This window comes from Marichromatium sp. AB32 (assembly GCF_003718675.1).
In the GTDB taxonomy this organism is placed as follows: domain Bacteria; phylum Pseudomonadota; class Gammaproteobacteria; order Chromatiales; family Chromatiaceae; genus Marichromatium; species Marichromatium gracile.
In genome coordinates this window covers 1-40,936 of sequence record NZ_RHFJ01000033.1, presented here as the reverse complement: position 1 = coordinate 40,936, position 40,936 = coordinate 1, and the positions used below count along the sequence as shown (strand labels likewise).

Sequence of the window (40,936 nt, the reverse complement as noted above, 5' to 3'; positions counted from 1 at the left end):
CGGGCGTGGCCGGCGCCGGCGCGACGGCGAGGGGTGCGGCGCTGCCGCCGGCGGGGAGGGCGAGCGCCACAGTGCGGGTCTGCGGCGGGTAGCAGATGCCGCGCTCGGCGCAGCCCTGGTAGCCGACCACCAGGGTGGTGTCGAGCGCCTCGGTGGTGGCGCGGCGCAGGCTCAGGTCGAGGGTGAGACGGTCGTGATAGACGGCGACGTCGCCGATGCTGCCGTCGGGCAGCACCGAGTCGTGCTTGATCTCGCCCGGCGGCAGCGCCGGCTGCTCGAGCGCGAGCCGCGCGTCGTCGAGCGCGACCTCGACCAGGTCGCGATAGAGATAGGTGCCGGGGGCGATCTCCCAGTGCAGCCGCACCCGTTCGGGGCCGAGCACCTCGACCTGGAGGTCGAAGGCCTGGTCGACGGTGAGGATCTCCTCGTCGTCGAGGCCGAGGGCGCGGCTGATGCCGGCGCCGGCATCGAGTCCGGGCAGCGGGATCGCCGGGGCCGGCGCGGCGGCCGGCGGTGCGGGCAGGCGTACCTGGACGCGTTGGCGATGCGGCGGATAGCAGAGTCCGGCGTCGGCGCAGCCCTGTGAGGTGGTCTCCAGGGTGAGCACCTCGGGGGCCGCGGCGGAGCGCGTCACGGGCAGGGTGATCTCGACCGTGTCGCGATAGATGCCGACCTCGCCGAAGAACTCGTCCTGCTTGATCTCGGGCTCGGGCAGTACCGGCTCACCGAGGGTGATGCCGGCGGTGTCGGTGGTGAAGGCGAACTTGGCGGCGTAGAGATAGTAGCCCTCGGCGATGCGCCAGCGCACCTTCAGGGTGTCGGCGTCGATGGCCTCGGCGCTGGGCTGGAAGGCTTGATCCGGGAGCAGGAAGTCGTCGCGGGCCTGGGCCGCGAGTCCCGGGAGCAGCAGCGCGAGCAGCACGAGCAGCGGCAGGTGACGTGACAGGTGAGCGAGGCGGGACATCAGCGGTGCGCTCCTGTGGCGGTGTCGATCCAGTTCAGATAGTCGGCGAGCCCCTCGGTGATGGGGACGGCGATCGCCTCCGGGGTCTCGTAGGGGTGGAGTTCGGCGAGTCGGTCGATGAGCGCCCGGCTGCGCTCGGCGCTGGTCTTGATCAGCAGCAGGACCTCGCGCTCGCGCGCGATCTCGCCCGCCCAGCGATAGATCGAGGTCAGGCCGGGGACCAGATTGACGCAGGCGGCCAGCTCCTCCTCGACCAGCTGCTCGGCGAGCCGGGTCGCCTGGGCGACATCGGGACAGGTGCACAGCAACAGGTGATGGCGGGGGTCCGGGTGCATGCTCTGGGTCTCCTTGCGGGTATGGCCTGATCCTTCTTGGTGCGCCGCGTCCGCCGATGGTTCACGCCGGGGTGTTGCGGCATCCTGAGTGGCGCCGGCGCGTGCTGTCAATATGGCTTCCAGCCGCCAGCCGCCAGCCGCCAGCCGCCAGCCGCCAGCCGCCAGCCGCCAGCCGCCAGCCGCCAGTTGCCAGCCGCCAGTTGCCAGCCGCCAGTTGCCAGCCGCCAGCCGCCAGCCGCCAGCCGCCAGCGGTCAGTCGTCAGCCCTAGCTGTCAGCTCCTGGCTTTCCTTACTGGAGGCTGGGAGCTGGCGACTGGCAGCTGGGAGCTGGCAGCTGGGAACTGGCGCCTTGTCACCGCTGACCGTCGCCGGTTCCATTCGGGGCGTGCGATGCACTATGCTGCAGGGCATGGCTATGCTGCCGTCCTTCCTCCAGTCGCCTCCCCGACCTCGGGTCGCGGGAGGGCCGATATGCCCGCTGCCCGGTTGGCGCGGGCGCTCGCCGGTCCCGGTCCCCGGGATCCTGGTCTTCCACCCTGATCGAGACTAACGCCGTGCTGCTTTTTCTTGTGCTCTTCATCGGGCTGCCGCTGATCGAGATCTATCTGCTGATCGAGGTCGGTTCCGAGATCGGCGCCCTGTCGACCATCATGCTGTCGATCCTCACCGCGGTGATCGGGACCTGGCTGGTCCGTCACCAGGGCTTCGGCGTGCTGCTGCGGGTCCGCGAGCTGAGCGACCGCGGTGAGGTGCCCGCGCTCGAGATGATGGACGGCGCCCTGTTGCTGGTCGCCGGACTCTTCCTGCTGCTGCCCGGATTTCTCACCGACGTGGTCGGCTTCCTGCTGCTGGTGCCGCCGCTGCGCCGGGCGCTGGTGTTGCGCTACGTGCGCGGGATCTCGGTGACCACGGTGCAGGGGCAGGACCCCTTCCGTTCGCCCGACGAACCCCGCGTCATCGAGGGTGACTACCGTCGCGAGGACTGATCCGCGCCCCTCTCGCGCATCGTCACGGCTCCGGTCGTGACGATGCCGCCCGCCGCTCGCCGCCCGCCTCTCCGCCGCCACCCCCAGCCCTTGCTCCGGCGTTGTGGTCTCTGCCTTCCGCAGTCGAGATCGCCCCGTCATCGGACCCTTGACAGCATGGATTTTGTCTCTACTATTAGCACTCGTTTCAGGTGAGTGCTAACAGACCTCCGGTCACCACCGCTGTGGCGCTCTAGATACAGATAGATCCACTTCTCAACCGTTACGAGGAGCCCTTGAATGAACATCCGTCCCTTGCATGATCGCGTCGTTGTCCGTCGCATGGAGGAAGAGCGCACCACCGCCGCCGGTATCGTGATCCCGGACTCGGCCACCGAGAAGCCGATCCAGGGCGAGGTGGTCGCTGTCGGCAACGGCAAGATCCTCGACAACGGTGAGGCCCGTGGCCTCGACGTCAAGGTCGGCGACCGTGTGCTGTTCGGCAAGTACTCCGGCACCGAGGTCAAGCTCGACGGCCAGGAGTTCCTGGTGATGCGCGAGGACGACATCATGGGTGTCGTCGAGGGTTGAGCCGAGCGCTCCCCCGCATCCATTCCGATACGACCAGAATTCATACTCGAGGAAGCTAGACAATGACTGCAAAAGACGTGAAGTTCGGTGGTGACGCCCGCGCCCGCATGATGGAGGGCGTCAACGTCCTCGCCGACGCGGTCAAGGTGACCCTGGGTCCGAAGGGCCGCAACGTGGTGCTGGAGAAGTCCTTCGGCGCACCGACCGTCACCAAGGACGGCGTCTCCGTGGCCAAGGAGATCGAGCTTGCCGACAAGTTCCAGAACATGGGCGCGCAGATGGTGAAGGAGGTTGCCTCGCAGACCTCCGACATCGCCGGTGACGGCACCACCACCGCGACCGTGCTCGCTCAGGCGATGGTCCGCGAGGGTCTGAAGGCGGTTGCCGCCGGCATGAACCCGATGGACCTCAAGCGCGGCATGGACAAGGCCGTCGAGGCCGCCACCGCCGAGCTGCGTAACCTCTCCAAGCCCTGCACCGAGAACAAGTCGATCGCCCAGGTCGGCACCATCTCGGCCAACTCCGACGAGTCGATCGGCAAGATCATCGCCGAGGCGATGGAGAAGGTCGGCAAGGAAGGCGTCATCACCGTCGAGGACGGCACCTCGCTGAGCAACGAGCTCGACGTCGTCGAGGGCATGCAGTTCGACCGCGGCTACCTCTCGCCCTACTTCATCAACAACCAGCAGAGCCAGAGCGCCGAGCTGGATGACCCCTACATCCTGCTGTTCGACAAGAAGATCTCGAACATCCGTGATCTGCTCCCCGTGCTCGAGGCCGTCGCCAAGGCCGGCAAGCCGCTGCTGATCATCGCCGAGGACGTCGAGGGCGAGGCGCTGGCCACCCTGGTGGTCAACACCATCCGCGGCATCGTCAAGGTCTGCGCCGTCAAGGCCCCGGGCTTCGGTGATCGTCGCAAGGCCATGCTGCAGGATATCGCCATCCTCACCGGCGCCACCGTGATCGCCGAAGAGGTCGGTCTGTCGCTGGAGAAGGCCACCCTCAACGAGCTGGGCACCGCCAAGAAGGTCCAGGTCGGCAAGGACGAGACCACCATCATCGACGGCGCCGGCGCCGAGATCGACATCAAGAACCGTTGCGAGCAGATCCGCGCGCAGGTCGAGGAGACCTCCTCGGACTACGACCGCGAGAAGCTCCAGGAGCGTCTGGCGAAGCTCGCCGGTGGTGTGGCCGTGATCAAGGTCGGTGCCGCCACCGAGATGGAGATGAAGGAGAAGAAGGCACGCGTCGAGGACGCGCTGCACGCCACCCGCGCCGCGGTCGAGGAGGGCATCGTCCCCGGTGGTGGTACCGCGCTGGTGCGCGCTCTGATCGCGATCAAGGATCTCTCCGACGACAACCACGATCGCAACGTCGGCATCCAGATCGCCCGTCGCTCGATGGAAGAGCCGCTGCGTCAGATCGTCGCCAACGCCGGTGAGGAGCCGTCGGTGATCCTCAACAAGGTCGCCGAGGGCGAGGGCAACTTCGGCTACAACGCCGCCAACGGCGAGTACGGCGACATGGTCGAGATGGGTATCCTCGACCCGACCAAGGTCACCCGCTCGGCGCTGCAGAACGCCGCCTCCGTGGCCGGTCTGATGATCACCACCGAGGCGATGGTCGCCGATGAGCCGAAGGACGACGCTCCGGGCGCACCTGACATGGGCGGCATGGGCGGCATGGGCGGCATGGGCATGATGTAAGCCCGGCGCGCTCGTCGCACCATAAGAAAGGCCCCGCTTCGGCGGGGCCTTTTTCGTTTGGGGCTGGCGTGAGAAAGGTTGAACCGCAAAGTCGCAAAGGGCGCGAAGATAAACTGTGCTGCCCTCGCTGTTTGATCTGCCGACGTTTGTACGCCCGGCGCCCACGGAGCATTGACGACTGGCTGCTTTCGAGCGCCTTTGCGTACTTTGAGGCTTTGCGGTTCAACATCCAGGCCGTCAGCCGTCAGCCGTCAGCCGTCAGCCGCCGGAAGGTTGGACCGCAAAGCCGCGAAGAACGCGAAGGTGAATGGTTTTTTTCTCCTTACTTCTCCTGCGGCTCGGCAAGCCAAGATTGCTGAATGGCAGTGATCAAGTAGCCAGAGCGCATGTAATCCACTGACGACTGGCTGCTTTCGAGATCCTTTGCGTACTTTGCGGCTTTGCGGTTCAACATCCTGGCCGCTGGCCGCTGGCCGCTGGCCGCTGGCCGCTGGCCGCTGGCCGCTGGCCGCTGGCCGCTCGCTCCCGTCATGCGGCGTATAATCGATCGAATCCGCATTCGTGAAGGTTTCCGCGATGTCCGTGCCCGCTTTCCCTCGTCTGTCGATGGTGCTCGTCCGCGTCGTGTGGGGGCGGGGCTGATGGGTGAGGTGGGGGAGGCGGTCTGCGCCGGGGTGCGGCTGGTCGCGACCGCGGCGGGCGATCTGCTCGCCCGGATCGAGACGCCGCTGGCCGAGGCGCTGGTGTCGGTCCGTCGGGCCCAGGTGCTCGCCTACCGACCGCGCGGTTGCGCCGAGGACCTGCTGTTCGTCGGCAGTCGCGCCGCCTTCCGTCCCGGGCGCGAGCGCATGGGCGGGGTCCCGCTGTGCTGGCCCTGGTTCGGGGTCGACCCGGACGGCGGTCCGATCCACGGCTTCGCCCGCACCGCCGACTGGCGGCTACTCGACTGCGCGCCCCAGTCCGATGGGGTGGTGCGGCTGCGTCTGGTGCCGGAGTCCGGGGCCCTCGCCGCCTGGCCGCATCCCTGCGCGCTGTTGCTGGAGATCCGCATCGGGGCGACCCTGGGGCTGACGCTGGAGACCCGCAACGAGGCCGATCACCCCTGGACGCTCACCCAGGGGCTGCACACCTATCTGCGCATCGGCGCGTCCGACCGGGTTCGCTTGCACGGGCTCGACGGTCGGTGTTATCTGGACAAGGCACGGGGCGCGCCGGTTGCGCCATGTCGGCAGCAAGGTCCGGTGAGCGCCGGCGGCGAGGAGGTCAATCGTATCTATCTCGACGCCCCCGGTCCGCTGTGGCTCGACGACCCGGTGCTGGGGCGACGCATCCGGGTGCGCGCGCGCGGCAGCCGTACCTGGGTGGTGTGGAACCCGGGCGCGACCGAGATCCACCGTTTTGCCGACGACCTCGCGCCCGAGGACGCGCGCCGCTTCCTCTGCGTGGAGACGGTCAACACCGCCTCCGAGACCCTCAACCTGGCGCCGGGCGCGGCAAGCCGCATCGGTGCCGACTACCAGATCGAGACCCTGTAGCGCCGATGAACGAACCGATGAGCACCGAACCCGTCACCGAGAGTCACTGGCAGGACTGGCTGGCCTGGGCCGCCGAGACGGGTGTCGAGGTGCCCGATACCCCCGTCTTCGCGCGCGCCCGCGCCGCGGTGTGGGACGGCAGCGAGTTCGTCGCGCTGGAGGTACAGCGTCACCCCGAGATGTTCGCCGAACTGCTGGCCAGCGGCGATCTCTTCCGCGCCTATGGCCCGGGGGATCTCGATCGCGCGCTGACCCGGGCGCTCGCCGAGGTCGACGACGAGCAGGCGCTGGCGCGCGCGCTGCGGCTGTTCCGGCGCCGCGAGCAGGTGCGCATCGTGTGGCGTGATCTCAGCGGCGAGGGCGCGCTCGAGGAGGTGCTCGAGGACCTCTCGGAACTGGCCGACTGCTGTATCCGTCAGGCGCTCGGCAAGCTCCAGGACTGGACCCGCGCCGAACTCGGCGTGCCCTGCGATGCCGAGGGGCGCGCCCTGGAGATGGTGGTGCTGGCGATGGGCAAGCTCGGTGCGCGCGAGCTCAATCTCAGCTCCGACATCGATCTCATCTTCGCCTTCCCCGAGCGCGGCGAGGTGCGCGACGGGCCGCGCGCGCTCAGCAACGAGCAGTTCTTCACCCGGCTCGGTCAGCGTCTGGTGCAGGCGCTCGGCCAGCAGACGGTCGACGGCTTCGTGTTCCGCGTCGACACCCGGCTGCGTCCCTTCGGTGAGTCGGGTCCGCTGGCGATGTGCTTCGATGCCATGGAGGACTACTACCAGTCGCAGGCACGCGAGTGGGAGCGTTACGCGATGATCAAGGCCCGCGCGGTGTGCGGTGACGCCGAGGACATCGCCCAGCTCGAGGCGATGCTGCGGCCCTTCGTCTACCGGCGCTATCTCGATTTCGGCGCGATCGAGTCGCTGCGCGAACTCAAGCGGCTGATCGCCAAGGAGCTGTATCGGCGCGGCATGGACGCCAACATCAAGCTCGGTCCCGGCGGCATCCGCGAGATCGAGTTCATCGGTCAGGCCTTCCAGCTGGTGCGCGGCGGGCGCGATGCGGAGTTGCAGATCCGTCCGATCCGCGAGGTGCTGGCGCTGTTGGGTGAGCGCGAGCTGCTGCCGCCCGAGGCGGTGCGCGAACTCGATGACGCCTATTGTTTCCTGCGCCGGGTCGAGAACCGGCTGCAGGCCTGGCGCGATCGCCAGACCCACACCCTGCCCGAGGACGAGGCGGCGCGCGAGCGGATGGCGCGCGCGATGGGCTTCGCCGACTGGGCGAGCTTCGCTCCGGTGCTTGCCGCGCACCGCGAACGGGTGCAGCACCACTTCGACGAGGTGTTCGCGCCGCCGAGCGGCGAGGACGAGCCGGCCGACCGCGAGCACGAGGATGAGCTGGCGGCGCTGTGGCGTGGAGAGTACGAGCGCGAGCAGGCGCTTGCGCTGCTCGCCGAGTCCGGCTTCGCCAGCCCCGAGTCGGCGCTGGTGCACATCGATGCCTTTCGCGACACCATCGAGCGCAAGGTGAGCCGCCGCGGCAGCGAGCGTCTGGCGCAGCTGATGCCGCTGGCGCTGCCGATCGTCGCCGCCAGCGAACACGCCGATCTCGCCCTCGAACGGGTGCTGCGCCTGCTCGAGGCGGTGGCGCGGCGTACCTCCTATCTGGCGATGCTGGTCGAGCACCCCTGCATCCTCTCGCAGCTGGCGCGACTGGCGGGGATGAGTCCCTGGTTCACCGACCGGCTGTCGCGACAGCCGCTGCTGCTCGACGAGATGATCGACCCGCGCCGGCTCTATGACCCGCTGCGCCGCGAGGGACTCGACGAGGAACTCGACGTGTTGCTCGGTCCGGTCGACCCCGAGGACCTCGAGCAGCAGATGGAGCGGCTGCGTCAGTTCGCCCAGGGCAACATGCTGCGGGTGGCTGCGGCCGATCTCACCGGGGTGATCCCGCTGATGGTGGTCAGCGATTATCTCACCGAGATCGCCGAGGCCACGGTGACGCGGGTGCTCGAGCTGACCCTGACGCACCTGCAGGCGCGTCATGGTCGTCCCACCGCGATCCCCGGCGAGGGTTCGGGGTTCCTGGTGCTCGGCTACGGCAAGCTCGGCGGCATCGAGCTCGGCTACGGCTCCGACCTCGATCTGGTCTTCGTCCATGCCAGCGACTCGATGACGGCGATGACCGACGGCGAGCGCGAGATCAGCAACGAGCAGTTCTACGCCCGTCTCGGTCAGCGGATGATCCACATGCTGACCACCCGCACCCCCTCGGGAACGCTCTACGAGGTCGACATGCGGCTGCGCCCGGACGGCGGCAAGGGGATGCTGGTGCGCTCGATCGGCGCCTTTGCCGCCTATCAGGACAAGGACGCCTGGACCTGGGAGCATCAGGCGCTGGTGCGCGCCCGTCCGGTCGCCGGCGACCCCGAGCTGGCACGTCGCTTCGCCGAGGTGCGCCGCGAGATCCTCTGTCGTCGCCGCGATCCCGAGCAGCTGCGTCGCGACGTGCGCGAGATGCGCGCCAAGATGCGCGCCAACCTCGATCGCAGCGGCGACGGGCGCTTTGATCTCAAGCAAGGTCCTGGTGGTATTGCCGATATCGAGTTTATGGTTCAATACGCTGTACTGCGCTGGGCTGCCGATCACCCGGAGCTCGCCGACTGGACCGACAACGTCCGCCTGCTCGATACCCTGGCACGCATCGACCTGCTGCCGGGAGACACCGCTGAGAACCTCGCCGAGGCCTACAAGGTCTTACGTGCCGCCTATCATCGCAGCGCCCTGCAGGAACAGCCCAAGACCATCGCCGACGACCAGTTGCTGGCCGAGCGCGCGCGGGTCCGGGCGCTGTGGTGCGAGCTGATGGAGGAGTGCGGCTAGCGGCTGCCCACGCATTCCAGACCCCTCCCACCGTGACCCCGGCGCGACCGGATGGCGGGCGGGTGTCTGTGTCCGGTCCCGATGTGGGCCGGGGATCGGCCGGCGTCTCCGGCGCCGGCCTGTCGAGCGGTCCGTCGCGCCCCGAGCGGGCGGCGGAACCGATCGTTTCGGGCGCGCCTCGGTTCCGTCGCCGGGCGCAGGACCGACAGACGCGCCAGTCAATGGGGTGTCGAGACGACCCGGCCTGGCCGGGTATCGCCGCGCACATGTTATCTGGGGTCCGCCTTGCGCGGACCGATCGGGGCCCCCGGGCCCTCATTATGGTGACCGGACCCGAGCCTGGGCCCGGGAGATACGGAGCAGAATATGACGACGATGGCGGACCGCGACGGTCTGATCTGGCTGGATGGTGAGATGGTGCCCTGGCGCGAGGCCCAGACCCACGTACTGACCCATACCCTGCACTACGGCATGGGGGTCTTCGAGGGCGTTCGCGCCTATCAGACCGATCGGGGCGCGGCCATCTTCCGGCTCCAGGAACATACCGACCGGCTGTTCAACTCGGCGCACATCCTCGGCATGGACATGCCCTGGGATCGTGACACCCTCAACGCGGCGCAGTGCGCGGTGGTGCGCGAGAACGGTCTCGACTCGGCCTATCTGCGCCCGATGTGCTTCTACGGCCCGGAGGGCATGGGCCTGCGCGCCGACAACCTCAAGGTGCACTGCGTGGTCGCCGCCTGGTCCTGGGGTTCCTACCTGGGCGAGGAGAACATGCGCAACGGCATCCGCGTGAAGTTCTCCTCCTTCACCCGCCATCACGTCAACATCACCATGTGCCGCGCCAAGGCCAACGGCAACTACATGAACTCGATGCTGGCGCTGCAGGAGGCGCAGCGCGACGGCTATGACGAGGCGCTGCTGCTCGACGCCTCGGGCTATGTGATGGAAGGCAGCGGCGAGAACGTCTTCATCGTCCGCGACGGCGTGCTCTACACCCCGGACCTGACCTCGGCGCTCGACGGCATCACCCGTCGCACCGTGATCGCCCTGGCCAAGGAATTCGGCATCGAGGTGGTGGAGAAGCGCATCACCCGCGATGAGGTCTATATCGCCGACGAGGCCTTCTTCACCGGCACCGCCGCCGAGGTCACCCCGATCCGCGAGGTCGACGGCCGGGCGATCGGTGCCGGCACCCGCGGACCGATCACCGAGCGGCTGCAGTCGGCCTATTTCGACCTGGTCCACGGTCGCGACGCGGCCCGCGCCGAGTGGCTGACCCTGGTCTGAGTGCGACTCGCGCCGTGTCCGTCGAGGGCACGGCGCCCACGATCACGGAGGTTCGATCCATGGCCAATCCCGCTACCCGTCAACCCCAGCAAGAGGCGCCGATCGCGGTCACGCGCGCGGAACTGCCGCTCGCCTGTCCGCGACCGGAGACCCCGGTATGGGACCTCCATCCGCGGGTCTATCTGCCGATCGCCGATGCCCCGGACGGTCGCGTCACCTGCCCCTACTGCGGCGCCAGCTATCAGCTCGTCGATTGATCCCGCGCCCCGCCCGCAACCCTGCGGCGGGGCGCCTTGGGGTCAACGCGCGGCCCGCTTCTCGCGCCGCTTCAGCCACACCTCCAGTCCCTGGGCATTGAGCCCGATATCGACCGCGAGCAGCTCGCGCAGCCGGGGCTCGTCGAGGGCGACGCCGTGCGCGCGCGCGCCGCTGATCAGCCAGTCGGCGACCGCCCGGGTCAGGCGCTCGCCGCGCTGCGGGTCATCGCGTCCCTCCTCGGCCAGCGCCAGATCGGCCAGCGCGCGGATGCTCTCGCGCAGCATCCCGACCAGCTCGGCGGGGCGATCGACACGACCATAGTGGGTCAGGTACATCGCCTTGGGTTCGAGCGCCATCAGCTGGTCGAGGGTCTCGAACCAGGACTCGGGGTCGAAGGCGACCGGGGTGGTCGGCGCAAACAGCCAGGGGCCGGCCTCGGTGTCGAGTTCGCGGTAGGAGATGCCGAAGGTATCGCCGGTGAAGATCCCCCGGGTGAGCGAGTCGAGGATGCAGCCGTGGTGGTTGGCGTGTCCCGGGGTGTCGAGGAAGGTCAGGGTGCGCGCGCCGAGCTGGAAGGTCTGGCCGTGCTCGGCGGCGATCACGCGTGACTCGGGCACCGGGCGCAGGGTGCCGTAGTCGCTGGCGAAGCCCTCCTCGCCGTAGACTGCGGTGGCGCCGGCGATCAGCCGCTCGGGGTCGATCAGGTGAGGGGCGCCGCGCGGGTGCACCACCAGCCGCGCCTCGGGACAGGCGGCCATCAGCGAGCCGCTGCCGCCGGCATGATCGAGATGGACGTGGGTGGGGATGACATAGTCGACGTCTGCCGGGGTCTGCCCCAGCTCGGCGATGACCTCGAGCAGCGCCGGCACGGTGTGATCGGTGCCGGTGTCGATGAAGGCGAGACGATCGTTCGAGCGGACCAGATAGCAGGCGGCCAGTCCGTGGCGATAGAGGCCGGTCTCGATGCAGTAGACATCCTCGGCGACCTGTTGGAAGGGGGCGTGCGACATGGGCTCTCCGTTCCTTATCCTGACAAGGGTTCAGCCGCCCGAGTCTAACGGCTTCGTCGGTTGGCAGCCACCAGCGACCAGTCGTCAGTCGTTTGAACCGCAAAGCCGCAAAGAACGCGATGGTGAGTTGTGCTGTGGTGTCCTCTTGCCGTTTGACCTCACGACCTGTGCGTGTCCGTTATCGATTGAGCACTGACGACAGGCCGCTTTCGAGATCCTTGGCGCGCTTTGTGACTTTGCGGTTCAACGTCCTGGCCGCCTTGCGCCGGGGCTCATTGCAGGGCCTCGGTGATGGCGCTCCTGAGTTGTTCGCGGGTGAAGGGCTTGGGTAGCGTCGCCCGCACGCCCATGAGTTCGGCCGACTCCAGGTTGAACTCCAGGCTGATGGCGCGCCGTCCCCCGGAGATGGCGATGACCGGTATGGTGTTGCCTCGCCTGTTCTGCTCCATGATGAGTTCGATGCCATCCATTTCCGGCATCAGGATGTCGGTGATGATGAGCTGCGGACGATCGTGCTCGATGTGCTCGAGTGCCTCTTTGCCGTTGCTGACGGCGCTGACCTCGTAGCCCTCGCGACGCACCATCTCCACGAGCATGGTGCGAAAGAGGTCGTCGTCGTCGACGATCAGGATCTTGGTCATGGCGCTTCTCCTGTGGCGGTGGGCGGCGCGGTGGTATCGGGGTGGGAAAGGCGAGGTAGATCGATGAGAAAGCGGGTGCCGCTGCCGAGGGTGCTCTCGACCTCGATCGTTCCCTGTAGCTTGGTGACCAGTCCGTGCACGACCGATAGCCCCAGTCCGCTGCCCTTGCCGGGTGCCTTGGTGGTGAAGAAGGGGTCGAAGACCCGCTCCAGGGTCTCGCCGTTCATGCCCTCACCATCGTCCTCGACCCTGAGTCTGATCATTGCGCCGGCCGCGGTGGCGATGGGCTGGATGGTGACCTGGATATTGCCCGGTCGGTCGCCGATGGCGTCGGCGGCATTGATGCAAAGATTCATCACGATCTGCTGCAGCTGGCTCGGCTCGGCCAGGACCCAGGCGTCCCGGTCGGGCGGCGCGAATGCGAGCTGGATGGTCGCCGGTAGCGAGACACGCAGTAGCTTGAGCGTTTCCTCGGTCAGTGAGACCAGTTCGACGGCGCTCGGGGTGTCGGCCATCGCCCGTGCGAAGGTGAGCATGCGGGCGATCAGGTCGCGCGCGCGGAAACTTGCCTGCTGGATGTGTGCAAGGTGATGGCGGCCTGCCGAGTCGGCGGGGAGTTCGTCACCGAGCAACTCGCTGAAGCCGAGGATGGCCCCGAGGATGTTGTTGAAATCGTGGGCGATACCGGCGGCCAGGGTGCCGATCGCCTCCAGACGACGCGATTGCTCGAGACGGGCGTTCACGATGGCCTCGGCGCGGCGTTCGAGCTGCTCGCGCAAAGCGAGGCTGTAGGCCATGTAGGCCTCCATCAGCGGCGCCGTGATCTGCCCGGCGACCTGGCTCAATGGCAGGTCGGGATGGTGGCGGGCGAGGTGGATGAGTGCCTCGTGATGGAGTTCTCCGACCTCCTCGAGTGGTACGGCGCGAGCGATCAGGGTGCGCCCGAGATCGGCCGCCTCGGCCAGCGCCGCCTCCGAGACCAGTGGGTCCTCGGCAAAGACGGCACGGCGTAACAACTCGGTGTAGCGCTGACCGAGTTCCCCGGTGTGTTGTGGTGCTCTGGGTTCAGGCATGGCGATAGATGAGGATGCCGGCATCGTCGTGCCCGTCGGCCCAGCGCTCGATGAGCTGCTCGGCGAGACGGTCCGAGACCGTGGCATCGTCGAGGCCGCTGAGGACCTCGGCGCTCTCCTGGATCCCGTCGGTGAACAGGGTCAGCCAGTCGCCGGCGGTGATGGTGAACGACTCGGCGCGCAGATCCCTGTAGCCCGCGCCGACGATGCCTCGGGAGCTGCTCAGGCGTCTGATGAGGCCGCTGCGGGCGATGACGCTGCGGATGTTGCCGACGGCGGCATGGCGGAGTCGGTCGAGCTGGGGGTGGATGTCGACGATGGCGAGCGCGGCGCCGCGCGTGTCCCGCAGGGCCTGATCGCAGGCGAGGAAGATCTCCTCGAGGTGATGCTCGGGCATGGCCGCGACCTGGGCGATGGCCGCGCTGGCCGCGATCTCGGCCTCGTGTCCGTGGCCCAGGCCGTCGGCAAGCGCCAGGCGCAGCCGATCGGGTCGTGTCCACCAGCCGAGTTGATCGCCACAGTGCAGCTCGTCCGGGTGTGAACGCAGCGCCTGACCGACGGACGGCTGGAGGGGCGGAGGGTTCAGCGCCATTTGACCGCCCTGACCCGGGTACCGTGGCCCGGCACGGAGTCGATGTCGCAAAGATCCATCAGCCGCTCGACACCCGGCAGGCCGCAGCCGAGACCGCCGGCGGTGCTGTAGCCATCGGTCAGCGCAAGCCTGAGGTCGTCGATGCCCGGTCCGTGGTCCTCGGCCAGCAGCTCGATCCCGGCGCGCATGCCGGGGAGCGGGGCGACCTGTAGTTGGCCGCCGCCGGCATGGATCAGGAGGTTGGTCGCCAGCTCGGACGCGGCGGTGGCGAGTGAGTAGGCCGCGCTGCGGCTGAATGCCATGTGCTCGGCCAGGGCACGGACCACGCGGCAGACGGCCGCGACATCGGATTCGGTATCGATGCGCATGCTGGTGGCGACGATGCCGGGGCCGGGGTGCGCGGGCGCTGGAGGAGTGGGTCGGTCTTGATGCATGTCACCGCCTGGAGTCATGGTGAGGTGATCACAACGGCTTCTGCAGGGCGATGGTGATCCGGGTGAGCCCCGGTGCCGATTCGATGCCGAAGTCGTCGACCAGACGTCGTGTGCCGGGCAGGCCGGCACCGAGTCCGCCACTGGTGCTATAGCCGTCGGTGAGCGCCAGGGTGATGTCGGGGATCCCCGGGCCGTGGTCCTCGACCAGGACGCGGATGCGCCGGTATCCGGCGTCCGAGGTGTCGCTGATCTGGCAACTGCCCGCGCGGGCGTACTGGATGACGTTGCGGGTCAGCTCGGAGACGGCGGTGGCGAGCCGTGTCTGATCGGCCTTGCCGAAGCCGAGACGCTCGCACAGGGTCCGGGCGGCACGCCGTGCGGTGACGATATCCGTCGGCGTGCGGATCGGGATGAATTCGCTGGCAAAGGCCTCAGTCATCCTCGTCCTCGTCGATGTGAATGTCGCCACGTGTAGCGATACGACGGTTGAGGATCTCCAGACCCTGTTCGAGGTTGAACGCGCAGTTGGCGCCGAGCAGGTCGCGTCCCATCTCGATCAGCGTCATCGCCACGAACGGCTGAACGCCGCAGATCACCACCTCGGCGCCGAGGAGTCCGACCATGCAGGCGGTGTCGTTGATGACGCGCGCCATGTAGGAATCGACCACGTCCAGTGCGGTGATGTCGATCGCCACGCCGAGCGCCTCGATCTCGGCCACGCGTTCGACCAGGTCCGACTGGAACTGCATGGCGTCGTTGTCGGTCAGGTCGTCCTGAATGGAGACCAGCAGGATGCGTCCCAGTCGCAGGATCGGGATCTTCATGGGTGTCGATCCTCGATCGGGCCGATGCGCAGTCCGATCAGCTGCAGCGCCTCGGCGATGCCCGCGCGCAGCGTGGCGCGGCTGAGCACGTCGTCGAAGCGGATGCCGAGCTTGGTGAGGGTCTGCGCACCCTCCGGGCTGATGCCGGTCATGACGATGCGGGTGCCGAGCAGGCGCGCGGCGTCGATCGTCTTCATCAGGTGCTGGGCGACGCTGGTGTCGAGGATCGGCACGCCGGTGAGGTCGATGATGGTGACCCGTGCCTCGTGATGGGCGATCGCCTCCAGCAGTCGCTCGGTGACCTGGCGGGCGCGGATGGTGTCGATGACCCCGACCAGCGGCAGCAGCAGGATGCGGTTCCACAGTCGCAGCACCGGGGTCGAGAGCTCCAGTAGCGACAGGCTCTGTTGGGTGATGATCTGTTCGCGGACCTCGACGAAGGCGTCGAAGGTGCTGAGCGTCAGTCCATCGAAGATGCGGTCGAGCCACAGCAAGCCGTCGACCTCCGGGGGCGTGCCGGAGGTGATCGAGCGGGCCGTGATCAGCCGCTTGAGCGCGAGTAGCATCGCGATCGTCTCGTTGGCGCTGCCGCCGTGGCGTGCCTGGTCGCTGACGAGCTGACGTAGATGATCCGTCAGTGGGTCCGTGGCGCCGAGGGTGAAGTCCTCGGAGGGTGATTGCTCAAGGGTATCGAGGATGCCGTCGAAGATGGTGCGCAGGTGATGTCCTGGGGGCGTTGGCGCTGTGCTGGTGAGCGAGGATGACGAGGGCAGCATTGCCCTGATTTGTTCCAACCAGGCCGTGAATAGCGTGTTGCGTTGGTCTTGTAAGAGGTGTCCGAGTGCGTTCGTCATGGTATCCGGGGCGTTTTGTCGGCGGCGCTATCTCGGCCTGGCAGTGTCGCGCGCGGGTTGGTTCTCTGGCGCCAGGGCCGGTTGCTAGAAGAGTTCTATCCGTGGCTCGCTCGGGTCCTCTGTCACGTGACTGGTCTGCGAGCGTGCATGGCTCGACTCGTTGCGCAGATACTCGTCGAACACCGCCCTGAGCTGGCTCGGCAGTTGTCTGGAATCGTCATCGGCGCCCACCAGGACACTGGCGCGGTGGTTGAGGGTGGTGCGGATGCGCTCCAGTCGTTGACCGGTGACGTCCTGGTATTGCAACAGCCCGAGGATGTCCGAGATCTGGTCGGCCAGGCTGGTGTTGTGATGGGTGATGACCGAGAACAGCACCTTGTAGAACTGGCGCATGTCCTCGTAGTTGTCGCGGAGACGATGGATCGATTCCACTGCCCGGCTCGCCTGCGCCAGCTGTTCCTCGGAGCCCTCGAGCAGGGTGAACTGGAGGTTTTTCTCGACGTTCTGGAGCGCGCGGTTGAGCCCGTCCTCGATGGTGTCGGCCGTTTCGGTGGCGTGGTCGGCCAGCGACTGTACCTCGCCGGCGACGACGGCGAAGCCGCGTCCGGCCTCGCCCGCCCGCGCCGCCTCGATGGCGGCGTTGAGCGCGAGGAGTCGCGTTTTCTTGCTGATCTGCTTGATCGAGCTGGTCAGTCCGCCGAGCTGGCGGATGTCGTTGAGGACCTTCTCGATGGCCTCCATGTCCGCCTGGATGCGCGTGGGTAGTTGTTGTACCAGGAGGGCGATCTCGGTGATGTCCTCGAGCCTGCCGGAGATGTCCTCTTCCATCGACTTGGCATTGCCCGTGGACTTCTTCAGATAGTCCAGCAGATGGGCCGCGTCGGCATTGAGCTTGGTGGTGCGCTCGATGACGTCGAGCGTGGAGGCCTCGGTCTCGGCGACCGTCTCGCCGAGCTGCTGCTCGATGGCCTGGTCCTGCTCGACCGTGAGCGCGCGCGCCTCCTTGTCCCCCTGTATCCGTTGCTGGCCCTGGCGAAACTCCTCGATCACCCGGTCCCAGGTCTGGCACAGGGCGCTGTTGACGCGGAAGCTGAAGCGAAAGAACACCAGTCCGGCGATGAAGTTGGTGCCGAGCACGGCGCCACCGAAGATCAGGGCATGGATGAGCGCGGCGTTGGAGCCGGCCGTTTGCAGCCCGAGGTTCAACCAGTCGTGCGTCAGGTACACCAGGATGGTGATGGCGAGGCTGCCGAGCAGGTTGATCCAGCCCATGGTGCGCCGCAACATGCGGGCCTGCGCCAGATTCGCATCGATCACCACTTGGTGTTGGTTGGTGATGGGCATCGTCTGAGGTCCTCAGGTCCCCGGCAGTACCTGTTTGATGACCTTGATCAGATCGGCCCCACCCACGGGCTTGACCAGCCAGCCGGTCGCGCCGAGCTTCTTGGCCTCGTCGCGCTTGGCCTGTTGGCTCTCGGTGGTGAGCGCAAGGATGGGGGTGAAGCGCATGCCGGGCAGGGCTCGCGCGTTGCGGATGAAGTCGATGCCGCCCATGTTGGGCATGTTGATGTCGGTGAGGATGAGGTCCGGCTTGATCCCGGACTTGAGCTTGGAGATCGCCTGGACGCCGTCGCCCGCGGTCTCCACGGTGAAGCCGGCGATCTCCAGGCTGGCCTTGAGGCTCATCACCATGGTTGCCGAATCGTCTACAACCAGTATCGTCTTGGACATGCTCTTGAACTCCTCATGGGGTCAGGGCCGCCTTGATCCACGCGGCCAGCGGCGCATGGCGTGGCCAGGCCGAGATCCTCGGCCGCGCGGCCATCAGGACCTGGAGGTTGGCGGCGTGCAGATGGGTGCAGGCGGATAGGTTGATCCGGCCACGTGGGTGTTTGATCAGCCAGTCGAGCAGGATCTCGGCGTCCTCGACCGTCATCTGTTCACTGACGACCGCGGTCACCTTCTTGAATTCGAGCGCCATCAGAGCAACTCCCTCGGGTTGAGCACCAGCAGCACCGAGCCGTCACCGAGCAGCGCGGAGCCGGCGTAGCCGCCCAGCCCGGCCAGGACCCCGCCGAGTGGCTTGAGGATGATGTCGACCGTTTCCCGACAGTCGTCGACGATGATGCCGAGATGGTCCGCGCCGATGCGGACCACCAGCACGGCGAACTCGTCGTCGTCGTTGGGCACCTGCTCGATGGTGAGCGCCAGCAGGTCGTTGAGCGTGACCAGTGGTACCAGGCGTCCGCGCAGCACCGTGGTGAGGCGGCGCTTGATGGTGCGGATGTCGTTGCGCCCGACCCTGACGGTCTCTGCGACCCTGTCCATCGGCACGCCGAAGCGCTGCCCGGCCGACTCGATGATCATGACGTTGGTCACCGCCATCGAGAGCGGCAGCGAGAGTCGCAGCCGGGTGCCCTGGCCGAGCTGGCTGTGGAGCTCGACGGCGCCGTTGACGCAGGCGATGGCGTTGCGCACGACGTCCATGCCGACGCCCCGCCCGGACAGGTCCGAGACCTGCTCGGCGGTGGAGAAGCCCGCCGCGAACACCAGATTGATCGCCTCCTGGTCGGTCAGTCGTTCCAGCTCGGGCTCGCCGATGAGACCGCGCTCGTATGCCTTGCGCCGAATCCGATCCGGGTCGATGCCGCGGCCGTCGTCGCTGATCTCGATCACCACCCGGTCGGACTCCTGGCGGGCGGAGATGGTCAGCCGTCCTTCAGTCGGCTTGCCGGCGGCGCTGCGCTCGGCGGGGGACTCGAGTCCGTGGTCGAGACTGTTGCGGACGATGTGCACCAGCGGGTCGGCCAGGGCCTCGATGATGTTCTTGTCGGCCTCGGTCGACTCGCCCTCCATCACCAGCCGAACCTCCTTGCCGAGCTTGCGGGCAGTGTCGCGGACCAGGCGGGGGAAGCGTTGCAGCACGAAGGAGACGGGCATCATGCGAATCTGCATGATGGCGTCCTGCATCTCCTCGGCGATGCGGTTGATGATCCCGTACTGTGCCTTGATCTCGCGGGCCAGCTCGCGTGTTCCGAACACCTCTTCGGCGCGGTTGGCGAGATAGGGCAGGGCGTTCTTGGTGACCACCATCTCGCCGATCAGGTTCATCAGTCGGTCGACCTTGGCCTGATCGACCTTGAGGGTGTGGCCGGCCAGCCGGTCCTCGGCACGTCGTCCGAACTTGATCGGCTCCTGCGGTTCTTGCGCCTCCGGGGGAGGGGCGATGTCCTCGGCGGGGGCACCGGGCGGGGAGGTCGCGGTCGGGAGCTGGGTGTCGCCGCGACGCTGCTGCTCGTCGAGCCAATTCAGCAGAGGCTGTGAGGAGTGTGAGGCGTCGGCCGAGTGCAGTGCCTGCTCCAGTGCGTCGCGCTCCACCACCTGGCCGATGCTGGCGAAGGCCGCCTCCAGGGTGGTGGCGACGGCACGCAGTCGACCGCTCAGCCACGGCGGGTTGTCGGTCAGTCCGAGGATCTCGCGCTGTGCCTCCAGCACGACGTTGAAGGACCAGGTGGTCTCGGCATCGGGCGGTGGCTCGGATGAGGACGCGGAGGTCGGCGCTGGCGGTTGCAGCGGGATGATCCGTACCTGTTCGGGGATGTAGCGGAAGTGTTCGTGCAGCGCCTCGGCCGGGGTGTTCAGGATCGCCTCGAAGCGCAGGATGCAGCGATAGGCGTCGAGCTCGGCCAGGGGCGGCCAGTCCTCGCGGCTGCTCACCCGGCGCCAGCAGGGTTCGCCGAGCTGCAGGATCTGGTGGAAGGGGTCCTCGCCCTTGAAGAAGCACTCCTCCTCGGGCTCGTAGGTCAGCCAGCACAGTGGTTCGCCGGCCTCGAGGCGCTGGGTCAGCTCCTGCTGGATCCTGCTCGGGAGCGCCTCGAGCGGCATCGCCGCGGGCGCAGGGGAAGGCGCTGGCGTGGCCGCCGGCTCGGTCTCGGCGGCGGTTGGTGTCGTGGCCTGGGCAGCGGCGAGCAGGCCCCGCAGCGCGTTGGCGAGTTCGAGTGCGTCGTTGGCGTGTCGCGCGGTATTCGGTGGCGCCGCCTCGGCACTGTCGCCGATCTCGTCGATCAGGGCGAGCACGAAGTCCATCGCCTCGAGCAGTCTGTCGGCCACCGGACGGTCGAAGGGGCGCCTGCCATCGCGTACCGCGTCCATCAGGTCCTCGGCGGCATGCAGGACGCGGGTCATCTCCGGCAGGTCGAACAGTCCGCTGTTGCCCTTGAGGGTGTGGACCAGGCGGAAGAGCTCGCCCATCAGGGCGCTGTCGTCGGGGGTGTCCTCGAGCTGGAGCAGGCGTTCACCGATGGTCTGGAGGATGTCTCGTCCCTCGGTGATGAATTGATCGAGCAGTGGGTTCATGACGGCGCTCCCCGGCCGTTCGGTGTCATACCGAGCAGGGTCAATACGTGTGAGGCGAGCCGTTCGGGTCTGACCGGCTTGACGATATAGAGGTTGGCGCCGGACAGGAAGGCGAGCTTCTGGTCGTTGGCGCCGGCCTCGGTCGAGACCATGATCGCCGGGGCCTGCGGCATGTCCTTGCCGCGCAGCTCGCGCAGGAAGCCGTAGCCGTCGAGCTTGGGCATGTTGATATCGACCAGATAGAGGTCGAAGTCGCCCTCGGCCACCCGTTCCAATGCCTCGAGGCCGTTGACCGCCTCGGTCACCTCGAAGCCCAGCTCTTCCAGGATGCTGCGGTGATAGAGCCGCACCGTCGCGGCGTCATCGATGACCAGGATCCGCTTCATCGGGCCTCCCAGGGTTTCTGATAGACGATGGCCTCGGGGAACTTGCGTACCCGGAACAGCGATGAGATCCGACTCATCGATTCGGAGTGACCGAGACAGACGAAGCCGCCCGGATTGAGTGCGTCGTAGAAGGATTCCGCGGTCTGCTTGCGCGACAGATCGTCGAAATAGATCAGCAGGTTGCGACAGAAGATGATGTCGAAGTGACGGTGTCTGCGCATGTCCGCGGCGTCGCTGACGTTCACCCGGGTGAAGTCGACCGCCTCGCGCAGCTCCTGGTCGATCAGGTAGTGATCCCTGTCGCGCCTGAAGTACTTGGCCAGCAGCGACGGTGGCAGGTTCTGTATCGAGCGGTGGGTATAACGACCGCGCCTGGCCTGCGCGAGGATCTCGGTGTCGATGTCGGAGGAGACGATCTCGATGTCCCAGTCGTCCAGCCGCGGCCAGTGTTCGAGCAGATAGATGGCGATGCCATAGGGCTCCTCGCCCGACGAGGAGGGCACCGACCAGATCCGCAGCGCACGTTTTTGCCTCGTGTGCGTGACGATCTCCTCCAGCATCGAGTCGACCAGACAGCGGAACTGGTACTCCTCGCGGAAGAAGTAGGTCTCGTTGACCGTCATCGCGTTGATCAGCGTCTGCAGTTCCTCGCCGGAGGCCTGGAAGCGCACCATGGTGAAGTAGGCGCGAAAGCTCTCCGAGTCGGTGGCATCCATCCGTTCGAGCAGACGCTTGTCGACGAAGTAACGCTTGCTGTCCTCGAACAGCATGCCGGTCTTGCGGTAGAAGAACTCCCGGAACTTGCGGAAATCTTCGTCGCTGATCATGCGCGCCTGTGTCATCCGGGGTCAGCCTTGTGCAATGCGTTTCAGCGCCAGATCGGCGGCGAACTGGATATAGGGTTCGTCGACGAAACGGGCCTTGAGCGCGTGCAGGGTCGGCACCGCGCGCTCGGAGCCGACCTCACCGAGCAGGTCGACCGCGGTGGCGCAGACGTTGACGTGCGGATCCTCGGCGATGACCCGGATGAGCCATTCCTCGACGCGGGGGTGGCGCAGCGATTCGAGCACGTCGACGGCGAAGATGCGCACGTCCGGGTCGTGATCCTTCAGCAGCTGCTCCATGACCGGGGCGACCTCGTCGGGGAGCTGCTTCATCGCCTCGATGGCGGCGTTGCGCAGCATGGCGTCCTCGCTGCGCAGACACTCGGTGAGGCCGGCGACCGCGATCTCGTCGCCGAGTCGGGTCAGTGTCGTCAGGATCACCTGGCTGACGCTCGGCTCGGTCTCGATTCCGAGCCGCTCGACCAGGGCGCGTGACGCGTCCGGGTGATCGGCCAGGTCGCGTGCCGCCCAGCGGCGTGCGAGCGGATCGGCCGCCTCGAGTGCGCTCAGCAGCCCTGGGAGATCGCGCGCCAGGCGGCGCTCGTCATCGCTGGATGGCGCTGCCGGAGCAGGTTTCTTGAGTGCCATGCCATCGTGCTCCTCGGTTGGTCTGGGGGGCGTGTCCGAGGTGGGTGCCGGGGCTCCGACCTCCCGTCGTCACGCGATGTCGCTCGCGGGGGTGGTGTCGTGACGGCGCCGATGATCGTCATCGGCTCAGCGCTCCACCCAGATCTGCAGCTGGTCGGCGATGCGCTCGACCGGCAACACCAGGCTCGCGCCACCGCGCGAGATGAGTTCGGCCGGCATGCCGAATACCACTGCGCTCTCTTCCGATTCGGCGATGGTGCGGGCGCCGCGCTGCTTGAGCTCGGTGAATGCCTGGGCGCCGTCGTGTCCCATGCCGGTCAGCATCACCGCGATGACCCGGGTCGGGTCGCAGTGCTCGAGCATCGAGCGCCCCAGCAGTTCGACCGACGGGTGCCAGAGCTTGGTCGGGTCCTCGGGGCGTGCCAGCGCCGTCAATCTGCCGCCGCGTCGTGCCAGGATCATGTCGGCGCCGCCCTTGCCGATATAGATGTTGCCGGCGGCGACCGCGGTGGGGCGATTGACCTCGGAGACGGCGAGCTGGCAGAGCAGGTTCATGCGTTCGGCGAAGGGGAGGGTGAAGCTTGGCGGCATGTGCTGCGCCACCAGGACCGGCCAGGGAAAGTCGGCGGGGAGTCGGGGGAGGATGTCCTCGAGGGTGCGTGGACCGCCGGTCGAGACCCCGATCACCACGACACCGCTGCCGCTGGCCGGTGTGTCGTCGGGCGCAGCCCTGGTCGGTTCGGTTCGGGGACGTTGCGGGCGTGACGGGGTGTCGCCACGGATACGTGCGGCCAGCCCGCGGGCGGTACGGATGCGTGCGCGTGCCGCCGCGCGCACCTTGGCGACGATCTCGGACTCGATCTCGACCATCGACAGCGAGATGGTGCCGCCGGGCTTGGGGATATAGTCCACGGCGCCGAGGTTGAGTGCCTCGAAGGTGGCGATGGCCCCCTTCTCGGTCAGCGAGGAGACCATCACCACCGGTACCGGTCGCTCGGCCATCAGCAGCGACAGTGCGGTCAGGCCGTCCATCTCCGGCATGTTGATGTCGAGTGTGACGACATCCGGGGCGAAGTCGATGTTCTCGGCGACCGCCTCTTGACCGTTGCGGGCGACGCGGATCTCGAAATCGCCCTCGGCCAGGAAGAGTGCCTTGAGTTGGCGGCGCATCAGCGCCGAGTCGTCGACAATCAACAGCTTGATCACGTGAGCTCCTGGTCGATGGGCCTGTGCCGCGACGTCCTAGGCGGACGTTTCGGCTAGCTCTTCCAGCTCGGCGCGTTGCTCCTTGGCGATCAGCTGGGAGGGTTCTATCAGTTGGATCATACGCTTCTGACCCTCCAGATTGGCCACCCGCGCGATCAATCTGGCCTGCTCGCTGGAGAGCTGTGGCGCTGGCTCGATCGCCGTCCTCGGGATCTTGAGCACCTCGGCCACGGAGTCGACGATGAAGCCGGTACGTACGCCATCGAGCAGGAACACCATGATGCGCTGTCGGTCGTTACGTGCCACCGTCGCCAGACCGAAGCGGCGGCGCTGGTCAATCACCGGCAGTACCGAGCCGCGCAGGTTGATGACTCCTTCGACGAAGTCTGGCGCCTTGGGGACGTGGGTGAGTTCGTCGGGGAGACGGACGATCTCCTGTATGCTTTCGATGGGGACGCCGAACTCCTCCTTGTCGAGCCGGAACACCACCATCTGTTCCTCATCGTCGTCCTGCTCGTCGTCCTCGATGTCGTCACCGCTCCGGTTGTCGTAGTCGATGTCTTCCACGCTGCTCAAGGCCTCCCGGATCGATGAGTGACGAAAGAGTCTGTCTGTCGAGATGATGGAGACCAGACGCTGCCCTTCATCGAGCCGGCAGATCTGTTCGATGTCCGACAGGTCATCATGCTGCGCCAGCAGTTTGGGCATGGCGTCGACCGCCGACCAGGGGACGCGCAGCACCTCGTTGACGCTGTCCATCGCCAGGCCCACGGCGCACTCGCCGAGCTGCACCACCAGGATGCGGCTGTGTTCGTCGGCGGTGCGTGGCGGCAGACCGAACAGACAACGCAGAGAGACCAGGGGCAGCAAGCGGTTGCGCAGTGTCATCAGCCCGATCACGTGAGGCTCGGTGCGCGGGATCTGTACCGCCTGTTCGGGGAACTGGACGATCTCCTGCACGTTCTCGATCGGGATGGCGTATTCCTGTTCGGCGACCTCGAAGCTGACCAGCTGGAGTTCGTCTGCGTCCTCTTCCTCCTCCTCCTCGACATCCCTCGTCTCGGCCAGCGCCGCGGCGCCATGCCGCGCCAGGGTGGTGATCGCGCTGAACTCTTTTTCGATCAGGCGCTTGAAGTCAAGTTCCATCACCATGGGGAAGCCGCCGACATCCTTGATCAGTCCGCAGAGCAGGTCGGTCTTGACCGTTGCCGCCAGCGATCCAACCTCCTCGATACACGAGGGCTCGACCCCGACCACACTGCTGACGCGATCGACAATGAACCCCAGTGGCTGACCGAGATCGATCACCAGAGCGCGGGTGGCGTCGTCATCGTCGCGCTCCTCGAGGCCGAACAGACGGCGCAGGTTGATGATGGGCAAGACCTTGCCGCGCAGATTAGCCAGGCCCTCCAGGGTGGGGGGCGCGAGCGGTACCCGAACCACCTCGGGCACCCGGATGATCTCCTGCACCGGCGCCATGTCGACGGCGAAGACCTCGCTGCCACACACGAAGATGACGAACTGACGCAGGTCGTGCTCCTGCCCCTCTGTGGCCACATCCTCGCCGCTCGGCGCGGCGGGGGGTGACGATTTGACCAGGTCTTGGGTCATGACTGTCTCCCGCGTAACCGCGATGGGCCTCAAGCGCTCTGCAGCTCGTCGGCCAGCGAGGCGATCTCCTCGATGGCTGCCGCCAGCTCCTCCGCCCCCTGTGATTGCTGGCGTGCCGCGGCCGCAGCCTCGGTCGAGGCCTTCTCGGCCTCCTGGGCTGCCGATGCGATCTGATCGACTCCGACCTTGACCTGTGCGATGGCGGCGGAGATCTCGCTGGCCGCGGCCTCGATCTCCGTCGATGAGCGGCTGACCTCGGCGATATCGGTCTCGATGGTCTCCAGTCCCGTGGTGATCGACTTGGCCTTTTCCGCCTCGCTGATCGCCGCCGAGATGATCTCCTCCAGGTCGCGTCCGACGACACCGATCTGGTCCTGCACCGCCTTCACCAGGTCCTTGATGCGATCGGCGTTCTCCGCCGAATCGTGAGCGAGGTTGCGGATGTCGGTGGCGACGACCACGAACCCCTTGCCGAACTCCCCGGCGCGCGCGGCCTCGATCGAGCCGTTGACCGCCAGCATGTTGGTCTGGATGGAGACGGTGGTGATGGCGTCGACGATCTTGTCGATGCGTCGCGAGACCAGTTCCAGGTCCTTGATCTGACGCAGGCTCAGGCGCGATGACTCGACCGAGTCCGCGACGCCGGCGATGAGCGCGTCGATGCTGCTCTTGTTATTGGTCAGCAACTCGCTGATGGCGCCGACCCTCTCGCCGGATGCGCGCGAGCGTTGCAGCGAGTCGTCGACGCCCTTCTCGATCTGAGTGATCGCCGTTGCCGATTCCTCGGTGGCCGAGGCCTGTACCTGGGTGCTCTTACGGATCTGCTCGACGGCGGCCATGATCTGGGTGCCGGAGCGGTTGATCTCCTGTACCGCCGACGAGAGCTGTTCGGCGGCCGAGGCCACCTCCTCGGCGCTCTTGGTGATGTCGGTGGAGTTCTTGAGGTCTTCGGCCAGCTCGGAGAGGTTCTGCGCGGCCTGCTCGCACTCGGCCAGCGCCTGGGTCTGTTCGGCGACGGTCTTGGCCGACTCCTCCGAGGCCGCCGACTGTTCCTCGGCCGCCGCTGCGATCTCCTCGGCGCCCTTCAGTGCCTGACCCGCAGCAGTGTTGGATTGTTGGGCGCTGGCGGCGATCTCCTGGACCGCGCGGGTGATCTCGACTGCGTCGGCGCGAATCTGCTCGAGCTGCGAGTTGACCGCCCGACCGTTCTCGACCTCGCCCTGTACCTTGGTGGCCGAGTCGTTGATGCCGTCGGAGATGACCTTGACCTCGGATTGGATCTGGCCGACCAGATCCTGGATCTGCTTGGCGCTCTTCTCCGATGTCTCGGCGAGCGTGCGGACCTCGTCGGCAACCACGGCGAACCCCTTGCCATGCTTGCCGGCGCGCGCCGCCTCGATGGCGGCGTTGAGTGCGAGCAGGTTGGTCTGGTCGGCGATGCGGGCGACGGCCTTGACGATGTCGCCGATGTTGGCTGCCTGCTGCTCCAGCTCGGCGACCATCCTGACCGACTCGCCCTGGCGTTGGGCGGCCACCCCGACGTTGGTGATCATGCCGGTGACGTCCGCGCTGACCTTGGTGATCAGCGTCTGCGAGGCCTCGACCTTGGTCTGCGACAGACTGGCGTTGTCGAGTTGGCGGTCGAGTGCCGCGCTGACCTGCTTGAAGGCCGCCAATGATTCCTGCGCCGCTCCGGACGCCTCCTCGGCACCGGTGGCGATCTGGTCGGAGGAGCGCTTGAGCTCTTCGGCCGCGGAGGCTGCCTCGTTGATCCCGGACGAGAGCTGGGCGGTCGCCGAGGCGACGCGTTCGGCGGCCTGCTGCTGCTTCGCCAGGGTGCGCGCGCGCCTGCGCTGTGCCTCTGCCTCGCGGGCGGTTGCCGCGTTGGTGCGTGTCTCGCCGGTCGATTGGGGGCGGGGTGTGCTAGGGGTCTTCACGAGTGCCATGACGGTTTCCTGCGCGATGTGACGAGTATGAACAGGTCAACCGGGATGCCGCCTCGTGGATGAGGTGCCGCGCAACGAGGCAATGCCGCCCTTTGGCCTAATGGATCGGGTCTGCTGACTGTGGGTGGTCTGGTGCTGACTGCCTCCGACGCAGTGTGGGCGGTAGCCCCTCAATGGGGTTGGATTCATACTTAGGAGTTTAGGACACTTGTGGCGGATTGGGCGCTTGACGCCCCAGTGGACAAGACCATTGGTGGTTCCGGGGCACACCCCTCGGTCTCGCCCATGCGCTCGCCAATGGCTTGATCGTGCAGGGGATTCGGCCGGCCGCTGAAAGCCCTTCTCTACCCGTCGCGTCCTTTTCGACGTTGCAGTTCAATCCCCTGGCCGCTGGCGTTGCGGTTCGCGCTTCCGCCACCAGCTATCGGGGGTCGATCCAGCGCGGAGGAATGCCCGCATGCAGCCGTCCACCTCGTCCGAGTCCGCCGTTCGTCCGCCGCCCGGGGTCAACCGGGTCGCCCCGGGTCAGCCCTTGCAGTGGCTGCGCGCCGGTTGGCGCGATCTGCGCGCCGCCCCCGGCTACAGCCTGCGCTACGGTGCCGGGATCGTGCTGATCAGCCTGGCGATCACCGTGCCGCTGGCGCTCGGGCGCCTCGCCTTCCTGGTGCCCTTCCTGCTCGCCGCCTTCTATCTGGTCGCGCCGCTGTTGGCCATCGGGCTCTACCAGATGAGCGCGCACCTCGAGGCCGGTGAGTCGCTCGAACGCTGTCAGGCGCTCGAGGCCTTTCGTCGTAACCAGGGGCAGCTGGGCATCGCCACCGGTTTCCTGCTGATGATCCTGCAGCTGTGGATCCTCGCCACCGTGTTCCTGTTCATCATGCTGTTCACCGATCCGTTGCCGAGCTGGGAGCGCTTCGTCGCCGTGGTCTTCCTCTCCGGGGATCATCTCGGGCTGGTGGCGGTGCTGGTCGCGGTGGGGGCGGTGTTCGCGGCCGCGGCCTTCTGTATCGCTGCGGTGACGGTGCCGATGCTGATCGACCGTCCGGTCGATGCCTTCACCGCGGCGCGCACCAGCTTCGCCGCGGTGCGGGTCAACTGGGCGCCGATGCTGCTGTGGGCGGGGTTGATCGTGGTGATCGTCGGGCTCGGGCTGGCGAGTCTGCTGCTCGGGCTGTTCGTCGCCGTACCGCTGCTCGGGCACGCCACCTGGCACGCCTATCGTGACCTGGTGCCGCGCGACTGAGCCGGGTGCTCAGTCGGGGTCGAAGCGGTAGTCGAGCAGCTCGATGTCGCGGGCGAAGTGGCGCGCCACCAGCTCGGCGGTGTCGTCGTCGTAGTAGCTGCGGTAGTCGCGCTTGCGATCGGTCGCCTTGCGCGCGTGAGGGAGAGCCGGCTGGGTGATGCCGATGCGCGCGCAGACGGTGGCGAAGTCGTCGTGGAGCTGTTCGTAGCGACCGATGAAGTCGACGATGACCTCGCCGTGGAGGTCGACCAGATAGTCGCTCTGGCGGGTGATCGAGGTGTCGACGTGGTACTGGTAGGGGCGCTCGGGGTCGAGCTTCCAGCGCAGGAAGTCGGCGAACTCCTGGTGGCCGCCGAGATAGTGCGGGCGCTCGCGACGGATGTGATGGAAGGAGCTGACCTGCAGGTCCCAGGGGTTGCGCACGAAGGCGAACTTGAACAGCGAGTCGTAGAAGGGCCGCGGCAGCAGCTCCTGGGCGAGCACCGCCTTGGCATGACGCGGCAGCTTGGTGCCGATGCGATGACCGCTGAGATGGCTCATGCGGCTGCACAGGAACATCGGGTAGTACCAGGGGTCGCGCCAGCGCAGCCCCTGGAGTGCGGCGCGCACGCTGGTGCCGCCGGTCTTGGCGATGTGGACGAAGAGGAAACGATAGCGAGGCGAGAGCAGCATGAGGGTCTCTGGGGCTGTGGAGCGGTTCCGGCGCGGGCGGCGCGCGGCGCCGGTGTTCTATCCCCGGCTTCAGCGCCGGCGCTTGGCGCGTGGATGCGCCTGGTCGTAGACCTGCGCGAGGTGCTGGAAGTCGAGGTGGGTGTAGATCTGGGTGGTGCCGATGTCGGCGTGGCCGAGCAGCTCCTGGACGGCGCGCAGATCGGCCGAGGACTCCAGCAGGTGGGTGGCGAAGCTGTGGCGCAGCATGTGCGGATGCAGCCCCTGGGCCAGCCCCTGGACCTGGGCCCACTGCGTCAGCCGTGCCTGGACGGTGCGCGGGTGGATGCGGGTGCCGCGCAGGCTGACGAACAGCGCCGGCTCCTCGGGCGCGGCGACAAAGGGACGCAGCAGTCGCCACTGGCGCAGCGCCTCGCGCGCCTTGCGCCCGACCGGTACGCGCCGGGTCTTGGCGCCCTTGCCGACGACCTCGAGCTCATCGACATCGAGCGGCACCTCGGCGAGATCCAGCGCGACCAGCTCGGCGAGGCGCAGCCCGGCGGAGTAGAAGAGCTCGATCATCGCCCCGTCGCGGATCTCCAGCACCTCCTCGCGGGGACGGTCGAGTACCGCGCAGAGCTGATCGGCCTCGAGCGTCCTGGGCAGCTTGCGCGGGGTCTTGGGGGCGCGGATGTCGAGCGCGGGGCTGGCGGTGACCAGCTCCTCGCGCAGCAACCAGCGATAGAAGGCGCGCAGGCTGGAGAGTTCGCGCTGCAGGGTGCGCCCGCCGATGCCCTCGCGATGACGCGCGCCGATATAGCGCTGCACCGTCTCGCCGTCGATGGTCTCGATCGTCACCTCGGCGTGGGCCTGCAGCCAGGCGAGGAGACGCTCGAGGTCGCGGCGATAGTTGGCGACGGTCAGCGGCGCCAGCCGACGCTCGTGGGCGAGGTGGTCGAGAAAGCGCGCGAGCAGTTGGGCTGAGGTCTCGCCGGCCATGCGCGACTCAGTCCCGTCCGCAGCGTTCGATGGTGACCGCGCTCAGCTTGTGGGCGATGATCTCGCCGAGCCGGTCGAGCAGGTCGGTGCCGAGCTCGGGGCGGAAGCGCTCGGGGTCGCTGCTGCCGATGGCGAGTACGCCGGAGCGTTCCGCGGTGCGGATGGGGACCAGGGCGGCGGTACGCACGCTCGCCGCGGCCTCGCCGAACAGTACCTCGGCCTTGTCGGCGTCGAGTGGCCCACAGAGCGCGTGTTTGCGTGCAAGGAAGTCCTTGAAGGCGGCGGTGAGCGGGTCTGGTGCGGCGGTCTCGGGGTCGAGCGGGAACAGCTTGAGGGTGACGGCGTCGGCGCGGAATTCCTGCAGTAGGGTCTCGCGCGTCTCCTCGCACAGCCGGTCGGGATCGTTGATCGCGATCAGCCGCAGCACCAGCGCGTGCAATCGGGTCGACAGCGACTCGTACTCGCGGGCGCGGGCGATGAGCTGGCCGAGACGTTGGCGCTCGGTATCGAGCTCCTGGCGCAGCGCCCGCACCTGGCGCTCGATCAGCGAGACGGCGTCGCCGGTGGGATGCGGGATCCGCAGCGTGATGAGGATCTCCGGGTGGTGCTCGAAGAAGTCGGGATGGCGCTGCAGATAGGCGGCGACCGTAGCCTCCAGCGCCTCGTCCCTGGTCTCGGGCTGCTCTGCCTGTGTGATCACGATTGACCCCTCATAGAACGATCTCCCCGTGGAACACTGATTCGGCAGGCCCGGTCATCCAGACGACGTCATCCGGGCTGCGCCAGTCGATTATAAGCCCTCCGCCCGGCAGGTCGACGCGTACGCGCTCATCGAGCAGACCGCGTAGCCGCCCACTGACCACCGCGGCGCAGGCGCCGGTGCCGCAGGCCAGGGTCTCGCCGGCACCGCGCTCGTGCACCCGCAGACGGATTGCGTCGCCGGCGAGCCGTTGCATGAAGCCGACATTGACCCGCTGCGGGAAGCGCGGGTGATGCTCGATCGCCGGCCCGAGGCGCGCCACCGGCGCGGTCTCGACGTCCTCGACCAGCAGCACCGCGTGCGGGTTGCCCATGGAGACGGCGCCGATCTGGTGGTGCTCGCCGGCGACCTCGAGGTCGTAGAGCGGCGCCTCGTGCTCGGCCTGGAAGGGGATCTCGACCGGCGCCAGCCGCGGCCGACCCATGTTGACCCGGACCTGGCCGTCGGCCTCGAGATGGAGCCGGATCGCCCCGGCGGCGGTGCCGACCGGGATCTCGTCGTGCTCGGTCAGCCCCTGCTCGCGCACGAAGCGGGCGAAGCAGCGCGCACCGTTGCCGCACTGCTCGACCTCGGAGCCGTCGGCGTTGAAGATCCGGTAGTGGAACTCGGTGCCCGGCAGCCGTGGCGGCTCGACCAGCAGGATCTGGTCGCAGCCGACGCCGAAGCGCCGATCGGCGAGCCGGCGCAACCGCTCGGGGTCGAGCGCGATGCGTTGGCGCACCGCGTCGAACACCACGAAGTCGTTGCCGAGCCCGTGCATCTTGGTGAAGCGGACCTTCATCGATTCGATCTCCTGCATGTCGCCGTCGGGCTCATCCCGGCACGCGTCCCCAGATCGCCAGATGCCGGTCGCTGACCACGCCGACCTCCAGCCCCTCGAGCCCGGCCTCGGCGAGCTGCTCGACCACCTCGCGCGGCTCGTAGGCGGCGAACAGCGAGTTGCGGAAGTCGCTGCGCAGCACCTCGGGTGCATTGGCGACATAGGTCTCGACCAGCGCCTCGGCCCAGCCCGCCGAGGGCGGGCGCAGCAGGTCCATCACCAGCACCAGGGCGTCGGGGTTGGCGTGCGCGCGCACCGTCCGCCACAGCACCTGGGGATCGTGGAGATGATGGAGCAGGCTGTTGGAGAGGATCAGGTCGTAACGGTGGTCTGCGAGCCGGCTCGAGGGCAGACGGTCGTGCACCAGCTGCCAGCGGCCGTCGAGATCGGCGGCGTCCTCGAGGGTGGCGCGGGCCCGTTCGAGCATGGTCGCGGCTCCGTCGAGCGCGTCGCAGTGCAGCCGCGGATAGGTACGCAGCAGGCGCAACACGATGTCGGCCGGGCCGCAGCCGAGGTCGAGCGCCGCCGAGCCCGGTAATCCGCCCCGCGCCTGACGGGCGAGGAGACGCATGAACAGGCTGTTGGAGTCGGAGAAGTCGGCCTCGGCATAGGCTTGCGCCTGCTCCTCGGTGTCCATCAACTCGGGCTCGGGGCGACGCTTCACGGCAGTCTCCGTTCCCCCGCGAACAGCGACTCGATCGACTCGCGCTCGCGCACCAGGTGGGCCTGATCGCCGTCGACCATGACCTCGGCGGCGCGGGGCCGGCTGTTGTAGTTCGAGCTCATGGTGAAGCCGTAGGCGCCGCTGCCGCGCACCGCCAGCAGATCATCGGGGCGGATGGCGAGCTGGCGCGACTTGCCGAGGAAGTCGCCGGTCTCGCACACCGGGCCGACGAGGTCGTAGCGCTGGGTCTCGAGCGTGGGGTCGAGGTGGACCGGGACGATCTCCTGCTCGGCCTGATAGAGCGCCGGGCGCAGCAGGTCGTTCATGGCGCCGTCGACGATGGCGAAGTGACGCGCCTCGGTCGGCTTGAGGTACTCGACGCGGGTGAGCAGCACGCCGGCGTTGCCGGCGATGGCGCGCCCAGGCTCGATGAGGATCTCGTAGGGCTTGCCGGCGAGGCGGTGACGGATGGCGGCGGCATAGGCGGCCGGATCGGGCGGCAGCTCGTCGCGATAGCGGATGCCGAGCCCGCCGCCGAGATCGAGGTGTTCGATGGCGATACCGGCCTCGGCGAGACGGTCGGCGAGGGCGAGCACCCGGTCGAGGGCGTCGATGAAGGGGGCGAGGTCGGTGAGCTGCGAGCCGATGTGGCAGTCGATGCCGGTGACCCGCAGGTTGGGCCGCGCGGCGGCGTCGCGATAGACCGCCTCGGCGGTGCGGATGTCGATGCCGAACTTGTTCTCGCGCAGTCCGGTGGAGATGTAGGGATGGGTGCGGGCGTCGACGTCGGGGTTGACCCGCAGCGACACCGGGGCGATCACGCCGAGTTCGCCGGCGACCTGATCGAGCCGGTCGAGTTCGGCCTCGGACTCGAGGTTGAAGCAGCGGATGCCGACCTCGAGGGCGCGACGCATCTCGTCGGCGCGCTTGCCGACCCCGGAGAAGACCACCCGTGACGGATCGCCGCCGGCGGCGAGCACGCGTTCGAGTTCGCCCACCGAGACGATGTCGAAGCCCGAGCCGAGCCGCGCCAGGGTGTCGAGCACGGCGAGGTTGGAGTTGGCCTTGACGGCGAAGCAGACCAGGTGCGGATGCTCGCCGAAGGCGCGGTCGAAGGCGTGCCAGTGACGCTCCAGGGTCGCCCTGGAGTAGATGTAGCACGGGGTGCCGAAGCGTTCGGCGATCTCGGTGAGGGGGACGGACTCGGCGTGGAGCAGGTCGTCTCGATAGTTGAAGTGATCCATGCGGCGTCGATGTGGTGCTCGGCTAGGGCTGATCGGCGGCGGGGACGGCGGCGTCGGTGACGTCGGGCAGGTCTCCGTCGGTGGCGGCTGGCGTTGCCGGCTCCGGCTCGGGCAAATAGAGCGGGCCCTTCTGGCCGCATGCACCGAGCATGCTGACGGTCCCGAGCACCAGGATGATGGCGATGAACAGATAACGGGCCCAGCAGAGCATTGGAGCGTCTCACGCGAAAAGGGGTTGAGTCGGGCCTCTAGTATACATTCCAGCGCCCGCGACGCGGGTCAGCGCGCGCGCCGCCGTGCCGCCAGGGTCAGCCCCTGGCTGGCCTGCTTGGCGAAGTGCTGGAAGTCCTCGAACAATGGCTCGGTGAGGGCGCGCGCGCTGCTGGCGCGATCGGCGTAGAGCAGCCCGATGCCCTGTCCGGCGATCTCGATCGGGGCGATCATGAAGGGGGTGCGGCCGAGCGCCTGGATCACCGTGGCCGGTACGTCGGCGAGCGCCTCGCCACGGATGCAGCGTGCCTGCTGGCGCTCGATGACCGTGAACAGCAGATGGTTCTGACCCGGCAGGCGGGTGAACTGGAAGCGGGCGAGCAATCGCTCGGATTCGCTGCCGAGCGTGTATCTGGCCTTGAGGGTACGCTTGTCCGGGGTGATCAGGGCGAACACCACCCGATCCATGCCGACGCCGCGGTGGATGCCCTCGAGCGCCAGGGTCATCACCTGATTGAGGCTGGCCGTGCCGCTCTCGATCAGCGTCGAGAGCTCGCGCAGCACGCGCAGCTGGAGCTGGGCGTCGGGTTCGGGGGCGGTGCTCTCGGCGTCTGTCGTCGTCGCCGCCGCCGCTGCTGTCTCGGTGGCTGTCTCGGGCGTCGGCTGGTCTGACGTCTCCTGCTGTTGCGGGATGTGCGGGGCAGCGATCTGGGCACCGATGACGGCGGCCACCTCGGCCGCCTCGCTGGCATTGTGCTGCAGCATCTTGTGGGTCTCGCCGATCGCCAGGTCGATCATCTTGGCTGCGCGCTTGACCAGTTTCTCCATCGGCTCGGTATGCCAGCCGCCGTCCTCGGCGCAGAGCGCGATCTGCTGACCGAGCACCACGGTCTGGACCCGCTCGTCGAGCACGCTGGGGGTGACGATCGCCTCGCGCACCAGCTCGTTGAGGTTCCATACCTTTGCCAGCTGGCCGCTGAGCTGGTTGAGACGAAAGCCGAGGATGCGCTCCTGGGCGCGCTCGGGGAGGGTGGTGGGCTGCTGGCGGTAGAGCTGGTCGAGCGCCTCGGCCTGCTCGCCGCCGAAGCACCAGAAGGCCAGCTCGCCGATGCGGTGGAGCAGGGCGGCGATGAAGACCTCCTCGGGGGCCTTGTCCTCGCGCGCGGTGGCGATCGAACGGGCCTGGATCGCCGCGTGGAGGGCGCGCGCCAGTTCGCGCGCGACACGCTCGCGGGTCGCCCCCTCGATGGTGTCGTCGACCAGGGTCGCGGCCAGGCACATGTTGCTCACGGCATTGAAGCCGAGCACCACCACGGCGCGGTTGACCGTGGTCAGGCTGTGGCCCGTGCTGGCGCCGGCCGGGTTGTAATGGACGGAGTTGGCGAGCTTGAGGATGCGGGTGGTGAGCGAGGGATCCTGCATGATCACCTGGGCCAGGGCGGCGGCGGGCGCCAGTTCGTCCTCGGAGACACGCAACACCTGATGCACGGTGTTGTTGAAGATCGGCATCTCGTGATGCTGGATCAACTCGACCCATTCGGCCAGACGGCGTTTCTGCGGGGTGCGTTGCGTGTTCAAGGCAGGCTCCTGGCGGGATGGCTGCTGCGTGCTGGCCCAGGTGCGTCCGGTTGATGCGGTGCTGAAAGAGGAGGGCAGTTTACCGGTTTTCCGGTGGACGGCGTATCTGCGGCACGCCCCGTGTCCGTGCGCCCGTCCGATTCGGCCTCGTATCAAGCGGCGCTGCACTAGCCTTGTCCGGATCATCATGAGGGCGAACCGGGGACGACAAAATGCTCTTGCGACCGCTGCTGCTGGCCGTCTTGCTCGTGCCGGCCTCCGCTCTCGCCACGACCGACGCATGGCCCGTCGGCTGCACGCCCGGTGCGCCGATCGGTGAGCGTGGTGGCGAGGCGCCCCCGGCGCTGACCCTGGCCGGGGTCTATCGGCGGGGCCTGCCCGTCGCCGATTATTGGGTCAGCGAGAAGCTCGACGGGGTGCGCGCCTACTGGGACGGGCGGCGTCTGGTCAGTCGCGGCGGTCGGGCGATCGTCGCGCCGGCGCAGTTCACCGCCGGCTGGCCGCGACTCGCGCTCGATGGTGAGCTGTGGATGGGGCGGGGGACCTTCGACCGGCTGTCCGGGATCGTGCGTCGTCAACGGCCCGACCCGGACGCGTGGCGCGCGGTGCGTTACATGGTGTTCGACCTGCCCGGGTGCGGGCTTGATTTCGATGGCCGCTTGGCTGCCCTGCGCCAGCTCTTCGCCGTGCCGCAGCCGGCGTCGCTGCAGCTGATCGAGCAGTGGCGCGGCCGCGATCATGCGCACTTGATGATGCGGTTGCGTCGGGTGGTTGCCGCCGGGGGCGAGGGGCTGATGCTGCACCGCGCCGCTGCGCCCTATCGGGCGGGGCGCGGCGATGATCTGCTCAAGCTCAAGCCCTATCTCGACGCCGAGGCGCGGGTGATCGCCCACCTGCCCGGCAAGGGGCGGCTGCGCGGGATGGTCGGGGCGCTGCTGGTGGAGGATGCCGAGGGGCGGCGCTTTCGTCTCGGTAGCGGTCTGAGCGATGCCGAACGGCAGGCGCCGCCGCCGGTCGGCAGCTGGGTGACCTTCAGGTATCAGGGCTACACCGGTAACGGCATTCCGCGCTTTGCGCGTTATCTGCGGGTGCGGACGGCGGAGGAGTGAGGGGGGCTGGGGCGCGTCCCTGCGCCATCGCAGGCTAGCGCAGTGTGCGCAGGATCGCCGCCTCGATCTGGCGGGCATGGGGGTGTTCGCGATCGGCGCCGTGCGGGTGCACGGTCTCGAGTTCGCTCCAGGTCTGCAGACGCGGCTGGCGCTCGGGTGCCTGCTCGAGCGGCTGGCGCCGTGGGTCGAGGAAGGTGTCGCGAGGGTCTGGGATACGCATGGCTGAGTCCTCGTTCGCGTCGGTTGGTAGCTTGTTGTTAAGGGTGGGGGTGGTGGACACCAGACCAAGGGCCCACCCCCCCCCCGGGGGTCACAGTGCCCGACAGTCCTCCAGCATCACCGCTGTCCGGGTGCGCCCGGAGCGCGAGCCCTCGGCCTCCATCGCCTTGATGACCTCGATGCCGTCGACGACCTGGCCGAAGACCACGTGCTTGCCGTCGAGCCAGGGGGTGGGAGCGACGGTGATGAAGAACTGCGAGCCGTTGGTGTCGGGGCCGGCATTGGCCATCGACAGCATGCCGGGGCGGTCGTGACGCCGTTCGAAGTTCTCGTCGGGGAAGCGCTCGCCATAGATCGAGCGGCCACCGGTGCCGTTGCCGTTGGTGAAGTCGCCGCCCTGGATCATGAAGCCGGGGATGATGCGGTGGAAGGGGCTGCCGGCGTAGGCGAGGTCGTCCCCGCGCTCACCGGTGCAGAGCGCGCGAAAGTTCTCCGCGGTCTTCGGGGTGGTGTCGGCGAACAGCTCCAGGGTGACGGTGCCGGCCGGCTCGCCGCCGATGGAGACGTCCATCGCGACACGGGGATTGGCCGCCAGCGCGGAGGTGGCGATGGTGGCGAGCGCCACCGCGGCGAATGAGGTCAGGGATCTGGACATGCGGGCTCCTGGATGATCGCGGTTGCACGGGTCCGGCAAGTCGAGCGGCCGCTCCGTCACCTCTAAAGCTTAAGGTCGGCGTGGAGCGGGCGGCGCGATGCAGGTCACGCCGCGACCCGTCTGGGCTCGCCCCATTGTGGTGCCACTCGACGGTTAGGTGCAATCGGCGGAGTCAGCTATCAGCCGTCTTCAGTCTCCAGCCGCCAGCCGCCAGCCGCCAGCCATCAGCCATTAGCCGCCAGTCGCCAGTCGCCAGCCAGCGACCAGCAAAGGCGGTGCGCGACGCCTTTGCTTCCGCGACGGTGGTCGAGGACGACCGCCCACTGGAGGCTGATGGCTGGCGGCTGGAGACTAAAGGCGACTGATGATGACTCGTGCCGGATCCGGGGTCTGTGCGATGATCGTGGCAGTCCCATTCGTCATCAGCTGGAGCAGGTATGTCGACGCTCGAACTCACTCCCTATCCCGACAACAGCGCCGAGGCGCTGCTGCGGGTGATCACCCTCTTCATCGTCAGCGACGGCGAGGTCGCCGATGGTGAGCTGGAGATCCTCGACGATCTCGGGGTGTTCGAGACCCTGGGCGTCGACCACAACCGTTTCGCCGAGGTCTTCGATGCCTATTGCGACGACCTGATCGCCCATGCCGGCACCGCGCGCTATGTCGGGTTGAACGACCCGGAGTGGATCGACGCGGTGCTCGCCCCGGTCACCGAGGTCTCGCGACGGCGTCTGCTCGCGCGAGTCCTGCTGCTGGTGGCGCGCGCCGACGGCCATTTCGCCGACAGCGAGCTGGCGATCTATCGGCGCATCCTCGAGCGCTGGGAGATCGATCTCGACTCGCTTGCCGAGGCCGACTGAACCGTCTCACCAGGCCTCGATGATCAGCAGTGCGGCGATCGCCCAGAGCGCGCCGCGCAGCCAGTTGCGGTAGCTCGTCCCACCATGACGGCGCCGCACCCGGATGCCGATCCACAGCGCCAGCAGCACCGCCGGGAGCAGCACCAGCGCCAGACCGAGCACCGCGGGGTCGAGCGCATCGCGACTGGCGAAGCCGAGTACCTGGCCGCTCTTGCTGGTGATGAAGCTGAGGTTGAAGGTTGCGACCATCAGCACCGGGTTCATCCGGGTGTAGAGGGCGAAGGCCACCACCACCGGGGCGAAGATGTTGATCAGCCCTGCCAGCAGACCCATGCTCAGTCCGAGCAGTGCCAGCGCCCAGTGCGGCACCTGGCGCTCCGGGCCGCTGCCCTGACGGCGCTCGAGCAGCAGGAAGGCGACCAGCACCAGCGCCAGCAGGATCTGGAAGGGCTGCGGGTCGATGCTGAGCAGCAACTGGGTGCCGATCAGACTGCCGATCATGGTGCTCACCGGGAGCGGCCAGAAACGGCGCAGCGCCTCGCGCCAGTGTCGCTCGTGGGCGATGCTCACCAGGTTGATGAGGATGGTCGGGATCAGGGTCAGCAGGATCGCCATGCGCAGGTCCATCACCAGCGCCAGCAGCGGGGTGGCGAGCAACGGGAAGCCGAAGCCGAGGGCGCCGTGGGCGAAGGCGGCGACGGTGAGGATGACGAGGGTGGCGAGATCGGTCAGGGAGAGGATGGCCGGATCCTCCTGCAAGGCGGATTCAAGCCCTCCAGCATAGCCGAGATCGCCTGCGTGGGCGTGCTCGAGATGCGGCCGAGGCCGCCGGAGGTGGGGCATGGGGGGGATGGCGAGATACGGGCGCTGGCTGCTCGGCCTGCTCTTGCTGCTCGGGCTCGGCGCGACGCCGGCGCGCGAGATCGATCTGGTGGTGATCCATGCCACCGGCGGTCCGGGCTGCAAGGCGGGGCGGCTGTGGCACTCCGGGGGCGGTACGCTCGAGTCCAACCGGCGTCATTTCGCCCGCAACCCGGGCATCAGCTATCACTATCTGATCGGTCGCGACGGCACCACGGTGACGGGGACGCCGGTGGCCGAGGTCGCCCATCACGCCCGCGGTCACAATGCCCGCTCGGTCGGCATCGAGCTGGTCAACGACGGCGATGGTCGCGACCCCTTTCCCGAGGTCCAGATCCAGGCGCTGATCGCGCTGCTGCGCCCGCTGCTCGTCGCCCATGACCTGACCCCGGCGCAGATACGTGGTCATGGCGAACTCGATACCCGCAGCTTCGTCTGCGGCGGGCGGCGCTACAAGTCGAAGGTCGATCCCGGCGGCGCCTATCCGGGGTTCGCGGGCAATTTCCCCTGGTCCCGGGTGCGCGAGGCGCTGATGCGCTGAGTCGGCCTCAGAGTCCGTGAGCGTTGCCGGCGAGGCGCTGTAGCTCGTCGTCCGAGGGGGTCCAGCAGGCGATCCGGTCGCGTCCGGCCTGCTTGGCGGCGTAGAGCTTGCGATCGGCGCATTCGAGCAGGGTCGAGACCCTGGTCCTGAATCCACCGACGAGTTCGGCGACGCCGATGCTGATGGTCAGCGAGAGCGCTCCCTGATCGGTCTCGATCGGGGTGTCGGCGATGCACTGGCGCAACCGCTCGGCGGTCTCGCTGGCGGTGCTGAGGTCGGTCTCGGGGAGCAGCGCGGCGAATTCCTCGCCGCCGTAGCGACAGAGGATGTCGCTGTGGCGCAGGTTGAGCTTGAGTTCGCTGGCGATGGTCTGCAGCACCTGATCGCCGATGAGGTGGCCGTGACGGTCGTTGATCGACTTGAAGTGATCGATGTCGATCATCAGCGCGCTGGTCGGCGTGCGCTTGCGCGCCGCCTGGGCCAGGCTCTGCTCGGCCAGCGACCAGAACTGACGGCGGTTGAACAAGCCGGTCAGAGGGTCGGAGATGGCCAGTTGCTCGAGGGTGCGCTCGAGCTGTTTCTGCTCGGTGATGTCGCGTGAATAGAGCGCCAGCTGCGAGACCTGACGGTGCGCGTTGCAGACCGGGTAGAGGGTGTGGTCGAACCAGCGGTCGCGATATTGCTCCTGGAAGCGGATCGGCTCGGCGCTGGCGATCACCTTCCTGAGCTGACGGTGCAGGTTGGCGGCGACCTCGGTCGGGAGCCGCGCGAACAGGCTGCTGCCGATCAGCTGTTGGCGGTCGCAGCGCAGCTGGCGCGCGGTCATGTCGTTGCAGGCGATCAGCTTGCCGGTGGCGTCCATCAGCAGCATCGAGTCCTCGGGGGTATCGAGCAGCGCGCGCAGTGTCGCCTGATGGTCGCGCAGTGCTTGTTCGGCGCGCTTGTAGGCCGAGATGTCGGTGATGAAGCCCTCGAGGGTGAACAGTTCGCCGTGATCGGACCACAGTCCCCAGCCGCGCTCCCAGGCCCAGCGGATCTCGCCGTCGATGTGGTTGATGCGGTACTCGACCTCGAAGGTGCGTTGCTCGCCGAGCGCCAGCTGGACCTGATCCCACACCCGGCTGCGATCCTCGGGGTGGATCAGGTCTGAGTAGATGACCCGCGAGCGCATCAGCGCCTCGGGGGGGTGGCCGGTGAGCGCCAGGCAGCCGGCGCTGACGTAGTCCATGGTCCAGTTGCTGTCGTTCTGGCAGCGGTAGGCCATGCCGGGGAAGTTATCGAGCAGGGCGGCGGTGTCGGGGCCGCGCGTCCTGTGCTGCGCTCGTTCGAGTTCGTTGATACGGCGCTTCAGCGCGGCGTTCTCGATACGCAGTTGCTCGCTGTCGGGGCCGGGGGGATGCATTGACCACTGCCTCCGCGAGATGCCGCAGTCGGGGTGCGGCTTGACCGATATGGATAGAGATGCTGCGCGATGGCCCGGGACGAGGCCCGCTCGACCGATGGCGAGATTCGGCGCCAGTGGGTCGTGCACGGGAGCGCTCTCTAACAAGCATGGCCCAGTGCGGGTGGCACGCCAAGTGGGACGGGGGGCGGCGGGGGG

Annotated in this window: 43 protein-coding genes; 11 read left to right on the top strand and 32 right to left on the bottom strand. The window is 67.7% G+C overall.

Features of this window, described 5'->3' with window-relative positions; translation table 11 throughout:
* Positions 1–964: protein-disulfide reductase DsbD (locus EBL85_RS11135; RefSeq protein WP_255419398.1), on the bottom strand; the 964-nt coding region annotated here is incomplete at its 3' end.
* Complete coding sequence (gene cutA / locus EBL85_RS11130; RefSeq protein WP_123139281.1) at positions 964–1,299, bottom strand: divalent-cation tolerance protein CutA; 336 nt, start codon at positions 1,297–1,299, stop codon at positions 964–966. The genes EBL85_RS11135 and cutA, both read right to left, overlap by 1 nt.
* Before the next feature lie 554 nt (positions 1,300–1,853).
* Between cutA and EBL85_RS11125 the strand changes: the two genes are divergently transcribed.
* From EBL85_RS11125 to EBL85_RS11090, 7 genes are all read left to right on the top strand, one after another.
* Positions 1,854–2,285 carry an FxsA family protein gene (locus tag EBL85_RS11125; protein ID WP_123139282.1) on the top strand — a complete coding sequence of 144 codons (432 nt, stop codon included), beginning with the start codon at positions 1,854–1,856 and terminating at the stop codon, positions 2,283–2,285.
* 279 nt (positions 2,286–2,564) lie between these two features.
* Positions 2,565–2,855: a co-chaperone GroES gene (groES, locus tag EBL85_RS11120; RefSeq protein WP_005221801.1), complete on the top strand. Its 291-nt coding sequence runs from the start codon at positions 2,565–2,567 to the stop codon at positions 2,853–2,855.
* Positions 2,856–2,917: 62 nt separating this feature from the next.
* Complete coding sequence (groL, locus tag EBL85_RS11115) at positions 2,918–4,561, top strand: chaperonin GroEL (protein ID WP_123142942.1); 1,644 nt, start codon at positions 2,918–2,920, stop codon at positions 4,559–4,561.
* 641 nt (positions 4,562–5,202) lie between these two features.
* Entirely contained in the window at positions 5,203–6,096 is an 894-nt protein-coding gene (locus tag EBL85_RS11105) for a D-hexose-6-phosphate mutarotase (protein ID WP_190288071.1), read from the top strand.
* 17 nt (positions 6,097–6,113) lie between these two features.
* Positions 6,114–8,972, top strand: coding sequence for a bifunctional [glutamate--ammonia ligase]-adenylyl-L-tyrosine phosphorylase/[glutamate--ammonia-ligase] adenylyltransferase (gene glnE / locus EBL85_RS11100; RefSeq protein ID WP_369964135.1), 2,859 nt, complete (start codon positions 6,114–6,116; stop codon positions 8,970–8,972).
* 366 nt (positions 8,973–9,338) lie between these two features.
* The gene (locus EBL85_RS11095; protein ID WP_123139286.1) at positions 9,339–10,262 is read left to right on the top strand and encodes a branched-chain amino acid transaminase; all 924 of its coding nucleotides are present in this window, start codon (positions 9,339–9,341) and stop codon (positions 10,260–10,262) included.
* Positions 10,263–10,321: 59 nt separating this feature from the next.
* A complete protein-coding gene (locus EBL85_RS11090; RefSeq protein ID WP_062277069.1) occupies positions 10,322–10,519 on the top strand; it encodes a zinc-finger domain-containing protein in 198 nt (65 codons plus the stop codon).
* A gap of 42 nt (positions 10,520–10,561) precedes the next feature.
* On the opposite strand, the gene EBL85_RS11085 is transcribed toward EBL85_RS11090, so the two are convergent.
* The 18 genes from EBL85_RS11085 to EBL85_RS11000 form a co-directional block, all read right to left on the bottom strand.
* Positions 10,562–11,530, bottom strand: a complete 969-nt coding sequence (locus tag EBL85_RS11085) for an MBL fold metallo-hydrolase (protein ID WP_123142938.1) — start codon at positions 11,528–11,530, stop codon at positions 10,562–10,564.
* A 272-nt stretch (positions 11,531–11,802) separates the two neighbouring features.
* On the bottom strand, positions 11,803–12,171 hold the full coding sequence (locus tag EBL85_RS11080; protein ID WP_062275779.1) for a response regulator: 369 nt from the start codon (positions 12,169–12,171) through the stop codon (positions 11,803–11,805).
* Positions 12,168–13,244, bottom strand: a complete 1,077-nt coding sequence (locus tag EBL85_RS11075; RefSeq protein ID WP_123139288.1) for a sensor histidine kinase — start codon at positions 13,242–13,244, stop codon at positions 12,168–12,170. The genes EBL85_RS11080 and EBL85_RS11075 overlap by 4 nt, the downstream gene beginning before the upstream one ends.
* Positions 13,237–13,836: a SpoIIE family protein phosphatase gene (locus EBL85_RS11070; RefSeq protein ID WP_123139289.1), complete on the bottom strand. Its 600-nt coding sequence runs from the start codon at positions 13,834–13,836 to the stop codon at positions 13,237–13,239. The genes EBL85_RS11075 and EBL85_RS11070 overlap by 8 nt, the downstream gene beginning before the upstream one ends.
* The gene (locus EBL85_RS11065) at positions 13,827–14,270 is read right to left on the bottom strand and encodes an anti-sigma regulatory factor (RefSeq protein ID WP_200189437.1); all 444 of its coding nucleotides are present in this window, start codon (positions 14,268–14,270) and stop codon (positions 13,827–13,829) included. The genes EBL85_RS11070 and EBL85_RS11065 overlap by 10 nt, the downstream gene beginning before the upstream one ends.
* A gap of 28 nt (positions 14,271–14,298) precedes the next feature.
* Positions 14,299–14,709 carry an anti-sigma regulatory factor gene (locus EBL85_RS11060; RefSeq protein WP_123142937.1) on the bottom strand — a complete coding sequence of 137 codons (411 nt, stop codon included), beginning with the start codon at positions 14,707–14,709 and terminating at the stop codon, positions 14,299–14,301.
* Entirely contained in the window at positions 14,702–15,094 is a 393-nt protein-coding gene (locus EBL85_RS11055) for an STAS domain-containing protein (RefSeq protein ID WP_062275770.1), read from the bottom strand. The genes EBL85_RS11060 and EBL85_RS11055 overlap by 8 nt, the downstream gene beginning before the upstream one ends.
* Positions 15,091–15,948, bottom strand: coding sequence for an STAS domain-containing protein (locus EBL85_RS11050; RefSeq protein ID WP_123142936.1), 858 nt, complete (start codon positions 15,946–15,948; stop codon positions 15,091–15,093). Before EBL85_RS11050 ends, EBL85_RS11055 begins: the two co-directional genes overlap by 4 nt.
* 84 nt (positions 15,949–16,032) lie before the next feature.
* Positions 16,033–17,292, bottom strand: a complete 1,260-nt coding sequence (locus EBL85_RS11045; protein WP_123139293.1) for a methyl-accepting chemotaxis protein — start codon at positions 17,290–17,292, stop codon at positions 16,033–16,035.
* 12 nt (positions 17,293–17,304) lie between these two features.
* A complete protein-coding gene (locus EBL85_RS11040; protein WP_123142935.1) occupies positions 17,305–17,679 on the bottom strand; it encodes a response regulator in 375 nt (124 codons plus the stop codon).
* Between the two features lie 13 nt (positions 17,680–17,692).
* Positions 17,693–17,929 (bottom strand): hypothetical protein, encoded by a 237-nt coding sequence (locus tag EBL85_RS11035; protein WP_062275762.1) that lies wholly within the window; start codon positions 17,927–17,929, stop codon positions 17,693–17,695.
* Complete coding sequence (locus EBL85_RS11030) at positions 17,929–20,304, bottom strand: chemotaxis protein CheA (protein ID WP_123142934.1); 2,376 nt, start codon at positions 20,302–20,304, stop codon at positions 17,929–17,931. Before EBL85_RS11030 ends, EBL85_RS11035 begins: the two co-directional genes overlap by 1 nt.
* Complete coding sequence (locus tag EBL85_RS11025; RefSeq protein ID WP_123139295.1) at positions 20,301–20,690, bottom strand: response regulator; 390 nt, start codon at positions 20,688–20,690, stop codon at positions 20,301–20,303. The genes EBL85_RS11030 and EBL85_RS11025 overlap by 4 nt, the downstream gene beginning before the upstream one ends.
* Positions 20,687–21,517, bottom strand: a complete 831-nt coding sequence (locus tag EBL85_RS11020; RefSeq protein WP_223806122.1) for a protein-glutamate O-methyltransferase CheR — start codon at positions 21,515–21,517, stop codon at positions 20,687–20,689. Before EBL85_RS11020 ends, EBL85_RS11025 begins: the two co-directional genes overlap by 4 nt.
* A gap of 21 nt (positions 21,518–21,538) precedes the next feature.
* Positions 21,539–22,162 carry a HEAT repeat domain-containing protein gene (locus EBL85_RS11015; protein ID WP_123139297.1) on the bottom strand — a complete coding sequence of 208 codons (624 nt, stop codon included), beginning with the start codon at positions 22,160–22,162 and terminating at the stop codon, positions 21,539–21,541.
* Between the two features lie 126 nt (positions 22,163–22,288).
* Positions 22,289–23,368: a chemotaxis-specific protein-glutamate methyltransferase CheB gene (gene cheB / locus EBL85_RS11010; protein WP_123139298.1), complete on the bottom strand. Its 1,080-nt coding sequence runs from the start codon at positions 23,366–23,368 to the stop codon at positions 22,289–22,291.
* A gap of 36 nt (positions 23,369–23,404) precedes the next feature.
* Complete coding sequence (locus tag EBL85_RS11005; protein WP_123142933.1) at positions 23,405–24,979, bottom strand: chemotaxis protein CheW; 1,575 nt, start codon at positions 24,977–24,979, stop codon at positions 23,405–23,407.
* A gap of 29 nt (positions 24,980–25,008) precedes the next feature.
* Positions 25,009–26,925, bottom strand: a complete 1,917-nt coding sequence (locus EBL85_RS11000; protein ID WP_123139300.1) for a methyl-accepting chemotaxis protein — start codon at positions 26,923–26,925, stop codon at positions 25,009–25,011.
* A gap of 457 nt (positions 26,926–27,382) precedes the next feature.
* Between EBL85_RS11000 and EBL85_RS10995 the strand changes: the two genes are divergently transcribed.
* Positions 27,383–28,168 carry a DUF2189 domain-containing protein gene (locus EBL85_RS10995; protein ID WP_123142932.1) on the top strand — a complete coding sequence of 262 codons (786 nt, stop codon included), beginning with the start codon at positions 27,383–27,385 and terminating at the stop codon, positions 28,166–28,168.
* A 9-nt stretch (positions 28,169–28,177) separates the two neighbouring features.
* On the opposite strand, the gene EBL85_RS10990 is transcribed toward EBL85_RS10995, so the two are convergent.
* The 8 genes from EBL85_RS10990 to EBL85_RS10955 form a co-directional block, all read right to left on the bottom strand.
* The gene (locus EBL85_RS10990; protein ID WP_062275743.1) at positions 28,178–28,840 is read right to left on the bottom strand and encodes a sulfotransferase family 2 domain-containing protein; all 663 of its coding nucleotides are present in this window, start codon (positions 28,838–28,840) and stop codon (positions 28,178–28,180) included.
* 69 nt (positions 28,841–28,909) lie between these two features.
* Complete coding sequence (xerC, locus tag EBL85_RS10985) at positions 28,910–29,815, bottom strand: tyrosine recombinase XerC (RefSeq protein WP_123139302.1); 906 nt, start codon at positions 29,813–29,815, stop codon at positions 28,910–28,912.
* 7 nt (positions 29,816–29,822) lie between these two features.
* Positions 29,823–30,515 carry a DUF484 family protein gene (locus EBL85_RS10980; protein WP_123142931.1) on the bottom strand — a complete coding sequence of 231 codons (693 nt, stop codon included), beginning with the start codon at positions 30,513–30,515 and terminating at the stop codon, positions 29,823–29,825.
* Between the two features lie 10 nt (positions 30,516–30,525).
* A complete protein-coding gene (gene dapF / locus EBL85_RS10975; RefSeq protein WP_123139338.1) occupies positions 30,526–31,356 on the bottom strand; it encodes a diaminopimelate epimerase in 831 nt (276 codons plus the stop codon).
* Positions 31,357–31,387: 31 nt separating this feature from the next.
* On the bottom strand, positions 31,388–32,059 hold the full coding sequence (locus tag EBL85_RS10970) for a trans-aconitate 2-methyltransferase (protein WP_123142930.1): 672 nt from the start codon (positions 32,057–32,059) through the stop codon (positions 31,388–31,390).
* Positions 32,056–33,303 carry a diaminopimelate decarboxylase gene (gene lysA, locus EBL85_RS10965; protein WP_123139305.1) on the bottom strand — a complete coding sequence of 416 codons (1,248 nt, stop codon included), beginning with the start codon at positions 33,301–33,303 and terminating at the stop codon, positions 32,056–32,058. Before lysA ends, EBL85_RS10970 begins: the two co-directional genes overlap by 4 nt.
* Before the next feature lie 22 nt (positions 33,304–33,325).
* Complete coding sequence (locus EBL85_RS10960; protein ID WP_123142929.1) at positions 33,326–33,514, bottom strand: lipoprotein; 189 nt, start codon at positions 33,512–33,514, stop codon at positions 33,326–33,328.
* Between the two features lie 68 nt (positions 33,515–33,582).
* Complete coding sequence (locus tag EBL85_RS10955) at positions 33,583–35,091, bottom strand: HDOD domain-containing protein (protein WP_223806121.1); 1,509 nt, start codon at positions 35,089–35,091, stop codon at positions 33,583–33,585.
* A gap of 212 nt (positions 35,092–35,303) precedes the next feature.
* Here EBL85_RS10955 and EBL85_RS10950 point away from each other — a divergent pair, with 212 nt between their 5' ends.
* The gene (locus EBL85_RS10950; RefSeq protein WP_123142928.1) at positions 35,304–36,200 is read left to right on the top strand and encodes a DNA ligase; all 897 of its coding nucleotides are present in this window, start codon (positions 35,304–35,306) and stop codon (positions 36,198–36,200) included.
* Between the two features lie 34 nt (positions 36,201–36,234).
* Here the strand turns inward: EBL85_RS10950 and EBL85_RS10945 are convergent, their stop codons facing one another.
* A complete protein-coding gene (locus tag EBL85_RS10945; RefSeq protein WP_005221769.1) occupies positions 36,235–36,420 on the bottom strand; it encodes a hypothetical protein in 186 nt (61 codons plus the stop codon).
* A 90-nt stretch (positions 36,421–36,510) separates the two neighbouring features.
* Positions 36,511–37,074: a peptidylprolyl isomerase gene (locus EBL85_RS10940; protein ID WP_190287862.1), complete on the bottom strand. Its 564-nt coding sequence runs from the start codon at positions 37,072–37,074 to the stop codon at positions 36,511–36,513.
* Between the two features lie 437 nt (positions 37,075–37,511).
* On the opposite strand from EBL85_RS10940, the gene EBL85_RS10935 reads away from it, so the two are divergent.
* The gene (locus EBL85_RS10935) at positions 37,512–37,934 is read left to right on the top strand and encodes a TerB family tellurite resistance protein (RefSeq protein WP_123139308.1); all 423 of its coding nucleotides are present in this window, start codon (positions 37,512–37,514) and stop codon (positions 37,932–37,934) included.
* 6 nt (positions 37,935–37,940) lie between these two features.
* Here EBL85_RS10935 and EBL85_RS10930 read toward each other — a convergent pair whose 3' ends face one another.
* Positions 37,941–38,693 carry a sulfite exporter TauE/SafE family protein gene (locus EBL85_RS10930; protein WP_123142927.1) on the bottom strand — a complete coding sequence of 251 codons (753 nt, stop codon included), beginning with the start codon at positions 38,691–38,693 and terminating at the stop codon, positions 37,941–37,943.
* A gap of 91 nt (positions 38,694–38,784) precedes the next feature.
* On the opposite strand from EBL85_RS10930, the gene EBL85_RS10925 reads away from it, so the two are divergent.
* On the top strand, positions 38,785–39,336 hold the full coding sequence (locus EBL85_RS10925) for an N-acetylmuramoyl-L-alanine amidase (RefSeq protein ID WP_223806120.1): 552 nt from the start codon (positions 38,785–38,787) through the stop codon (positions 39,334–39,336).
* Between the two features lie 7 nt (positions 39,337–39,343).
* Here the strand turns inward: EBL85_RS10925 and EBL85_RS10920 are convergent, their stop codons facing one another.
* Positions 39,344–40,738, bottom strand: a complete 1,395-nt coding sequence (locus tag EBL85_RS10920) for a diguanylate cyclase (RefSeq protein ID WP_123142926.1) — start codon at positions 40,736–40,738, stop codon at positions 39,344–39,346.
* Positions 40,739–40,936 lie beyond the last annotated feature (198 nt).

Bases quoted from the DNA above. Each gene is read 5' to 3' on its own strand.
- EBL85_RS11105 (WP_190288071.1), top strand. From the start codon at position 5,203: ATGGGTGAGGTGGGGGAGGCGGTCTGCGCCGGGGTGCGGCTGGTCGCG.
- EBL85_RS10935 (WP_123139308.1), top strand. From the start codon at position 37,512: ATGTCGACGCTCGAACTCACTCCCTATCCCGACAACAGCGCCGAGGCG.
- groL (WP_123142942.1), top strand. From the start codon at position 2,918: ATGACTGCAAAAGACGTGAAGTTCGGTGGTGACGCCCGCGCCCGCATG.
- EBL85_RS11065 (WP_200189437.1), bottom strand. From the start codon at position 14,270: ATGCATCAAGACCGACCCACTCCTCCAGCGCCCGCGCACCCCGGCCCC.
- glnE (WP_369964135.1), top strand. From the start codon at position 6,114: ATGAGCACCGAACCCGTCACCGAGAGTCACTGGCAGGACTGGCTGGCC.
- EBL85_RS10995 (WP_123142932.1), top strand. From the start codon at position 27,383: ATGCAGCCGTCCACCTCGTCCGAGTCCGCCGTTCGTCCGCCGCCCGGG.
- EBL85_RS11045 (WP_123139293.1), bottom strand. From the start codon at position 17,292: ATGCCCATCACCAACCAACACCAAGTGGTGATCGATGCGAATCTGGCG.
- EBL85_RS10990 (WP_062275743.1), bottom strand. From the start codon at position 28,840: ATGCTGCTCTCGCCTCGCTATCGTTTCCTCTTCGTCCACATCGCCAAG.
- EBL85_RS11020 (WP_223806122.1), bottom strand. From the start codon at position 21,517: ATGATCAGCGACGAAGATTTCCGCAAGTTCCGGGAGTTCTTCTACCGC.
- EBL85_RS11050 (WP_123142936.1), bottom strand. From the start codon at position 15,948: ATGACGAACGCACTCGGACACCTCTTACAAGACCAACGCAACACGCTA.
- EBL85_RS11040 (WP_123142935.1), bottom strand. From the start codon at position 17,679: ATGTCCAAGACGATACTGGTTGTAGACGATTCGGCAACCATGGTGATG.
- EBL85_RS11070 (WP_123139289.1), bottom strand. From the start codon at position 13,836: ATGGCGCTGAACCCTCCGCCCCTCCAGCCGTCCGTCGGTCAGGCGCTG.
- EBL85_RS11025 (WP_123139295.1), bottom strand. From the start codon at position 20,690: ATGAAGCGGATCCTGGTCATCGATGACGCCGCGACGGTGCGGCTCTAT.
- dapF (WP_123139338.1), bottom strand. From the start codon at position 31,356: ATGAAGGTCCGCTTCACCAAGATGCACGGGCTCGGCAACGACTTCGTG.
- EBL85_RS11080 (WP_062275779.1), bottom strand. From the start codon at position 12,171: ATGACCAAGATCCTGATCGTCGACGACGACGACCTCTTTCGCACCATG.
- EBL85_RS11005 (WP_123142933.1), bottom strand. From the start codon at position 24,979: ATGACCCAAGACCTGGTCAAATCGTCACCCCCCGCCGCGCCGAGCGGC.
- EBL85_RS10945 (WP_005221769.1), bottom strand. From the start codon at position 36,420: ATGCGTATCCCAGACCCTCGCGACACCTTCCTCGACCCACGGCGCCAG.
- xerC (WP_123139302.1), bottom strand. From the start codon at position 29,815: ATGGCCGGCGAGACCTCAGCCCAACTGCTCGCGCGCTTTCTCGACCAC.
- EBL85_RS11030 (WP_123142934.1), bottom strand. From the start codon at position 20,304: ATGAACCCACTGCTCGATCAATTCATCACCGAGGGACGAGACATCCTC.
- EBL85_RS11060 (WP_123142937.1), bottom strand. From the start codon at position 14,709: ATGACTGAGGCCTTTGCCAGCGAATTCATCCCGATCCGCACGCCGACG.
- EBL85_RS11090 (WP_062277069.1), top strand. From the start codon at position 10,322: ATGGCCAATCCCGCTACCCGTCAACCCCAGCAAGAGGCGCCGATCGCG.
- EBL85_RS11085 (WP_123142938.1), bottom strand. From the start codon at position 11,530: ATGTCGCACGCCCCCTTCCAACAGGTCGCCGAGGATGTCTACTGCATC.
- EBL85_RS10950 (WP_123142928.1), top strand. From the start codon at position 35,304: ATGCTCTTGCGACCGCTGCTGCTGGCCGTCTTGCTCGTGCCGGCCTCC.
- EBL85_RS11000 (WP_123139300.1), bottom strand. From the start codon at position 26,925: ATGGCACTCGTGAAGACCCCTAGCACACCCCGCCCCCAATCGACCGGC.
- EBL85_RS11015 (WP_123139297.1), bottom strand. From the start codon at position 22,162: ATGGCACTCAAGAAACCTGCTCCGGCAGCGCCATCCAGCGATGACGAG.
- EBL85_RS11035 (WP_062275762.1), bottom strand. From the start codon at position 17,929: ATGGCGCTCGAATTCAAGAAGGTGACCGCGGTCGTCAGTGAACAGATG.
- EBL85_RS11095 (WP_123139286.1), top strand. From the start codon at position 9,339: ATGACGACGATGGCGGACCGCGACGGTCTGATCTGGCTGGATGGTGAG.
- EBL85_RS10925 (WP_223806120.1), top strand. From the start codon at position 38,785: ATGGCGAGATACGGGCGCTGGCTGCTCGGCCTGCTCTTGCTGCTCGGG.
- EBL85_RS10960 (WP_123142929.1), bottom strand. From the start codon at position 33,514: ATGCTCTGCTGGGCCCGTTATCTGTTCATCGCCATCATCCTGGTGCTC.
- groES (WP_005221801.1), top strand. From the start codon at position 2,565: ATGAACATCCGTCCCTTGCATGATCGCGTCGTTGTCCGTCGCATGGAG.
- EBL85_RS11075 (WP_123139288.1), bottom strand. From the start codon at position 13,244: ATGCCTGAACCCAGAGCACCACAACACACCGGGGAACTCGGTCAGCGC.
- EBL85_RS10920 (WP_123142926.1), bottom strand. From the start codon at position 40,738: ATGCATCCCCCCGGCCCCGACAGCGAGCAACTGCGTATCGAGAACGCC.
- EBL85_RS10940 (WP_190287862.1), bottom strand. From the start codon at position 37,074: ATGTCCAGATCCCTGACCTCATTCGCCGCGGTGGCGCTCGCCACCATC.
- EBL85_RS11055 (WP_062275770.1), bottom strand. From the start codon at position 15,094: ATGAAGATCCCGATCCTGCGACTGGGACGCATCCTGCTGGTCTCCATT.
- cutA (WP_123139281.1), bottom strand. From the start codon at position 1,299: ATGCACCCGGACCCCCGCCATCACCTGTTGCTGTGCACCTGTCCCGAT.
- lysA (WP_123139305.1), bottom strand. From the start codon at position 33,303: ATGGATCACTTCAACTATCGAGACGACCTGCTCCACGCCGAGTCCGTC.